The organism is Mogibacterium timidum ATCC 33093 (assembly GCF_000525775.1).
In the GTDB taxonomy this organism is placed as follows: Bacteria; Bacillota; Clostridia; order Peptostreptococcales; family Anaerovoracaceae; genus Mogibacterium; species Mogibacterium timidum.
Map to the genome: position 1 here is coordinate 57,672 of NZ_JALU01000003.1, position 45,380 is coordinate 103,051.

37 protein-coding genes are annotated in these 45,380 nt (G+C 43.7%); all 37 read right to left on the reverse strand.

Translation table 11 applies throughout. The annotated features are described in order from the left end of the window. Positions 1 to 250: 250 nt before the first annotated feature. The gene (locus HMPREF0581_RS00820; RefSeq protein WP_036379453.1) at positions 251 to 1,498 is read right to left on the reverse strand and encodes a dicarboxylate/amino acid:cation symporter; all 1,248 of its coding nucleotides are present in this window, start codon (positions 1,496 to 1,498) and stop codon (positions 251 to 253) included. 397 nt (positions 1,499 to 1,895) lie between these two features. Then, the gene (locus HMPREF0581_RS00825; RefSeq protein WP_036379454.1) at positions 1,896 to 2,732 is read right to left on the reverse strand and encodes a 4Fe-4S binding protein; all 837 of its coding nucleotides are present in this window, start codon (positions 2,730 to 2,732) and stop codon (positions 1,896 to 1,898) included. Between the two features lie 351 nt (positions 2,733 to 3,083). Beyond that, entirely contained in the window at positions 3,084 to 4,172 is a 1,089-nt protein-coding gene (gene trpS, locus HMPREF0581_RS00830; protein WP_036379456.1) for a tryptophan--tRNA ligase, read from the reverse strand. A 154-nt stretch (positions 4,173 to 4,326) separates the two neighbouring features. Next, the gene (locus HMPREF0581_RS00835; RefSeq protein WP_051426863.1) at positions 4,327 to 4,932 is read right to left on the reverse strand and encodes a 5-formyltetrahydrofolate cyclo-ligase; all 606 of its coding nucleotides are present in this window, start codon (positions 4,930 to 4,932) and stop codon (positions 4,327 to 4,329) included. A gap of 19 nt (positions 4,933 to 4,951) precedes the next feature. After that, entirely contained in the window at positions 4,952 to 6,319 is a 1,368-nt protein-coding gene (locus HMPREF0581_RS00840) for an MATE family efflux transporter (protein ID WP_036379458.1), read from the reverse strand. Between the two features lie 439 nt (positions 6,320 to 6,758). Further along, the gene (locus HMPREF0581_RS00845) at positions 6,759 to 7,301 is read right to left on the reverse strand and encodes a glutathione peroxidase (protein ID WP_036379460.1); all 543 of its coding nucleotides are present in this window, start codon (positions 7,299 to 7,301) and stop codon (positions 6,759 to 6,761) included. A gap of 205 nt (positions 7,302 to 7,506) precedes the next feature. Further along, positions 7,507 to 8,160 (reverse strand): SanA/YdcF family protein, encoded by a 654-nt coding sequence (locus HMPREF0581_RS00850; RefSeq protein WP_009643516.1) that lies wholly within the window; start codon positions 8,158 to 8,160, stop codon positions 7,507 to 7,509. A 159-nt stretch (positions 8,161 to 8,319) separates the two neighbouring features. Further along, entirely contained in the window at positions 8,320 to 8,634 is a 315-nt protein-coding gene (locus HMPREF0581_RS00855) for a heavy metal-binding domain-containing protein (protein WP_009643424.1), read from the reverse strand. After that, positions 8,615 to 8,845 carry a hypothetical protein gene (locus HMPREF0581_RS00860; protein ID WP_009643492.1) on the reverse strand — a complete coding sequence of 77 codons (231 nt, stop codon included), beginning with the start codon at positions 8,843 to 8,845 and terminating at the stop codon, positions 8,615 to 8,617. Before HMPREF0581_RS00860 ends, HMPREF0581_RS00855 begins: the two co-directional genes overlap by 20 nt. A 292-nt stretch (positions 8,846 to 9,137) precedes the next feature. After that, positions 9,138 to 9,521: a DUF1667 domain-containing protein gene (locus HMPREF0581_RS00865; RefSeq protein ID WP_036379462.1), complete on the reverse strand. Its 384-nt coding sequence runs from the start codon at positions 9,519 to 9,521 to the stop codon at positions 9,138 to 9,140. Then, on the reverse strand, positions 9,508 to 10,935 hold the full coding sequence (locus HMPREF0581_RS00870; protein WP_036379464.1) for an NAD(P)/FAD-dependent oxidoreductase: 1,428 nt from the start codon (positions 10,933 to 10,935) through the stop codon (positions 9,508 to 9,510). Before HMPREF0581_RS00870 ends, HMPREF0581_RS00865 begins: the two co-directional genes overlap by 14 nt. A gap of 1 nt (position 10,936) precedes the next feature. Continuing rightward, complete coding sequence (locus HMPREF0581_RS00875; protein WP_036379466.1) at positions 10,937 to 12,370, reverse strand: NAD(P)/FAD-dependent oxidoreductase; 1,434 nt, start codon at positions 12,368 to 12,370, stop codon at positions 10,937 to 10,939. A gap of 40 nt (positions 12,371 to 12,410) precedes the next feature. Then, a complete protein-coding gene (locus HMPREF0581_RS08170) occupies positions 12,411 to 13,472 on the reverse strand; it encodes an NAD/NADP-dependent octopine/nopaline dehydrogenase family protein (RefSeq protein ID WP_051426864.1) in 1,062 nt (353 codons plus the stop codon). A gap of 212 nt (positions 13,473 to 13,684) precedes the next feature. After that, positions 13,685 to 15,577, reverse strand: a complete 1,893-nt coding sequence (locus tag HMPREF0581_RS08175) for a GH25 family lysozyme (protein ID WP_051426865.1) — start codon at positions 15,575 to 15,577, stop codon at positions 13,685 to 13,687. 111 nt (positions 15,578 to 15,688) lie between these two features. Beyond that, the gene (gene wecB / locus HMPREF0581_RS00890) at positions 15,689 to 16,813 is read right to left on the reverse strand and encodes a non-hydrolyzing UDP-N-acetylglucosamine 2-epimerase (RefSeq protein ID WP_036379468.1); all 1,125 of its coding nucleotides are present in this window, start codon (positions 16,811 to 16,813) and stop codon (positions 15,689 to 15,691) included. 16 nt (positions 16,814 to 16,829) lie between these two features. Next, positions 16,830 to 17,891 (reverse strand): NAD/NADP-dependent octopine/nopaline dehydrogenase family protein, encoded by a 1,062-nt coding sequence (locus HMPREF0581_RS08440; protein WP_084645293.1) that lies wholly within the window; start codon positions 17,889 to 17,891, stop codon positions 16,830 to 16,832. Between the two features lie 98 nt (positions 17,892 to 17,989). After that, entirely contained in the window at positions 17,990 to 19,810 is a 1,821-nt protein-coding gene (locus tag HMPREF0581_RS00900; protein ID WP_036379471.1) for an aminotransferase class I/II-fold pyridoxal phosphate-dependent enzyme, read from the reverse strand. Beyond that, a complete protein-coding gene (locus tag HMPREF0581_RS00905; RefSeq protein ID WP_051426866.1) occupies positions 19,798 to 20,667 on the reverse strand; it encodes a LicD family protein in 870 nt (289 codons plus the stop codon). Before HMPREF0581_RS00905 ends, HMPREF0581_RS00900 begins: the two co-directional genes overlap by 13 nt. 39 nt (positions 20,668 to 20,706) lie before the next feature. Next, positions 20,707 to 21,312 carry a YveK family protein gene (locus tag HMPREF0581_RS00910; protein WP_036379473.1) on the reverse strand — a complete coding sequence of 202 codons (606 nt, stop codon included), beginning with the start codon at positions 21,310 to 21,312 and terminating at the stop codon, positions 20,707 to 20,709. Beyond that, on the reverse strand, positions 21,302 to 22,399 hold the full coding sequence (locus HMPREF0581_RS00915) for a glycosyltransferase (RefSeq protein ID WP_036379475.1): 1,098 nt from the start codon (positions 22,397 to 22,399) through the stop codon (positions 21,302 to 21,304). Before HMPREF0581_RS00915 ends, HMPREF0581_RS00910 begins: the two co-directional genes overlap by 11 nt. Continuing rightward, the gene (locus HMPREF0581_RS00920; RefSeq protein ID WP_156918776.1) at positions 22,368 to 23,630 is read right to left on the reverse strand and encodes a hypothetical protein; all 1,263 of its coding nucleotides are present in this window, start codon (positions 23,628 to 23,630) and stop codon (positions 22,368 to 22,370) included. Before HMPREF0581_RS00920 ends, HMPREF0581_RS00915 begins: the two co-directional genes overlap by 32 nt. A 30-nt stretch (positions 23,631 to 23,660) precedes the next feature. Further along, positions 23,661 to 24,524 carry a LicD family protein gene (locus HMPREF0581_RS00925; protein ID WP_084645294.1) on the reverse strand — a complete coding sequence of 288 codons (864 nt, stop codon included), beginning with the start codon at positions 24,522 to 24,524 and terminating at the stop codon, positions 23,661 to 23,663. After that, positions 24,505 to 25,683 (reverse strand): LCP family glycopolymer transferase, encoded by a 1,179-nt coding sequence (locus tag HMPREF0581_RS00930; protein ID WP_051426868.1) that lies wholly within the window; start codon positions 25,681 to 25,683, stop codon positions 24,505 to 24,507. The genes HMPREF0581_RS00925 and HMPREF0581_RS00930 overlap by 20 nt, the downstream gene beginning before the upstream one ends. A gap of 30 nt (positions 25,684 to 25,713) precedes the next feature. Beyond that, complete coding sequence (locus HMPREF0581_RS00935) at positions 25,714 to 26,991, reverse strand: oligosaccharide flippase family protein (protein ID WP_036379480.1); 1,278 nt, start codon at positions 26,989 to 26,991, stop codon at positions 25,714 to 25,716. 2 nt (positions 26,992 to 26,993) lie between these two features. Further along, complete coding sequence (locus tag HMPREF0581_RS00940) at positions 26,994 to 28,124, reverse strand: DegT/DnrJ/EryC1/StrS family aminotransferase (RefSeq protein WP_036379481.1); 1,131 nt, start codon at positions 28,122 to 28,124, stop codon at positions 26,994 to 26,996. Positions 28,125 to 28,139: 15 nt separating this feature from the next. Then, positions 28,140 to 29,216: a Gfo/Idh/MocA family protein gene (locus HMPREF0581_RS00945; protein ID WP_036379484.1), complete on the reverse strand. Its 1,077-nt coding sequence runs from the start codon at positions 29,214 to 29,216 to the stop codon at positions 28,140 to 28,142. Positions 29,217 to 29,267: 51 nt separating this feature from the next. Next, complete coding sequence (locus HMPREF0581_RS00950; RefSeq protein ID WP_036379547.1) at positions 29,268 to 30,581, reverse strand: nucleotide sugar dehydrogenase; 1,314 nt, start codon at positions 30,579 to 30,581, stop codon at positions 29,268 to 29,270. Positions 30,582 to 30,610: 29 nt separating this feature from the next. Next, positions 30,611 to 31,120, reverse strand: coding sequence for an acyltransferase (locus tag HMPREF0581_RS00955; RefSeq protein ID WP_036379486.1), 510 nt, complete (start codon positions 31,118 to 31,120; stop codon positions 30,611 to 30,613). 1 nt (position 31,121) lies between these two features. After that, the gene (gene wecB / locus HMPREF0581_RS00960; RefSeq protein ID WP_036379488.1) at positions 31,122 to 32,207 is read right to left on the reverse strand and encodes a non-hydrolyzing UDP-N-acetylglucosamine 2-epimerase; all 1,086 of its coding nucleotides are present in this window, start codon (positions 32,205 to 32,207) and stop codon (positions 31,122 to 31,124) included. Continuing rightward, positions 32,204 to 34,675 (reverse strand): glycosyltransferase family 4 protein, encoded by a 2,472-nt coding sequence (locus HMPREF0581_RS08860; protein WP_242835177.1) that lies wholly within the window; start codon positions 34,673 to 34,675, stop codon positions 32,204 to 32,206. The genes wecB (HMPREF0581_RS00960) and HMPREF0581_RS08860 overlap by 4 nt, the downstream gene beginning before the upstream one ends. A 66-nt stretch (positions 34,676 to 34,741) precedes the next feature. Then, positions 34,742 to 35,428, reverse strand: a complete 687-nt coding sequence (locus HMPREF0581_RS00975) for a sugar transferase (protein WP_036379490.1) — start codon at positions 35,426 to 35,428, stop codon at positions 34,742 to 34,744. Then, positions 35,429 to 36,640: a DegT/DnrJ/EryC1/StrS family aminotransferase gene (locus HMPREF0581_RS00980; protein WP_036379492.1), complete on the reverse strand. Its 1,212-nt coding sequence runs from the start codon at positions 36,638 to 36,640 to the stop codon at positions 35,429 to 35,431. A gap of 48 nt (positions 36,641 to 36,688) precedes the next feature. Beyond that, positions 36,689 to 38,560 carry a polysaccharide biosynthesis protein gene (locus HMPREF0581_RS00985; RefSeq protein ID WP_242835178.1) on the reverse strand — a complete coding sequence of 624 codons (1,872 nt, stop codon included), beginning with the start codon at positions 38,558 to 38,560 and terminating at the stop codon, positions 36,689 to 36,691. A 199-nt stretch (positions 38,561 to 38,759) separates the two neighbouring features. After that, complete coding sequence (locus tag HMPREF0581_RS00990) at positions 38,760 to 39,623, reverse strand: NTP transferase domain-containing protein (protein ID WP_036379495.1); 864 nt, start codon at positions 39,621 to 39,623, stop codon at positions 38,760 to 38,762. Next, positions 39,616 to 41,292, reverse strand: coding sequence for a BCCT family transporter (locus HMPREF0581_RS00995; protein WP_084645295.1), 1,677 nt, complete (start codon positions 41,290 to 41,292; stop codon positions 39,616 to 39,618). The genes HMPREF0581_RS00990 and HMPREF0581_RS00995 overlap by 8 nt, the downstream gene beginning before the upstream one ends. A gap of 28 nt (positions 41,293 to 41,320) precedes the next feature. Then, positions 41,321 to 43,096, reverse strand: a complete 1,776-nt coding sequence (locus tag HMPREF0581_RS01000; RefSeq protein WP_036379497.1) for an NTP transferase domain-containing protein — start codon at positions 43,094 to 43,096, stop codon at positions 41,321 to 41,323. 267 nt (positions 43,097 to 43,363) lie between these two features. Further along, positions 43,364 to 45,058, reverse strand: coding sequence for a CHAP domain-containing protein (locus tag HMPREF0581_RS08180; protein ID WP_051426869.1), 1,695 nt, complete (start codon positions 45,056 to 45,058; stop codon positions 43,364 to 43,366). Positions 45,059 to 45,380 lie beyond the last annotated feature (322 nt).

Genomic DNA, 45,380 nt, shown 5'->3' on the forward strand with positions numbered 1-45,380 from the left:
GTAAGGGATGCGCTTTTAAGTTAATATAGTAAATTTACTTGAGCATGTCAAGATACACCAATCCGGAGACCGTTTCAAGGTTATTCATAAAACTGAAACGCCCTAACAAACTGATATAATGAAGGTCGGAATATTTATGCTCAAACCGACAACCCGTAAAGATAGAAAGATAGATTGAACCCCAAAAGACCCACCGGCAAATGCCGGCGGGTCTTTTGAGTATGTATGATATTCTGAATCAGAGTATCTCTTAGTATGTTACGACCTTCTTGTCGTCGAATACGTCGTGGTCCAGCTCACCAAGCTTGCTTGCAACGAGCATTCCAACCATTACGTCTACGTCTACGTTCATCAATGTACGGAACATTCCGGCGAACCAGTCGATCCCGATGAGAATAGCGATGCTCTCGAGCGGAAGTCCCAGCGAGCTTGCAAGGAATGTGTATACGATTACCGAACCCCCTGGTACGGAAATTGTTCCGAGGCACATCAGACAAGACAGGAGAATAGCCATTCCCATCTGGTATGCACTCAAGTTGATGTGCAACGACTGTGCCATAAAGAAGATAGCAGCCACGTAACACTGAGCTGCTCCGCAGCTGTTCATCGCCATCGTTATAGGCCCGGTAAAATCAGCAACCTTACGGCTAACGCCGAACTTCGTAACCTCGTCCTCGATCTTAGTCGGCAGGCAGATAGCACCGGAAGTCGTCGTAACAGCCATGATGGACATCTTGGCAAACTTCTTAGGCATCCTGCTCAACCTGGTCTTGGTGAGGAAGCCGGTAAGCGGTGTATACAGCAAGAACTGAATAGCATCTCCGATAAGCAGCAGCAGCAAGAACTTGAGCATCGGAATGATCACCTTGAAGCCTGTAGAACCTGCAACATTTGCAAGCAGGCAGAAGATACCGATTGGAGCGACCTTCATTACGATCTTGATGATTGCGGTGATCGTTCCGTTTATTCCGTTAATCCAATCAACTACGGTTCTGTTACCGCTCTGTCTGGCGTAAGATCCCATCGCTACACCAAAGAACAGCGCAAATACTATACACGGCACCATCGCTCCCTCAGCCATCGACTGCACCACATTGGTAGGTACGAAGTTGAGGATAGTATCCTGCAGCGAAGCTGACTTCACCGACTGTTTTGCAACTCCCGCAGCCTGCGAGATGTCTATTCCGACACCCGGCTTCATGACCATCGAGAGTATAACTCCGAGTCCTGCAGATATAATCGTGAAGATAATAATCCATTTGAAGGTGTGGAATCCCATCTTGCCGACATCCTGACCGTCTCCGCTTCCTACTGCGCCGGCAACCGCTGTCATTACAAGCAATACAACAGACATCTGGATCAATCTCAGGAAGATGTTTCCGATGAATGCCAGATTTGCCGCCCAAGGTCCTACGAGAGATCCGAATACAATACCTGCAACGGTCGCAATCAGGATCTGGGTAGTAAGTGAAATCTTGAATCTCTTCTTAGTCTCCATTTTGAATACCCCGTATAACATATAAATTTTGAATATCCCAATACTTTATTTAAGCCTTATTTTACCTGTGACATTCATCTAATCAACATATTTTGCTTAAACAGTGGATTTGCCCGTTTGAACAGTACTCGATGTGAATTCTCAGCAAAATAAAATCGGGAGAGCTCGTACTCTCCCGGCATTTCCCCATGTTATCTGCGTATATCTGCGTAGCTGCCGCGATGTGCGTTCTCCGCACCCATCGCGTCGAACCACTCCCGACATTATCCCGTGTTATCTGCATAGCTATCCAAACTGCACAGATGTTATGTATCAGCTATGTCGGATATGTCGGCTCGTGTTCACGTTTGTGTTCCCTTTGCTGCATGCGCTATCTGCTGCGTGTGCTCTAATATTCCTAAATAAACCACTCCGGATCCTTACGCTTAAAGTGCAGCTTCTCCCTGGCGATACGTGTCGCCTTGGCAAGAGATCCGTAGAAGCCTCTCGCATCCTGCGGACAAGCCTTGATGCATGCCGTACACGAAATGCATTTCTTAGGATCCGACTTTCTGAGATTCTTGGAATCTACGGCTCCTACCGGACACACCTCCGCGCAGGTACCGCAATCTATGCACATCGAGTTCGCAGTCGGATGGATGGGCAGGCTAACAGGCTTTCGCTTAGGTATAGAGCCCGAGATTGCCAGCGGTGCCAGTCTCCCTCGCATCGAATCTATATCAGTACATACGAAGCGCTTGAGCTTCTTGGCGCTAATCCTGCTGAATTCGATCATCTTCTTGATGTCATTCTCATCCGGCCTGTGCTCCGCAATCTTGGGAAACATCGAGTGCTGAGCGATAAACGCAGCCGCACTTATCACGTTGAAGCCCTGCTCACCCGCATAGGTGTACAGCTCGTATAGCGCGTCCCCATAGCTGTTGTTGCCATATGCCACCAGCGCAATCATGTACGCTCCATTGCCGTTGACCTTGGCAAGCATCTCCTTGCAAATCTCCGGGATTCTGCCCGACATGACCGGCATGCCCATGATAACTATGGTCTCCTCGCTGCAGTCTATCGAAGGGCTGATGCCGGGATGCTTGGTCAGCTCCAGCATATCGTAGAACGAATAGCCCAGATCATCCAGGCAGCTGTCCCGCATATTGTCAGTTATTTCTATTGTAATCTTCTTGGTGATCTTAGCCGTCTCGCCGGATGGACTAAAATACATGCCTACAACGTTTTTAATCATGTTTGAATCTCACACAGCTGTATCTAATTCCGCTCATAATTCGTATATGAATGCAGTCTATGAGATATCCTTCCTCAAATATAAATGAATTTTACCACGAGGAATAAAACAGAATGTTTAATTAGTGTGCATTTTTGTGAAGATAAAATGAAAAGCACAGGTCACACCAACCTGTGCCGATTAATACAGCATCTTGCTTTTAAACGCCCCATTTTAGGAAATGACTCAGATATTCTTTAAACCCATCAAGATTCAGCAACCAACATATCGTTATGATTACTGCCATTATAAAGAAGGCACAATTGATGCGTTTGATATGCTGTTTTTCAGTCTTTATTTCCTTATTATCATTCACATATCCACTTTATCTAAATTATAATCCTCTGCCCACTGATTAAAGTAGTCGATCTGCATAGCCTTCTTCATCTTGTCCAATGTCTGTTCTGCCTCTGCATTGGCCTTCTCTGTACCCTTGCGTAATACGTCTACAACAACCTCCGGATGCTCCTCGTAGTATGCGCGCCTCTCGCGGATCGGCACGAGGAATTCATTAAGCACCTTGAGCAGGAACTTCTTGACCTTTACATCACCGAGTCCGCCGCGTCTGTAGTGTGACTTGAGCTCATCGAGATTCTTGTACTCAGGCAGGTATTTCTCGAAAGAATCGGATTGCACTAACGCATCCAGATATGTGAATACAGTGTTGCCCTCGACCTGGCCGGGATCCTCGATCCTGATGTGGTTAGGATCCGTGTACATGCTCATAACCTTGATCCTGAGCTCCTCCTCGCTGTCGGAGAGGTAGATAGTGTTGCCGAGCGACTTGCTCATCTTGGCCTGTCCATCCGTTCCCGGCAGTCTCAGACAAGCCTTGTTGTCCGGCAGATATATCTCCGGCTCGACAAGCACTTCGCCGTACGTAGCGTTGAACTTGCGGACAATCTCGCGGCACTGCTCGATCATCGGTTCCTGATCCTCGCCAACCGGAACGATAGTACCCATAAACGCCGTGATATCCGAAGCCTGACTGATAGGATATGTAAAGAATCCGACCGGCAGATTGGCCTCAAATCCGCGCATCTTGATCTCGTTCTTGACAGTTGGATTGCGCTGAACTCTGGCGACTGTGACAAGGTTCATGTAGTACATCGTCATCTCGTGCAGCGCCGGGATCTTAGACTGGATAAATATAGTTGTGCGGTCCGGGTCGATTCCGATTGACAGATAATCCATCGTAACCTGCAGTACGCTCTCGCGCACCTTCTCAGGATTATCCGCATTGTCAGTCAGCGCCTGCGCATCTGCAATCATGATGAACATCTTGTCGATGCTCGGGTCTTCCTGCAGGATGAGTCTCTGTCTGAGAGAACCCACGTAATGTCCGATATGAAGCCTGCCGGTGGGTCTGTCACCGGTCAATACGATTTTATCTTTAGCCATGTTATTACCTCTTATTTTCTAAATGCTTATATTGGATCCCGGATCTTGCGCCTGACATATCTAATATATAAAGTGTAGCGGTCAGCACCACAACATTCGGCTTAGAACTGCTTTCTGCTGTTTGTGCGCTGCGATTAACACACTGCGGTATCAGTTAGCCGCGCCATCGCGTCCCATAGATAGCATCTTCGGTGGCAACTCCGTCCATGTATATGTCCGTATCCTCGAGCGGTATGTTGTCTGCAAGCAGCTTCTCAAAACAGATGGCCAGCTTGATGAAGCCTGCCGCTCTGAGGAATCTATCATAGTATCCTGCCCCGTGTCCGATTCTCCTCCCGTCCTCGGCACATGCCACACATGGAACAATAGCGAGATCGAACTCGTCTGTGGTTATCTCCTTAGCCTCCGGCAACGGTTCTCTGATGCCAAATGCTCCTCTTGTGAGCTCATCCCCCAGCTTGTATTCCTTGACAACCATCTCATGAGGACCGATGCAGAGTGGGATACCGACACGCTTTCCTTCAGCAAGTGCTTTATCTATAATAGCATCCGTAATCGGTTCGCCGGCCATGGACATGTAGCAAAATATAGTCCCTGCCGTCTTGTAAGCCGGAGATGCCGTCACCCGCTCGGCGATGCGCCTGCTCGCTTCTTCTATATATTCAGAAGACAGCCCTTTGACAATCTCCCTGCACCTCGCCCTGAGAGCCCTTTTATTCTGTTGTATCTCCGCGCTCGTCGGGTTTCTATCTGTGTCCACTGCAGCTCCTTTTCTCCTATTACAGTTTGCTGATAATATCCTTCTTGATCATTTTGGTATATATAATCGACATCGCAAGTCCGACGAACTCGGCGATAACAAACGACCACCACACGATGTCGATGTTGCCTAACCTGGACAGCAGATATGCAGCCGGAAGCAGCACGACTAGCTGTCTCACAATTGAAATATTCATACTGTATACACTCTTGCCGAGAGCCTGGAATACGCCTCCTCGCATAATCGAATATCCCGCCAGCGGGAATGCCAGCGACAGCACTCTCAGCTCGACAGTTCCGATCTTGAGCAGCCCAGGAGAAGCTGCGAAGAAACCCAGCAGCACGTTCGGAATTGCCCAGAATATTATCAGCCCGATTGACATTATGACTACTCCATATATGGCAGCCAGCTTCATAGCCTGCTCCATCCGCTTGCGGTTGCGCGCACCGTAGTTGTAAGCGATGATAGGCACTATACCGTTGTTCATGCCGAAGACAGGCATGAAGATGAAGCTCTGCAGCTTGAAGTAAGCTCCAAAGGCCGCAACCGCTGTGGTTGTAAACGCCACCAGTATCTGATTGAGACCGAATACCATGACCGAACCGACTGATTGCATGATAATCGACGGAATTCCAATTGCGTATATCTCCTTGATAGTTTTCCATCCCGGTCTGAAACGCTTGAAGCTGATGCGCACCTCACGGTTCTTGGTAAGATTGAAGTATACACCCAACAAAGCACCGACCGTCTGTCCAAACACTGTCGCAACAGCTGCTCCTGCGATACCCATCTTAGGGGCACCGAGCAGCCCGAATATCAGAATCGGATCCATGATGATGTTGATAACTGCACCTGTGCTCTGAGTGATAAAGATGTAGATGGTCTTGCCTGTGCTCTGCAGGAGTCTCTCGATAGTAATCTGCAGGAATACCATGATAGACAGCCAGCAAACGATACTCAGGTATGTCTCCCCGTAGTCAATAATCTTCTGGTTGCCGGTCTGCATCGCCATAAACGGCTTAGCAAAAAATCCCACGATTATGAACAACACATACGTCACAAAGCAAAGGAAGATACCGTTTTCGGCTGTCGCATTTACCTTACCGAAGCTCTTGGCTCCGAGGTAACGCGACATGAGAGCACTCATACCAACCGCTGTGCCTATACCAAACGCAATCATCATCGACTGGATAGGAAAGCATAGCGAAACAGCAGTCAACGCATCCTCGTCAATCTGCGCCACAAATATGCTGTCGACGATATTGTACAGTGACTGCACGAACATCGACACCATCAGCGGCACCGATAGCTTGATGATCAGCGGCGGTATGGCTGCGGTCCCCAGTATGTTTTCCTTTGTATCTATTGTATCTGTCTCTTTACCCATCATCCCCCCTGTGTAAAGCTTTTATATAAACAAAAATGACTGAATGACAGCCTCCCCCAAGCACCATTCAATCTTCTTGATCATTATACCATCTTGTGCTTTGATTTTTCCAGTGTCAACTACACGAAAGCGGTCGGCTTTTGCACTATTTACGTATATTTCATGTATGTTTTCTCACCTTTTACGCACCATGCACGACAAACTGCAGACAGTATGCAAGCATTGTACTCGCAATTATGCTCTATATGGAATGGAGCTGTCGAAACAGTGTTATCGAACGGCATCTATCATTCAGCGCACATCCAACACCTACGGATACCCATACACTGAGTCTCGCCGGAATACTCGCACAGAAAAAACGCGGCACAAGCCACGCTTTTTCCATTGCAGTATATTTATTATTAAGGATGTCACAGCCCGAAGGCTTGGAACAACAAATTTACATGAGAGAAGCTACGCACTTCTCCACTTCCTCCTTCTTGGCAGTCGGTTCGAACCTGGCAACGACGTTGCCGTTTCTATCAACCACAAACTTGGTGAAATTCCACTTGATATCGGGATTATTCTTGTAATCCTTGTCTATTTTCTTAACGACTAGTGAAAGTCCGGTTGCTTTGAGCCCTTTACCGAGCCCCTGAAAGCCTTGCTCCTGCTTGAGGAATCTATACAGTTCCAGCTGATTCTCGCCATTAACATCCGACTTCTTCATCTGAGGGAACTTCGTGTTGTAGTGAAGCGTGCAGAACTCGTGAATCTCATCGTCGGAACCCGGCGCCTGTCCTGCGAACTGGTTGCAAGGAATATCGAGCACCTCCAATCCCCGATCATGGTATTTTTCATACATATCTTCGATTGGCTCATACTGTGGCGTAAATCCACATCCTGTCGCTGTGTTGACAACCAGCACTACCTTACCCTCGTAAGCCTTCATCGAGATTTCGCTGCCATCAGCTGCCGGAACCGTGTAATCGTAAAAACTCATATCCCTTTCCTCCTCGGTTATGCTGCAAGGTGCCCGGCATATCCGCAGCATACGCTGCACTCCAACCCCTTAGCTCCGTTCTCTGTAGCCTTTGCGTATACAATTATATTGCATCAAATTGTTTTGTCAACGATTTAAATTGCACTTATATAAATACTTGCCGAATGCAGTCACTTTCCCGAGATTCGCGCAGTAAAATCATTCCTTACCAGGTGACTCGCCCATCACCCTTGATGTCTATCTTGTCTCCGAGGAATGTCGGCTTAGTCTTGAGCAGACACTGCACAAAAGCCTTCTCTCTGGACAGAAATTCTCTGACAGCTCTACGCTCATCCCCGGGATAATCCTTCTCAACTGCGCTGACTCCAACCGCTTCTATACCAAGTCTTCTGGCCGTGTATAATGAACGCCCCTCGTGGTAGTGTTGGGTGACGATTACGGCCGAATTCACACCAAATACAGCACGCGCACGATACATCGATTCGTAGGTCGAGAAGCCTGCATGGTCGAGAAAAATGTCTTCAGCCGAGACCCCGTGTTCTAAGCAGTAATTACGCATAACCTTGACCTCATCGTAATTTGCCTTGCCATTGTCGCCGGAGAGCAGCAGCTTGGGCGCGGCTCCGGCCTTATACAGTTCAATACCTCGATCCAGACGATCCTGCAGAATCTTGGTTGGCTTGCCGTTTCCGTACACGCCGGCTCCCAGCACAATGATACAGTCACGAGGTTCGCTTGACACCTGATCCGGTGTCCGGAGGTATCTCTCGCCGCCAAATTTTACGAAAAGATTTATCCCGACTATCACCAGGACGAGCAACAATATTAACTTAATTATGAATTTAAAAATCTTAAGCATAGTTAATATGATATTCCTCGTTCGTGTCGTACGCAAGGAATTAATGTAAAAAAAGCAAAACCGAGCTCCATAGCGAGCCACAAATATCACGGTGGCGCAACTCTGATGGAGCCCGGTTATTCATTTATCGCACTGCTCACGGCGTGCGACATCATCAAATTAGTCGAGGAATTTTACAGCTGTGCCGTAAGCCATAACCTCTGCAGCGTTCTGCATTACCGATGCAGACGAGTAACGAATCGCCACGATAGCGTCCGCACCCACAGACTCGGCCTCTTCAACCATTCTCTTGGTTGCCAGCGCTCTGGCGTTGTTCATCATCTCGTTATACTTAACGAGCTCACCGCCGACAAGAGTCTTAAACCCCGCCCCGATGTCTCTGATAGCATTAACAGTCTGAATTGTGCTACCTTTAACCAAGCCGACAGTCTCAAGCTTTCTGCCTGCAATTTCATTAGTAGTTACTAAGATCATCGTCTTCTCCCTTCTGAATCTCGCGGATTCTCTCAATCAAGATGTGCAGCACCCCATATACAAACCCGGCACAGATAAGCGCCGCAATTATTCTCGCTCCCAATGGTAACCCCGGAATGAAGGTAAATCCTACAAAATATGCCAGAATTGTTCCAATCACAATTCCAATGATTACAACTGCTACCAATATACTGCCGATCTTATTCTTCATCTAAATAATCTCTTCTCTTAAATACCCGCGAATACCCGAGCCGCCAATATTGACCGCCCCGCATTTCATATTAATTATACGTGAGACATCCGGTTCAGGCAATTCCGCGCGACAAAATTTAAGGAAGGCTTAAGATAATGCTTATGAAGATTCCCATTTGCGAATATATATTACAAATCACATAGATAAAAGCAAGTATCTCAAAGAACTTGGATAAAGAAGATCCGGGCGAGGCGAAAGATGATCTTTTTCACTTGATCCTCATCCTGCATGTTGGAATCCTGTAGTGGATTTAACGACTGTATTTAAATGATACTACTCCAATACTCCTGCTCGCCACCAAATTCACACCTGTGCCAAGGAAGTTCTCTGATATCACGTCGTTTATCTTAACCGGTGCCGAGACTCTTATTCCTTGAATCTCATTCATAGCATCTTGCCACATATCCAGCGGAATCTCACCATCAGTTATCACGGGGAGCACTCTGTCAATTGCCCCATCGATTTTTACAGTTGAAGTCAGGATTCTCATTGGCCTTGTCACTTCCTGCCTGGCATAGTTCAGACCTTCCTCGCAGCTGTATCCCTGCACATCTTTAACCTTATCTCCATCAAGAAGTACGGTAATTTTGCAGCCTTTTGGGCAGTTGACGCACACTAGCTCAGATTCTCTCATGCGAATCCTCCTTTATACGAATCTCCAGGTTCCCACAAGCTTGCTCAAGCTGCTTACCCGCTAAGACTATCTGCTCCATCTCAGATGGAATAACGGCATCTTTATTAATCGTTCTCAGAACAGTATCACCTTTAGCAATCTCTATTGTAATATTCTTCATCGGCTTGCGAACTCGGAAATAGAAGGTTACTGTCTTGGGTAAATTCATCCTATGAATCCTCGCCGGAACCACGTAACCCACCAGATTACCGGCCCTTATATCGTCGTAATCAGATTGCAGTTTCCCCATGTCAGAGATTCGCAATCCGCTCGTAATATCATTCTTTACATCATCGTAGCCGGATTGCAGATCCGCCTGAGGCTGAGCCTCAGCCTCATCCCCCGGAGCAGAAGCAACTTCAGTCCGGCTGTCTGAAGTTGCTTTGTCTGACATCGCTGTATTAATATAACGGATATAACGTATTGCACCAAGCGCCGCTTCTCCCGCCTGCTTGGTGACAAAATCTGCAAGATCATGAACATGGAGTCCATTTCCACAGGCAAATACGCCCGGCACAGAAGTCATATAATTCTCATCGACCACAGGGCCTCGGATGATCGGATCCATAACGATTCCGGCTTCCTCCGCGAGAGTATTTTCAGGAATTAACCCCACGCTAAGGAGCAATGTATCCACGTCAAAATACATCTCTGTACCTGTAATAGGCCTCTTGTCCGCATCGACCTCGGATACCTCTATTCTCTCAAGTCTGTCGTGCCCATAGATGTTTGTAACGGTGTGTGACAGGTACAGCGGTATCCCAAAATCATCGAGACACTGCTTCATATTTCGCGGGAGCCCGTTGCTGTATGGCATCAGCTCAGCTACACCCAGAACCTCCGCGCCTTCGAGGGTCATCCTCCTAGCCATAATCAGACCGATATCTCCGGAGCCGAGGATAAACACCCTCTTGCCCACGAGATATCCGTCTATATTGAGGTATCTCTGTGCCTGTCCTGCGGTGTAGACGCCGGTAGGACGTTCTCCGGGTATTCCAAGAGAGCCACGGCTTCTCTCATAACATCCGACAGCCAAAATTATGATATCTGCACGGATTTGCTGATATCCTTCCTCCGGATTTACATATTGTATGATACGGTCACTGCTCATGTGCGTACCCATAGTGCCCAACTTGACTTCAACCTCTGCATCCAACACCTGCTGCTCATAACGCTCCGCAAAAGCCGGTCCGCTGAGCTGCTCCTTAAAGGTCGTCAGCCCAAAGCCGTTATGTATGCACTGGTTCAGCACACCACCGAGCTCTCTATCCCTTTCGATTAGAACAACATCATTCACGCCTTCTTGTTTAAGCTTTGCAGCCGCAGCAAGTCCGCCGCAACCTCCGCCAATTACCACTGCCTGACAATGTCTCATGTTAGCGATTCTCCTTTTTCAAGATTTGTGAATTCCGGCCATCCAGTACAATCTCAAGAGGAGACCTGTTAAGCTCTCTAGCCAATATCTCAACGACCTTCGGCTCACAAAAGCCGCCCTGACACTTGCCCATCCCCGGCCGTACTCGCTTCTTGACGCCCTTGACGCTCCTCGCTCCGCATACGTCATGTATTGCCGCAACTATCTCGCCCTCGGATATTGTCTCACATCGGCAAACGATGTTCCCGTACTGTGGCTTTGCACGAACCAGCTCATCTCGCTCTTCATCGCTTAACTCAGACACGACAACCGAACGCTTCCTCGTCATAACTGCGTCAGCGTTAGGCCGCGGGTTAAATCTATCAATTACGAAATTATCTATAACGTACTCTGCAATTCCCGGAGCACTGGCAAGCCCCGGAGATTCAATCGATGCAACATTTATAAAATCCGGATTGTCGGCATCTAACGGCCCGATTATAAAATCCTTTGACGTCGAACTCGGTCTCAAGCCGGCAAAGGTTCGTATCGACTTGTGGAGCGGTACATCATTTATAATCTTGGAAATGTTCTCACGTATGTATGCCGCTCCCCCGACACTTGTTGCAGTAGTGGCCGGTTCGTCCAGCTGTTCGCTGTTAGGACCGATGAGAGTATTGCCATATACAGTCGGAATGGCCAGCACGCCCTTGCCCTTTGCCGTCGGAACCGGAAAGATAACACGGTCTACCACTTGCTCATCATTGCTTATGACGTAATATTCACCGCGTCTTGGCAGCATTTCGAAATCCACTGTATCTGAAACCATCCGGCAAATTGAAGCCGCACCTAACCCTGCAGCATTAATTACCATCTTGGCATGAAAAGCCTCTCCACCGGAGGTAATTAAATATCCATCTTCCGTCTTCTCTATATCGTCCACCTTGTGATTAAGATATAATTCAGTGCCATTGCTCACAGCAACCTGCATACAGGCAATTGCAACCTCCCACGGATATATGACAGACATTGCCGGGAATGACAAAACCTTTGTAACATTCTCACTGAGCTTCGCCTCGACAGCTCTTGCTTCATCACCGGACAGGAGCTCATGCGGAATATCCCTGCGTGCAGCCCTATCTGCCAGCACATCAAGCCTGGCTTCTTCCTCTGCACCACATGCAACGACATACGCACCGGTATTCTTGATATGGCAATTCAATTCCTCACATAGCTGCGGGTACTTGCGCGCACCTATAACATTGAGCTCCGCCTTCAGTGTACCGTCCTCAGGATCATATCCGGCATGTACAATTGCCGAATTAGCCATTGTCGCTCCGTTTGCTATATCATTTTCCTTATCAAGCACTGCTACTTTTAACTCGTACCGGGAAAGCTCTCTGGCAAGCATCGTGCCACAGATTCCCGCACCAATGATCACTATGTCGTAAAGCATTTGTCCTCCGGTTGCTGCGGTTAGTATTTCATTTCATTTATTATTTGTAAAATTCTATAAATTGTTCTTTATCCACCGGCATTTCGAATACAGATTCTATCGTTCCGGTACCTAAGTACCATTTCCATACCTTATTCATTTCCGGAGTTTCGACATCAAACAATTTCGCAATATCTATCAAAATCTTAAGTCCAAACGGGAAATCCGCAGTGAAATACCTTGAATTCCAGTCTACTTTCCACCCATTTCCCGATTTACACATAGGTGATCCAAGTCCTTTAAGCTCCTCCATATTACGAATCTTAGCTGTCATTGACTCTATGCTGTCACTCTCGTAGTATATACGCAAAGAGATTACACCCGACACATCTAACGGAAGCTTATCGCATATCTGCATCAATTCATCATTGAAATTGAGTAAAACCTCTGAACTTTCATCATCCCATTCCTCATAAAATAACGGGTTATCTGCATATTCGTAATCTCTAGGTTGTGCATGAAACAAAGCATACAGTCTTGCTGTATGTAATATTGGATTAGATGGAGTAAGCGTTACATTCAAATAATTCGGTAAAGTATCCGTCTTAATCGAGAATAAATTTTCTACTATTTCTTTATATCGATCCACTGCATACGCAGGAATTGTGCCGATATGCAGTTCTTCCTTTCTTCCCAGCATGTAAACGGATTGCCCGTACGTTTTTAACCTCGAAATGCTGTGTACCCTTTGCATTCCCAGCAGTATCATACCCTTTTGAATGAGATTGTAGAATGCAAATTCAGCACCCCCACTTCCGGGCACTACAAACAAGGTCTGTCCTTCGTTTACAAGTGGCTCCAGCCTCTTTGCAAACTCATCGAAAGTTGATGCAGGTGTCGTAATACAGATCATGTCTACGCCCCGGACGGCTTTGTCAAGCTCTGAACAAATCATTATATTACTGCTATAGAACAACAACTTATCATCTCTATCATAAACTTCGATAGTATCACTCCAGTCGTTTGGACGCCTGCTATATATTTTGATATTATGACCTTGATGTGCAAACTCTGCAGCCATCAAGGTTCCCATATTTCCGCCTCCGACAATTGCTATATTCATATTCCCTCTAAATCCTTATTATAAACAAAAATGCCAACTTCAGTAATTCCAAGTGTTTAAATCGCTATTAAAGCGCATAAACTTCTTAGTCAGTGAGTGCTTACGCACTCACTGACTAAGAAGCATTTTACGGTTTACGGCGTATCTTACCGTTAAACCCAGAAAAAGGAAGGTGAGCTAATCACCCTCCCATATAATTTGTGTATCGTCAGCTACCTGTTATACCAGTAGTTCATATCTACATTGCCGCTTATACCGTCGACCTTGCCTTTACTTGTGTACTGCCAGACATCATATCTTCCCTTATATGTCACCTTGCTGTAATACTGAGCAACCCACACCCTATAAGCACTAAGATGCCTCATATCCAAGTTGTTGTTTAGCCAACTTGTGCTTGCATAAATCATCGGAGTATACCCTAGCGCCTGGATTGTCTCACAGAATCCTTTTATAGCTGTTGTCCTTGCTGCAACAGAAATGCCGTTCGATCTTGCACCACTCTGATACTCCGTATCTACTACGAGCGGAAGTTTTATATCGTATTTTTTGATAAGAGATACGAGGTATCTTGCTTCTTCTGCTCCTTCTGTATAATCTATCGCTTCAGAGAACATGTACGCTCCAACCTTTAGGCCTGCCGCGATTGCTCCTGCTATATTCTGCTCAAACTTTGAATCCTTCGCAAGGGTGCCGTACTTCTTGCCTCGATATCCTGCTCTGATGATTACAAAGTCTATTCCGGCAGCCTTTACCTTCTGCCAGTTGATATTTCCCTGAAACTCGGAAACGTCGATACCTTTTAGCTGATCAACAATCGCTCCCGAAGCATCCGTTAAGTATGTCTCCCCATTCAGTTTAAAGGTACCAAACAGCATTACCCCATCGGCATTAAATGCGTACCTTTTGCTGTCAAGCTCCTTAATTGTGTTTCTAACCATTTTATGGTCTTTTTCGAAGTAGAACCAGTTTCCACCGACATACTGCCAGCCCTTCACTGCTGCGCCTGATGCATTGAAGTAATACCAGTCATTGGATTTTTTCTGCCAACCAGTCTTCATAGCACCATCGCTACCTAGGCAGTATAGGCCGCCATCGATGTTTCTGAAACCAGTCTCCATTTCACCGTGCTTACCCAGGTAGTACCAGCAGCCACCAACCTGTTGCCAGCCAGTTCTCACCGCACCATCAGTACCCAAGTATACCCATTTCCCTTCTATCTGCTGCCAGCCGATCTTCATTCTGCCGTCGTTAGGTCCGCCAAAATAGTAACCTTTTCCATCTATCAAAGTGGTATCGGTCTCCATCTCGCACAATTCATCGAAGTAATACCAATACCCACCGTACTTCAGCCAGCTGTTCCTTAAAGCTGCTCCGTCTGCACCATAATATGACCAGATATCAGCAATCTTTTTACCTTTTTCCTGGAATTCTCCAACTGATATCCAACCGGTCTTCATCACTCCATCGTTATGATCACCGAAGTAGTACTTCTTGCCATCCAGTTCCTGATGGCCAATAAGCATTGCGCCCGCCTTATCAAAGTAGTACCAGCAGCCACCAATCTTCTGCCAGCCGGTCTTCATCGCACCGTCTGTGCCAAAGTAATAGTAGTATCTACCGATCTTCTGCCAGCTCGTCTTCATAAGTCCATCGTTTGTTCCGAAGTAATATTTCTTACCATCGATAGAGCAGAGACCTGTCTGCATTACACCTGCTCCGTTGTAGAAGCGCCAACCGCCGGCCTCTTTCTTCCATGAACCTGCAATTACAGGTGCTTCTAAAACATCATCGTTTACATAATTATTTTCATCATAAGTTGTATCTCTAGCTTGTGTTGTGGAATCCGCTGTCTGTCCATCTGCTGCATCAGCTTCTTTGTCTTCATGTTCTTCTTCAGCCTGACCAACTGCCCCATCATTACGGTCAGCTGCCTCTGTAGCTGTAACTTCATTGTTAGCAGCTTCGTTTACAACAGCTTCTTTGCCTGCAGCATTAACCACTAAACAGAAACCAGCCATAATCATGGTAAAACATGTTGCTATTAGTATCAGATGATGACGCAGTTTCTCCGTTTCAGCCATGTCATTTATCTGAATCCTCTTCACAATCCTGTTCTTCCTTTTTTCTCCTTTATTTCGCAATTTGTTGTTATGCGCGTCTCAGCACTAGTTTGATTTTATCATATTAAATTTTGCTATGGCAAGCATTTGATTTAATTACCTTCTTATCTCACCAAATTCTAAGATGTCAGCGATACGTTCGCTGGCATGTCCATCACCATAAGGATTTGACGCTCTATTCATTGCTATATACTCTTCATTATCCGTAAGAAGTCTGGAAAATTCTTCATATATTGTCTCCTCTTCAGTTCCCACCAGCTTGAGAGTTCCTGCTTGAATACCCTCCGGGCGTTCGGTAGTGTCTCTCATTACCAGAACAGGCTTTCCAAGACTTGGCGCCTCCTCCTGAATTCCACCAGAGTCTGTCAGGATCAGGTAACTGCGGTTCATAAAGTTGTGGAAATCCAGTACGTCGAGAGGCTCTATTATTCTGATGCGTTCTTCCTTTCCACCAGGAGCGCTCTCGCCAAATACATCTTCTGCCGCCTGCCTTACTGCCGGGTTCATGTGAATAGGATAAATCGCCTTTACATCCGGATTCTCATCCATTACATGTCGAATCGCTCTAAACATATTGTGCATAGGCTCGCCGAGATTTTCCCTACGGTGCGCAGTTATCAATATCAGCCTAGAATCTGAAGCCCAGTCCAGATGCTCATTTGAGTAATCGTCCTTAACCGTCGTATTAAGAGCATCAATCGCAGTGTTACCTGTAATCCAAATTCTCTCAGCATCCTTACCTTCACTAACAAGATTCATCTTGCTTTTCTCTGTTGGCGCAAAGTTATACTCCGCAACAATTCCAACTGCCTGCCTGTTAAACTCCTCAGGGAACGGGGACTTGATATTGTATGTTCTGAGCCCTGCTTCTACGTGTCCAACAGGAATCTGAAGATAGAAGCACGCTAAAGCAGTCACGAATGTCGTCGTCGTGTCTCCGTGCACAAGGACAACATCTGGATTCTCATTAACTATCACCTCTCTGATCTTTTCGAGAATGTTAGTCGTAACGTCGAAGAGCGTCTGCTTATCCTTCATTATCGAAAGGTCATAATCCGGAATTACATGAAAGGTCTCGAGAACCTGATCAAGCATCTGTCTGTGCTGTCCGGTTACACATACGCAGGTCTCTAACCCCGCTCTCTTCTTCAATTCCTTTACCAGTGGGCACATTTTAATTGCTTCCGGCCTTGTCCCGAAGACCAGCATAATCTTTTTCATGACTACCTCTAAATTATTATCTGTAACATTTTATGAATTGTTCTTTATCCACCGGCATTTGGAAAACAGATTCCATAATTCCTATACTTGAGTACCATTCCCATACTTTGTTCATTTCAGGAGTTTTTATCTCAAACATTTTCGCAATATCTATCAAAATCTTAAGTCCAAATGAAAAGTCCGTAGTGAAATATCGTGAGTTCCAGTCTATCTTCCATCCATTTTCCGATTTGTACATAGGCGACAAAAGCCCTTTAAAAGCTTTTATACTGCTAATCTTAGAGGTCATGGCCTCCACATTGTCGCTCTCATAATAAATACTCAAAGGTTTTACACCCGAAATGTCCAACGGAATTTTACTACATATGTTTATTAACTCGTTATCGCATTTCAACATAATCTCAGAGCTTTCATCATCCCAGCTCTCATAGAACAGCGGGTTATCTGTGTACTCGTAATCTACCTGTTTTGCATGAAATAAAGAATACAGTCTTGTTGTATGCAATATTGGGTTAGAGGGGGTCAATGTTATGTTTAGATAGTTCGGCAACGTCATAGTGGTAATAGAAAATAAATTTTCTATTACTTCTTGATACCGTCTCGCTTCACTCGCAGGAATTGTAGCAATGTGTAAATTGTCCTTCCTGCCTAACATATACACAGAATGTCCATACTTTTTTAATCTTGCAATGCTGTGTACCCTCTGCATCCCTAATAACATTATACCCTTTTTTATAAGTTTATAAAATGCAAACTCGGCACCACCAAGTCCAGGTACTACACACAAGATTTGTCTTTTGTTGACAATTGGCTCCAGTCTACTTGCAAATTCATTGAAAGTTGATGCAGGTGTCGTAATCCAAATTAACTCTGCATCACAAATTGTTTCCACAAGCTCTGAACAAACCGTTATATTACTGCTACAAAATAAAAAATTGTCGTCAGCATCATAAACTTCAATAGCGTCACTCCAATCAGCTGGTCGTCTACTGTATATCTTGACATCATGTCCTCGAAATGCAAATTCAGCCGCCATCAAGGTTCCTATATTTCCGCCTCCGATAATTGCTATCTTCATCTTTCCCCCAAGCTCCCGATTATGTATAAAATATCAGCATAAGTACAGCTTATACATTTACATAAGTTATACTTATACTTTACCATTAATTCACTCAGTTAAATTTTAGAGAAACAATCTCTCAATGCCGATACTAGTTTGGCGTTCTCGTCTTCTGTTTTTACAGCAATCCTAATAAACTGTCTTCCAGTATAATCGAATTTGTTACTTAGATCCTTGACAAGTATTGAATACTCTTTAAGCATCCTGTTGCAAAGCTCTGATGCCCTGTAAGGCTTGAGAATTTCGATCATTATATAGTTCGCCTCTGAAGGGAACACTCGAATTTGTTCTATACACTTTAAACCTTCAACGTACTTTTTACGTGCTTCCTTAATTCTATCGAGCCCCTCTGCGTAGCTTTTATCGTATTTTTCTGCTATCTGCAAGTAAAACTCTGCAAACGAATTGATATTCCAAATTGAAACAGAGTTCTTCAGGTTGGCGATTTTCTCATGATTGGCAGACACGCATATTCCCAGTCTAAGCCCGGGGACACCATATGACTTAGATATCGATTTTATAACTAGTAGATTAGGGAATTTTTCAAAATTCCCATCGGAAATTATAGACGCATGCTTTTCCTCAGCAAAATCTATAAATGACTCGTCATATATTAATTGTATATGACAGTCCTCACACCATTGTGCAATTTTTAAAACATCATCTTTTGGTATATAATTACCTGACGGATTGTCCGGATTAACCAAAACAAGAGAGGAAATGTTTTTATCCCCGAAAAACTCAATCAAATCATCAGTAGAGTACGAAAAATCATCAGTATTCGGTCTAAACACCACACTTATATCTTTATCATAACGATTATAATACTCTTCGAAGGATGGTCGTATAAAACCTATTTTACCGACAGATTCTTCTATAATGGACTTTATGAGTTCTGCTGCCCCATTTCCTACCACTATACTTTCTTGATCAACTCCGTAATTTTTAGCCGCAAGCAGACTGACAACCCTCATCCCTGACGGGTACTGAGTTAGTAATATCTCCATATTAGCCTTTAACTCATCCATAAGTCTCTGTGGTGGATAATAAGGGTTTACTAAATAACAGAAATCAAGCATCTTCGGATATCTCCAGTACCCTCCAAATCTTCCACTAATCGCAGCATAGCACTCACCACTACTCTTGCTAAATATGCTTTCTGCTATATCTAAATCCTGCACATCATCTATCTCATACCACTTCTGTCCCGTAAGTCTTTTAGCATGAATTTCGGGCTTATCAATCATAGTAATAACTTTGAGCACCTGTTCGTAGTATTCATTAACACCCAATGCTTTTTGGTAGGCATTAAGAAAAGGCAAATATTTATTAGCTGAAAAACTCTTGGCAAATTTGTATATATTTACAGTCTTATAATAATGTGGGATATCTTCAAACACAAAATTTTTTCCCGGTACAAAATCGATAATATTATCATCATTATCAATTTTTACAACAGTCCCATCCATCCAACTTTCATATTTGTCCACAAGCGCCAAGGTTTCACGCGGATCATCAAGAATAGCATCAAGCACGCTATCTTCGAAAATTAAATCGCTCTCAAAGAGGAGTGTATCCTCTTCCACTAAGTAATCGGAGGCTAGCGATAGCGAATATATGTTATTCGTCTTTTCATATATTGGATTATCTATATATAGAATTGGTGTGACAATCCCTAGAGAATCTATATATTCCTTAAGTTTATCCTTCTCATATCCCACAACCATAATAATTCTGGATACTCCTCGCTTATCGATTTGGTTGAGCATCCGTTCAATCATAGTCACGCCATTGACTTTGACCATGCATTTAGTATTATTGCTTGTAAGCTTCTTTAACCGCTTACCCATTCCTGCGGCCAATATTAACGCTTGCATCTCTTCTCCTCCAATGATATCACAAACGGTCTGTGTCCTATCCTGTCCTTGTAGGGCGGAAGTTTCATGTAGTCACCATATATAGCAGTAAGATATGCGTCCACATCAGCCGGTGCAAAGAAACTATGCCCTTCAAATTCTACTTCTATTGGCGGAAATAACATCTCGTTTGGGAAGGCTATTCTACTGGAAAAAGAATGGCATGTCGACTTCCCTGAATCAAATCCGAGGCCCGAATATTTTGTGTAATCATGATTGAGCTTCTCTAGGAGTTTTTTCTCAGAGCTAAATTGCATCGCTAGATACTGAAGCCTTCTCGCAGCCTTTCCAATCTTCCATCTTAAATTAGACTGAGGAAGCCCCACTCTATCTGGAATTCTCCTCTTAAACAGCTTGCGGTTAAGTTCCCTGCAGTAGCCCATATACTCGTCTATACCGTCCTCCGGTAGCCTGTCGTAGGGAAATATATCGATATAGATGCCATGATGCATCTTGATATTTCTCTTATTCCATTCGATAAACGCTGTGCCATTCTTTCTTATTTTTGCATAAGGGAACGGAACCTTTGGATCTGTTTTTAAGTTCTGGAGAAAGAAAGCTTCGCCCAGTTCGTCCTTCGCAATCCGCATAAATCTATTGTAGTCAGGCCTAGGCATTCCAACATCAATATCATCATCCCACGGTATAAACCCCTTGTGTCTCACGGCTCCAAGAGCTGTCCCGCTATCCAAAAAATAACACAGGTTGTTCTTCCTACAAATCTTATCTAATTCAATAAGGATGTCTAATTCGATTTTTTGTACAGACTTCAATTCGGGGAAATTCTTCGTATAATCGTCTGTCTTTATGTCTGCCATCTTAACACCTTATTCCAACTCTAAATCTCTAAAGATCATCTATTTATCGAGCTTCTTCCTTCTAACCTCCAGGAATGCGCTTACTATGATTCCAACGAAAAGTCCTGCAACTCCACCTGTCACATAGTAACCCTTCTTGCTAACACTCTCAGCTTCAAGCGGCTTTCTTGGCATCGAGATAACTTTGAGCATATCTTCTCCCCTTATCTCCTTTCCCACCTCTAAGAAGGCCTTAGCCTCTGCATCTGCGAGCTTAAGAGTTTCTTCTTCATTCACGCCGGTTACGTAGATGTCTACAAACTGACCTTCCTTTGCCACATCAACGGCAACTCTCGAATTGAGCGACTCTCTGCCTTTGTCATCTAATCCTGCGTATTTTGCTGCAGCATCTAGAGTCTTCGAGGATGTTGAAATCTTTGCATAGAGTCCAACAAGTTCCTGATTCTTCTTTATGTCATCTAGAGTACTATTCTGATAACCATTTACAGATGTAATAGCCACAGTGATCTTCGCTTTATAGGAAGTGCTTGCCTTTGACCCTTCGACCTTAGCCATAACAATGGCGCACACTGCTATGCATATAATCATTACGACAGCATACTTCTTCACTAGCCTGATAATTTTCTTCTCAAAACTATTTTCCATTTTGTAAATCCTCCATGTACTTTCTTAAATCGACTGAAAATTCTTCTTGCTTCTTCTCAACCACTTGGTTCTCAACAAACTTCTTTATATTCTCCTTAATAGCATCTATATTGTCGTGAACACTTATCAAGGCCTTCTCTATGTCACTATCATATGCTCCGATACCATATTCGTCTAAAATTCTCCTCATCGGGGGATTGTCAGTCGTTGCAACCGCAATCCCTTCATATGCGTATTCGTAAACCTTTCCTGATGAGCAGTAGAGGTTGTTCGAATTCTTCTTATGATACATAGCAATTCCTGCGTCGCATTTTGAAACGAAGTACTTGAGTTCGTTCTGATTAAGCCTTGGTACCAGTTTGACGTTCTGTATTCCTTTATCTTCAATAAACGCCTCAATCTCTTGCTTATCTGTATTTTCCTTGCATCCTACCAGGTAAAGTGTATTGTTAAAGTCAAGGTTTGCTGCTGCCTCGATCAACTCTTTTGTACCTCTTTCAAGCTCACAGCCCGCCGTTGATACGATTTTAAACGAATCATCATTGTTTAGATAGTCAAACTTGAGATTGAGAACTTCTTCAGAGTAATCCTCTGAATACGACAGTTTTCTAAAATTCTCAAATACGAGAATCGCACCTATCTTGCCATACTCTCTCTTCATCACTTCTTTGCGCTCTTCATTGGCACAAACTGTAAGGCTCGCCTTTGCGAGCATTCGAGATTCAAAGAAGCATCCAATCTTACTTACGAAGCCATGCGTCTCCCTTTGTAAATACAGTTCTCGAGCATCGTATATCACAGCCTTCGGCTTGATAAGCTTGTTAAGCTTTAGCGTCGGCACAGTTGCTTTTCTGTTGTCTGCAAATATAAAGTCTACATCTCTTTGACCTTTGCCTATTTCAACAGCCTTGCGTATGAACTCTTTATATGACCTGTAGTTCACATAATATGAATTATTTTCCGCGAAATCATCTCCTTGAGTTGTCGTTATCTCTATGACATCAGCAAATGAATTAAGAACATCGAGTATCGCTCTGGTTCTACCGTCAAAGTTTTTATTTGCTGCGCTGATAAACAGTATCTTCACTTGCTCTCCTCCATATCTTATAAACAGCGTATATTATATCCAGAGCGAGCGCCCCGACAATGTAGTTAAATATGGCATTGTACGTCGCACCTCTTCCAATCAGGATGAATAATGTGCAGACCATACTAACCTTCATGCATCTCATCGTCGGATCCTTAGTAACCTTGATGATCTCATCGATAAACGACACTAATATTCCGTACACAATACCCATCATGAAGCTCATGAAACCAAAGTTTGCAAATGTATCTCCAAACAGAGTTGGATGCATTGTGCCTCGTGGGTTGTCTATATGCTTCCATTCTTTGTACATATCTATCGCAAAGTCTCTTGGCTTAAACTTGGCAATGCTCGTCGGCACAAATAAGAGCGCCAACCTCATATAACCCAGCGCTAATCCGAATTTAGGGAAGTTGTTGTTGTGCTCTACAAAGTAGTAATAAGCCTTTACGAGCCCCAGCTCCCCTTCTCCTCTTCGCATGTAGTCGACAGAACGCTTAAGAATTTCTCCTATTCCTACCTTCGGCAGAAGACTTATATCTCCAAGCCACCTGATTTGTTGAAAAACAAACACTGAAAATACCAGTATCACACCCGCCGATATTCCAATTGCCACCTTCTTATTATTCTTGTTGAATAAGAAATAAATAATGAATGGTGTTACAAAGCCCAGTAGATTGTATCTTGATTTTGAATAAAGTGCGCAGAATACGTAGATCCCGAAAGCGATTATGAAGCACAGATACTTCTTCTTGCAAAGGCAGGCAAATCCGATTCCTGAGAAGGCAACCATTATCTTTCCTGCCATTATTTCGATTGAAGTTTGCGGCATATCAAGTGTTTGTGTCCATGTAGAGTTAAATAGAGAATAACCTCTGCCGTAGAATCCCGCTGCAACGATCACAAAACATAGCAGGTATACACAGAATATCATACGAAAGAGTGCATCCGGAGTTTCCTTAAAATCATTAACCTCCATCTCAAGCTTTTCAGCATTAAACTTGGCAAAGTAGATAAACCTCGTGAACATGTAAAGTGTCATGAATAGAACCGCTATCATGGTCGCATTAGCAATTGTCACTTCGGAGTAATCTCCTGAATATGCATGTGCCGTATTAGGGATTGTAAATACTACAAAGAGCATCGCCCAGAGAACCATCCCAAGCGACTTTTTCCTCCACTCATATAGTAGAACAAGTATATTTAAAATCCACGACAGTAAAATTAGCACAATCCAGTCCTTTCACAGCTACACCTATTCCTAGTGAGTAACCAGTTCCTCTGTAACCGATACCTCTACAGGTCTATGACCGACACGGTCTTCGACTGAAGGCAGTTGCATATAATCACCATACATAAGTGTTAAATATTCTTCGAGTTTTGCAGGCGCATAGAACTCCTCCCCTTCAAACATAATTTTCTGAGGAGGGAAAAGCATCTCGTTTGGGAAGATTATTCTATCAACAAACGAGAAACACGTGCAAAATCCGTGTTCATTCGGCTTTATCTCATGGCGCATATACTCTTTTTCAATCTTTCCTTCGAGCAGGCTTTCCGGATACATCTTTAAAAGGTAATGCTGCATCCTCCTTGCTATTGCACCGAGCTTCCACTTAAAGCCTTTATGAGGAATGCCTACTCTGTCAGGAATGTATTTCTTAAACTGTATCTTGTTGAGCTTAAGACACTTATCGATGTGCTCATCAAGGCCATCAATAGGGAGACCATCATAAGGGAATACATCGATATAAATTCCGTGATGCATCTTGATATTACGCTTGTTCCACTCAAGGAAAGTCGTACCGTTCTTTCGCACCTTGGCAAATGAAAATGGTGCCTTAGGATCAGTCTTCCTAGTCTGCACAAAGTAGTTTTCTCCTAATTCTTCTTGTGCAATTTCCAAGAACTTCTCATAATCTTGGCGTGGCATACCGATGTCAATATCGTCATCCCACGGGATAAATCCACCATGCCTAACAGCACCAAGAGCAGAACCGCTTTCAATAAAATACGTAAACCCTCTCTCCTCGCAAAGCCTTGCTACCTTCATTAAGATCTCGAGTTCAACTCTTTGAACGTCCTTTATCTCCGGAAATGCATCCACATTATAGGTTGTCATCATCATTGCTCTCACTCTCAAGATCTTTATCGCTATTATTCTTTGACTTTGGGTTTTGAATCTCTTTTATCTTCTGGCGCGCCTTCTTTATACTCGCTTCATCCGGCTTCATAACGTATAGCCGCTGATTGCCTGATGAGTATACAGGCGAGAATGCATCAAAGCCTTCTAATGAATTAGACTCGAACTCCCAATTAGGATGCTTTCCGAGATGGAACTTTACTAGCGCCTTGAGCTCTGCTCTTGTAAGGTTCATCTCCATAGTTGGAGCAAGGTACTTTAGTATCTTGTTATATCTAGTCAGTAATGTAGTCGAACCGGTAAGCTTGTTCACAATTGCCTTGAGAACCTCCTGCTGGTTACGAACTCGGTGATTATCGCCATCGCTGTAAGCGCGCCTCTCTCTTGCGTATGCGAGTGCCTTCGCACCATCAAGCTCATTCTCACCTTTTACGAACTGATATCTGCCTATATATGATATGAATGCTTTATCAGAGTTGATAGTGATTCCACCGATGGAATTTACTAAGTCTTTGAGCGTATTGTAGTTAACCTTTACATAATAGTTAATCTTAATACCTAGGAGATCTTCTACATCAGAAGTAGTCTCATTTATACCCATCAATCCGGTATGAGTCAGCTTATCCTTTTCTCCATTCTGAAGCTCAACGAGATAGTCTCTTGGAATTGAAGTCATTAGTATTTTATGCGTTTTAGGATTTACTGTAATAATCATATTAACATCACTACGAGCTTCATCAGTGATTTTACCGGTAGTGTCCATGCCGCTTATGTAAATGTTAAATGGCTTGCTCGTTACGTCTACCGCATCCTCCGCCTTTTTCTTAGCGGTAACCTGCCCTAGGAACTCGTGTGTAGCGAACGCGTATGCGGTTCCGACAATATAAACAATCATCAGTATCAGACTCAGAATAAAGGCAATTACCTTTCTGGATCTTTTGATGTTGTCTTTAAACAGCTGTACAAAAAACACTCCGCTGATTATCAGAAGCACCACGAATGCCAATAACAGGATCTTTGAAGGAATAACATCAAGTACAAGCATTGATGTTACAAATACTAATAATGCCACTAGATAAAGTAACGACCATATCTTGGTAAACGTGTTGAACTTGCTTTTGCGATATTGTCTTGCATTACTCATGTTTAAGCTCCATTCTTTAAAATCGCCAGTCTATAAACTGTCTGCAGACTCCGGTTTCTTAAGATTACGTATGCTGTGTATCAGCGCTGGTATCAGCATCACAGTAGTTATTACAACGACTGTCAGAGTCGCCCATGCCGCACCTTCAATTCCTATTTGCTTGATTAGCACAGCATCTAACACAACGTTGCTTATACCCGCAACAATATTAATGTAAAAGTTCAGTTTTACCTTTCGTAAGCTGGCGAGCAAATTGCTCACGTTAACTCTAAACGTAGATGACACGAAGTAGTTAACTGAAAGGATTCTGAATACTGTAACTGCACCGATATACTTAGCACCCCATAATAATTTTATTATCCACGGAGCTAGAATAAATAGCAATCCGGCAATAACAAAATTCATAATAGCTGTAATTCCGAGTAGACGTTTTGCGTTGGTCTTTGTCCACCCGTACTCCATGTTATGCTCTGCGAAATACGGATATACGAACATCACGACACTATTTGGTATAACTATCAAGGCCTCGGGTATTGTTGCCGCAACCTTATATATAGCGATCTTTTCAGGACTCACTATTATATAACCTATCAAAAATACGTCCATCAGTATCAACAGGTTTGAAATCATCGTGTTTGCGCACACATATGCTGAATACTTAATCAGTTCAAGCTTCTGATGCTTTGAAAGGTAATGTGCGTTCCTGAGTGTCCTGATTGAGTAAAATCTCATCCCGAAGAATGAAGTAATTATCGTAGCAAGGTAAAGAGCAATGATAATTCCACTTACTTTTATATAATAAGCTCCGACAATCTCAACAACCATATAAATGAAGGCGTTGAGGTTTGATAAAAGAGCGAATCTTTTGTTCTCTCGCTTGCATCGCATCAACAAACAATAGTACTGATATATGTAGTATGTTAACGGGTACAGCGAGTATGCCATCAACACAGGTCTTGCCGCATCCACCTTTAACGGTGCAAAGAGGGCGCATATGAACACGCCTATCGCTATTGCAAAGTTAAAGAGCATTCCGAATTTAAGCGAAAACCAATAGTAAGCTTCTTTTTCTTTTTCTGGTCTCTGCTCCGAGCAGAACTGCAGCATTCCGTATATAATGCCCATTCCGTTCAGGATCAAGAAGAAGGACATGATGTTATCCGCATATCCGAAAACGCCATATTCATGCTTTGTTAGGAACCTGACTACAAAGACATTTCCAATAAACGTAAACACCTTATTGAGGAGCCCAGATCCCATTATATGCACTAAGCCTTTCTGGTATATAAATTTAATTTTCTCCTGCATACTTATTGACCTAAAAACTCCTTAATCACCGATACAGCTTCATCCACATCCTCATCTGAAATGTATGGGTGGATCGGTAGGGACAGAACCGTATCGCAAAGTTTATTCGTCACCGAGTAGTCTATCTCGTAATTTTTCTCGCCGTCAAATGCCTCCTGCTTGTGCATCTGCTTTGGATAGTAAATCATCGAAGGAATTGATCTCTCCCTGAGGAATCCCTGAAGCGCATCTCTCTGTTCTCTGCTATCAAGCTTTATCGTGTACTGCGCCCAGCTGCTCAGGAATCCTTCAGGAATTACCGGTGTAGTTACCATGCCCTTCAGAAGCTCTGTGTACTTCGCAGCTGCTGCGTTAACATCTTTTATTTCATACTCTGCAAATGCTGCCAGCTTAGGAAGAAGGATGCCCGCCTGAATAGCATCGAGTCTGGAATTCATTCCGATGCGCACATTGTCGTACTTCATCTTGCCCTTTCCGTGCACACAGTATGACCTGATGAGTTCTGCTGCTTCATCATCGTCTGTAAAGATTGCACCCCCGTCTCCGTAGCAACCGAGTGGCTTTGCCGGGAAGAACGAAGTCGTTGAGATATCTCCAAAGCTGCACGCTCTCTTGCCGTCAATCTCGCCTCCGAAGCCCTGAGCTCCATCCTCGAGGATCTTGAGACCGTACTTGTCGGCAATCTTTCTTAGCTTAACGAAGTTAGCCGGTAGTCCAAAGAGATCAACAGGAATAACTACCCTCGGCTTAAGTTCGCCGTCCGCTATAACTTCATTTATCGCTTTCTCCAGCGAAACAGAGTTCATGTTGAAAGTATCTTCATCTACGTCGACAAAAACAGGTGTAGCTCCTAGAATTGCCACAATCTCGCCGGATGAAAAGAATGTGAAGTCAGGAACGAATACAGCATCTCCTTTTCCTACTCCCCAAGCCATAAGTGCGAGTTCAAGTGCATCTGTTCCGTTTGCACATGTAACGCAGTGCTTTGTACCAACGTATGCCGCCAGCTTTTCCTCAAGCTCTGAAACCTTGCGGCCTCCGATAAATCTGCTGCTGGCAATGACTTCATCAATATGGCGATCTATATCATTTTTGAGCACAGCATACTGTTTTTTTAAATCTCTAAATTCCATTATCTTCCTCCGCTTCTACTTGAATTCGCCTCGCATATCAGTGCTTGCAAAATCTGTCAATGGAAGCTTAACCGGAACGCCTTCCTTCTGGCTCTTGTAAATAGCGAGAACCATCTCCAGTGCATTTCTCCCGGCAACTCCGTCTACGTAAGGAGCTCTGTCATCATTGATTGCTTCGATTACGTCTGCGAACAGGCTTGTGTGCCCATTGCCATATACATTGCTTGTCTCTTCCTCGAGACCCTTGTTCTTCTCGTCTTCAGCGGTCTCGTCTTTGAAATCCCACACGTCAATGGTGTTGGTGGACTTTCCACCAACCTTTACTGTTCCGTTTTCTCCAAATATATACAGTGTCTCTTCGAGATTCTGAGGATATACGTTGGTCGTTCCCTCAATTGTTCCGATAGCACCGTTCTTGAACTTAACCACAGCTACTCCGACATCCTCAGCTTCTAAATAATCATGGAACTGCTGTCTGGTTGCTCCATAAACTTCCACTACCTCGTCCCCCATCATCCATCTGAGAAGATCAATTCCGTGGATGCACTGATTCATGAGGCAGCCGCCATCTTCCTCCCAAGTTCCTCTCCATGGAGCCTGGTCGTAATATCCCTTATTCCTGTTCCAGCGGACATTGATGGATGCGTGTGATAACTTGCCGAAACGCTCTCCTTCGATAGCCTTTCTTACTTCCTGAATAGCTACGTTAAATCTGTTCTGATGACAAGCCGAGACCTTTACGTTCTTCTCCGCGGCTCTCTTTATAATCTCTTCAGCATCAGCAATATTCATAGCCATCGGCTTCTCGATAATCACGTTAATACCTGCATCGATTACATCTAGCGCAATTGATGCATGTTTTCCGCTTTCAGTCGCGATACTGACAAGCTCAAGCTCATTCTCTTCAATCATCTTTTTGTAGTCAGTATATCTCTTGATTGATTTGTCATCAACCAAGCCGTGCTTTTTGAGAATCGCTTCCATCTTCTCTGGCACGATATCGCATACCGCAACTATCTCCATATTATTATTTACTGCAGCAGTCACGTGATTTGTTGCGATTCTACCACATCCAATCAATGCATATTTCATTTACATATCCTCCGGAAATCTCATTGCTTTGTTAATTGTATTTTGCCGGGCTTATAGGAGAGAAATATTGTCTCTTTCCTTCACGTCCTTGAATGCATTGCGAGTATCGAATATTGCTACTGCATTCTTTCTAATCATCTCATAGTCAAATGCATCGTGTGCAGTCGCAACGAGTATTAGGTCATATCCCTTGATTATATCTGCGTTTATCCCGCTAATACCATTGTACCATTTACCATGTCTCTTATATTTTGAAATCCATGGATCATAGAAATCTGTCTCCGCGCCTCTGTCCTTAAGGATATCGATTACGTTAAGCGCAGGGCTCTCTCTATAGTCATCGATGTTGTTCTTGTAAGCAACCCCGAGCACTAGGACTCTGGCACCGTTGAGAGCCTTCTTGTGGTTGTTAAGAACCGATGACGCTCTATCTACTGTGTACTCCGGCATCCTGTCGTTAATAATCATTGAGCTCTCAATCATAGATGTGTGGAACCCGAATTCTCTTGCCTTCCATGTCAGATAATACGGATCCAGCGGGATGCAGTGTCCGCCGAGACCGGGACCCGGATAGAATGCCTGGAAGCCGTATGGCTTAGTCTTAGCTGCCTCGATTACCTCCCACAGTGAAATTCCCATCTTGTCGCAGAGCATTGCGAGCTCGTTCACAAGACCAATGTTGATATTTCTATAAGTGTTCTCCAGTATTTTCTCCATTTCTGCGATAGCAGGTGAGGAAACCTCGTATATTTCCCCCTCGAGAACCTCTCTATACATCGCGGAAATTACTTCTGTCGCCTCCTTACCAACTGCACCAACTACCTTTGGAGTGTTCTTTGTCTTGTAAATCAGGTTCCCCGGGTCAACGCGCTCCGGCGAAAACCCGAGATAGAAGTCTTCTCCGCACTTTAGTCCGGAGCCCTCTTCCAGTATTGGAAGCAAAAGCTCCTCTGTAGTTCCCGGATAAGTTGTGGACTCAAGCACAACCATCGTGTCACGAGACAGGTGATTGGAAATAGCCTCTGCCGATGACTTTACATAGCTGATGTCAGGTTCCTGATGCTTGTCAAGAGGAGTTGGCACGCATATTGCGATGAAATTGACATCCTTTACGAATGAAAAGTCTGATGTAGCCTTCATCTTGCCGCTCTCCACTAGCTCCTTGAGATCTTCGTTTACTACATCCCCAATGTAGTTGTGTCCCTCATTAACCATCTTAACTTTTTCTTCCTGCACATCGAAGCCGATGGTCTTGAAACCCGCCTTGGCCTTTTCGACAGCAAGCGGAAGCCCTACGTATCCCAGGCCTACAACTCCCACAGTAATGTCGCGCTTTGCGATTTTCTCGAGTAACCTTTCCTTCATGCTCATATTAATCCCCTTTTCTGACCGAGTTATCTGTTGAACCATTCGATTATATTGCCGTATTCATCAAGCTTAGCCGCTGGAACTGCCGGAACTCCCACTACAAGCGTGTAATCCGGTACATCTTTTGTCACTACAGCACCGGCTGCTACCATAGCGCATTTACCTACAGTATGACCGCACACGATTGTGGCATTTGCGCCGATGGATGCTCCTTCTTTGACAAGCGTCTTGCCATAGTTCTCGGAGCCCTTTGGGTAACGCGCTCTTGGTGTTAAGTCGTTTGTAAATACGCACGAAGGCCCACAGAAGACACCATCTTCAAGAATAACACCCTCGTATACAGACACATTGTTCTGAATCTTGACGCGGTCACCGATATGTACATTATTTGCAACATTTACATTCTGTCCCAAAGAACAATTCTCTCCGATTTTTGCACCGCTCTGAACATGACAAAAGTGCCATATTTTAGTGCCTTTGCCTATCTCGACATTATCGTCAACATAGCTGCTTTCGTGTACAAAGTAATCTGCCATTTTATTCCTCCGAAATAATCGTTTTAACTAGCTTATCTGCGGCATCCCCCACACCGTAGTAGTTTCCCCTTTCTTTAGAAATAACGGTATTATTAATTTTATCAAGTATGTCCTCCTCATCGATGTGAGCGAGCACATTATGATTTCCATTTAGAGTTTCTACCCACTCAGTCTGTTCACGCAAAGTCACACAAGGGGTATTGAGAATATACGCCTCTTTCTGTAAGCCGCCTGAATCAGTAACAACTTTAACTGCATTCTTTGTAAAATACAACATCTCAAGATATCCTATTGGTTCTACGCAAATTGTGTTTTGCAAATGCTCCTCTTCGTTAATCTGCTCAATCATCTTACACGTCCTAGGATGAGCTGGAAGAATAACAGGAGCATCAAAACTCTCGAAGGCCTTGAGAACCGTCCTAACCTTTTCAACAGAGTCTGTGTTCTCAGCTCTATGAACAGTTGAAAGATACCAACGGTCTACTTTCTCTCTCTTACCAAATATATAATGGAGCTCTTCAAAATACTGCTCTCTAGCCTTCTTGTCTATTTCTCGTGAGTAATACAGAACCGCATCACACATAACGTCACCGATTCTGTATATACCTTTTGTGATTCCCTCATTGGACAAATTCTCAATAGATGCATCTGTAGAACAAAACAGTAAATTTGAGATGTGGTCAGTTAATATCCTGTTTTGTTCCTCCGGCATAGCCATATTGAATGATCTAAGGCCGGCCTCTACATGGATTACGGGTATATGTATCTTGGATGCTGCAAGCGCTCCCGCAAGTGTGGAATTCGTATCCCCATATACCATAAGGTAATCCGGGGCTTCCTTAATCAAGATGTCTTCTATTCCGACCAGCATCTCTGCCGTTTGCCTCGCATGCGATCCCGAGCCCACCCCTAAATTGTATTTAGGCTTTGGGATATGAAGTTCTTCAAAGAATAGTTCCGACATATTAGCATCATAATGCTGACCAGTATGAACAATCACTTCGTCGCAGTGTTGTTCCAGCTTGCGCGAAACAGCAGCTGCTTTAATAAATTGTGGTCTTGCTCCAATTACGGTCACTATCTTCATCCCATGCACCTCTTTTGCTCAAATGCCTTTTCAAATTCACTTGCAATATTTTCATATGTATACTTACTCAGTACTGCTTCACGTCCGAGCATTCCCATCTTGTTCCGCTCATCTTCACTCATTGCCTGAATCTTTCTGATTGCAGCTTTTATCGCATCATTATCGCACGATTTTGTTATGATCCCGCATCCTGACTCACTCACTGGCGTTGATGGAGTTGTTATCGCCATTACGATTGGCTTTGCAGCCATCATGGAATCGAACATCTTGTTCATACAGATTCCGAATCTGTATAGCGGGGACTCAATTGTGCCTATGAATATCGCATCAAACTTGTCAATTATCGCCGGGATTATTCTCTTTTCTACCGGCGGCAAAAATGTTACGTTGTCTATCGCATTTTTCTTCGCATAACTTATTAGCTCATCCTTAAGCTTGCCCTTGCCAACCATTACTAGATGAATATTTTCATCGTTTAGTTGTTTTGTCACATCTAGCAAATTGTAGAGCCCGTATGAAAGCTCGTGGCTTCCAAAATATCCGATAATGAATTTCCCTTCTGCCTTTAGCTTATCAAAAGCTTCTCGGTGCTCGCTCGGAACCTCTCTCGTAGTGTCCCACTCATTTATTACAACACCATTGGGTATATACCTGAAGTGATTAGGCTTCATCCCATGTTCGGTCATATAATCCTTTGCATGAGGGAGAAGTGATACCACAACGTCTGATTTCTTGTATGCGTGATCCTCTGCAAACTGCATAGCGATTACAAATGGATTCTTTTTGCTCATTCCGCCCGCTTCGTAAAGTGTCAGCGGCCACATATCGTGAACCTCGTGTATGTACTTCGCACCGGCCAGCTTTGCAATTCGGTATGCCGGATACGAATCAAGCGGATAGGTAGATGATGAAATGACTATGTCCGGCTTGTAACGCTCAACTATTTCCTTCTTGTTCACAGTAAGCGCCCTGCAGAAGTGATACATGCTTAAAGCTCTGGCTATACCGTTGCTATCATACTCGTCAGTCTTAATCCATACGTACTTTACCCCATCGATTTCTTGCTCTGTAAAGTTCTCACTTATAGCCGGGTTTGTCTTTCTAAGATGAGAAAAGCTACCCGCAATAATAGTTACATTGTGCCCCGTTTTGACAAGCTCACGTGATATGTAGTACGGTCTGAACTCCATTCCCATCTCGGGTGATCCAGCGTAATGATTGATTAGAAGGATTCTCCGCCCAGTTTTCTCCATCACTCCTACGAATTTATTCGCAAGCTTGTCATATGTATATTCGCATGATACCAACTCGTGACCACGCATTCCCATATTCTTGAGTTCTTCTTCCGGAAGGTTCTTGAGTTTCTCTATAGACTTTATATAGCTTTCTACGTCTCCCGCCTTTATAACTATACCTGCGTCTGCTTTTTCAACCAGTGTCTCAGGTGTTGTCACGGAAAGAAGTAATGGTTTTCCGCCCATCATCGCGTCGAACATCTTGTTCATACAGATCCCGAATCTGTATAGCTTGGTATTTGCCGCAAAGATTGTAACGATGTCAAAATAGCTGATTAAATCGGGAATCGCGCTCTTATCGACAGCAGGTAGGAATACGACATTCTCCAAATTCTGTTCTTTAGCACTTTGCTGAAGTCTCTCTTTGTAGCTGCCGTCTCCGACCAATACAAAGCATATCTCCTTATCGGAAATTTTCTTTGCAACAGTAAGAAGCATATCCAGATTATTGGATATGGAATGCCCACCAAAATAGCCTACCACAAACTTGCCTTCGTTCTTCATTTTGCTCAATATCTGACTGTGCTTTTTAGGGATTGGAGCAGGGTTCTCCCATTCCTCCTTGATTACACCATTAGATATACAGTTGAATTTCTCTTCAGCAAGACCGTGCTGAATCATATATTCTTTTGAATGGTCAAGCAGTGACACGACCTGATCGCAGTGCCTATAAGCAAAATCCTCTGCGTGCTGCATTAGACGCACAAAAGGATTGTTTTTGGACATCCCGCCCAGCTCGTATAGAGTTGACGGCCACATATCATGGACTTCGTGAATATACTTCGCACCTGAAAGCTTAGCTATCTTATCTGCACAATATGTGTCCAGCGGATACGTTGAAGATGCTATTACAGCGTCCGGCTTATAATGTTCCGATATGTATTCGGCGTTTGCAAATAGCTTTCTACTGAATTCAAACATGCTAAAGGCTCGTGCTATTCCGTTTCGATTATACGAAGCCGTCTTAATCCACACATAACGAATACCGTCAATCATCCTTTCTTCGAAATCCTTCGAAATTTGAGGATTTGACTTTCTCAAATGCGAATATCCGCCAGCTACGATCGTAACTTCGTGCCCTTGCTTATTCCATTCACGAGATAAGTAGTATGGCCTGAACTCCATTCCCATCTCGGGAGATCCAGCGTAGTGATTAATCAGTAATATCTTCAAACTATCCTCCAATGCGCCCGCTTCAGCAGGTTAATAGAGATTGTAATTTGCATCGTTCGTTCTGTTCTATCTAATTACGGCACCAACCGTTTTCAGCATAGTCTTGATTTCCCCTACGAAGCTAAAGTTTCTCAAGGCATCAAGATTATACTTCATCTTTTCCGGCAAAACCCTTTCAACATATACCTCATCAGGGTTTTCCGCGCATCCTATAAGCTCATTTTCATCCTTGTATGTTATACTCGCCTCAGAAGTTACGCCTGCAGGAAGGAGCAGTGTTGCAAGCATCTCATTCGAGTAACACGCTACATACCTAGGCACTTCAGGTCTGGTTCCGACAAACGACATATCCCCGGTGATGACATTTAATAGCTGTGGAAGCTCATCCAGTCTGTATCTTCTAAGCTTATGCCCAATTTTGGTAACTCTCGGATCATTTTCCTGCGTAACCTGTGCGCCAAGTTTTTCGGCATTTACAACCATAGTCCTGAACTTAAAAATCCTAAATTCTCTGCCGTTAGTCGTCGCCCTCACCTGTCTGAAAAAGGCCGGACCCGGATCATCGATTTTTATCAGTATAATCAAAATCAAGAGTATTGGCGAGAGAATGATAGTCATCAGCAGCGAAATGACGAAATCAAATATCCTCTTTGCTATCAATGAGCCCTTTCTAGAGTTTAGGATGTCGTAGTATTCTTTTACTTCATCGCACCTCATGTGTTCAGGCAGGTCATTCCACTTGCATAAAACCATCTACTTAATAAGCCCCCTCTTCTTAAGGCTATCAACGAAATTCTCTATAACGTATTCATTCTGCTCATCGGTCATCGTTGAGAAAACAGGTAGCGAAATCAGATTCTCGTACTGATGATAAGCATTTGGATAATCTTTAATATCGAATCCGAGATTTTTATATGCAGTCATCATCGGGAGCGGCTTGTAATGAACGTTACAAGCAATCTCGCGTTCCGCCATATCCTGAATCACTGCATTTCTGTCATCTATGGTAGCTCCCGGAATCCTCACCAGATACAGATGTCCCGTTGAAGTCATCTCATCTGTGTAATGATGCATAACCTTGAGTCCAAGCTTTTCAAGAGCATTTCTGTAGTTCTCGTTGAGCTCCCTACGCCTCTTGAGCAAGCCATCATATCTGTCTAGCTGGGCAATTCCAATAGCCGCATTGATATTTGTCATATTGCACTTGTACGCAGGATACATTACATCGTACTCCCATGCGCCGGCTCTGTTCTTGGACAGAGCGTCCTTGGATTGTCCATGAAGCGAATACAACTGCAGCTCATGGTACAGCTCTTCGTTGTTGATGCCCTCAATGTTTCTCCATGTTAGAGCTCCTCCTTCTGCAGTTGTCAGGTTCTTAACTGCATGGAACGAAAACGAGGTAAAATCGGCAATTGCACCAGCCTTAACTCCCTTTTTTACAGAACCGAAAGCATGTGCCCCATCGGAAACTACAGCTACTCTGCCGATCGCGGCCTGTAGTTTGTTAGTCGGCTTAAATAGACTCTTCTTAGACTCTACTATATCAAATAGTCTTTCATAGTCACATACCATTCCGCCTAGGTCGACAGGGATGATAGCCTTTGTATTTTCATTTATCGCCTCGGCAACCTTGTCATAGTCCATCTCGAACTGCTCCGGCGCTGAATCGATAATTACAAGCTTCGCGCCCTTGTGTACAACCGGGCTCGCCGAAGCTGTGTATGTATATGCCGGAACTATAATCTCATCACCTTCACCGACTCCCAGAATATGAAGAACTGCCTCAAGTGATGCAGTAGCTGAAGAGAGTGCAACGGCTTTGTCAACTCCAATATACTCCGCAATTCTTATCTCGAACTCCTTAACCTCCGGACCGGTTGTAATCCAGCCGGATTTAAGAACTTCTATAACTCTATTAATCTCTAACTCTGAAATATCAGGTGGTGAAAATGGTACTTTCATCTACGATATGCCTCCTAACATTTTAAAACAACCATGTCATTATACACCCTAGTTTTTAGGCGTATATGTTGGGACTATGTTTTTGATATACCTCTTGATATCATTAGGCTCAGCCTCTACATAATCCTTGAGCTCGTTAAGCTCGTCGATGAATCGTTCCTCATCAATATTAATAGGATGCCCAATATGAATCATCTTATTTGCCGTATCCTGAAGTCCTTCTTCATCCATCAAAAGCTCTTCGAACAGCTTCTCGCCAGGCCTCAGCCCTACGTACTTAATTTCAATGTCAATTCCAGGCTTAAGTCCGGATAGTAGAATCAGATTTCTAGCCAGGTCATCAATCTTAACCGGCTTCCCCATGTCAAGCACGAATATCTCACCCCCCTTTGCAAAAGCTCCTGCCTGTAGCACAAGCGAAACCGCCTCTGGGATGGTCATAAAATATCTGATGATATCAGGGTGCGTAACTGTAACCGGCCCCCCCTCTGCAATCTGTCTTTTAAATAGAGGAATAACACTTCCGTTACTCCCGAGTACGTTTCCAAATCTAACCGCAACAAACTCCGTTTTAGACCTGTTGTTATATGTCTGCACAATCATCTCACAGAGACGTTTAGATGCCCCCATAATATTAGTGGGGTTTACTGCCTTATCTGTTGATATGAGAACGAACTTCTTAACGTTCCATTTGTCAGACGCGAGCACAATCTTCCAAGTTCCGAGAACGTTGTTCTTAATAGCTTCATTAGGGCTAGATTCCATAAGCGGAACATGTTTGTGCGCAGCCGCATGGTAGACTATATCAGGCCTATACATCTCGAATATATGGTCTATTCTTTTTGTATTTCTTACAGAAGCTATAAGCACGACAAGATTGAGCTCAGGGAATTCTCTCTTAAGCTCATTTTGTATCTCATATGTTGTGTTTTCATAAATGTCCAGCATAACCAGCTGTTTAGGATTGTGACTGGCAATCTGCCTGCAAAGCTCGCTTCCGATAGAGCCGCCGGCTCCTGTAACCATAACAACCTTGTCAGATACATACTCCATAATTCCGTCTATGTCGACTTCAATAGGCTCTCTTCCTAGAAGGTCGTTTACATCTACGTGTTTGAGCTGCGACACGCTAACATCACCGCGAATAATCTGGTATATTCCCGGGACAATCATAAGCTCGCACCCCGTCTGCTTGCATATATCGAGAATCCTTTTCTTCTCTTCGCCTGATGCAGACGGCATAGCAAGCAGAATCTGATTAATAGAGTATTTCTGAACAAGAACTTCAATATCCCTCGTCGTGCCGGCAATACGCACTCCATTCATTCTCTTTCCGGTTTTAGACTCGTCGTCATCTACTAGGCATATAATCTTTTTCTTAAGGCTAGGGTTTGCTTTAATCTCCTTAATGAGACCGGCTCCTGCAGCACCTGCACCTATAATCATAGCTCTCTTTGCTTGTCCGCGGCTATTGCCAATACCTTTGAGCTCTCTAGCCGCTCTGGCAATAAATCTCACAAAAAAAGTTATTGCAAATAAAAATCCACCGGAAAGCAAATAAAAGCTTCTCGGCATTCCGTAACTCCTTTGTTCAAAGAAAGCAAATACAGTTGTAACCATGAGTGTATATAGGACAGTTGCAACAAATACGTTAAGCATATCCCTTATACCTACATACGACCACAGGCTTGAATACATATGGCAAACTGCAAATATTACAATCCCGAGGGACATCACCACAAATTGATGACTCTTAAACATCTCCCAATATGAACCCATTGGCTCATTTAGCGAGAAGTCAAATCTTATAAAGAGTGCCAGGAATGACGAAACCTCGATTGCCACCAAATCACAGATTATAAGTAGGCTTGTCTTGATAAGAGATGCTTTATCAAAATTCAATTTGTTGTTAATATTCATATTCATGCCTGCTTTCCCTGAAGTCATCATGCATATTAGTCTCATAAATTTGCGCACACCAAATCTATCATAATATTGTACCTATTATGAACGAATTAGTCAAAAATACAAGACCTTTAAAAACTGTCAAATTATAACAAAGACTCTTTCTTTGTAATTATTTCATATTAAATCCACCGTTGCTTCATATGGCCAGCAGCTATTTTAGAATTCCCGAGCCATATTCGTAAGAATATTCTCTGCCCTCGCATTCAAACTTAAATCCTGTTGCACAATTGTCCACAACCTTAATCGCCTGAATTTTATGCAGTTCAGACTCTCTCGTTTCCAGCTTAATCGCTATATCCTTTAGAATCGTCGAACGAGTGTCTTCGATATACGATTCGTCGAATTCTCTTAGTTCGTCAAGCGTGTCAAATTCAAATATGGACTCGGTTGCATATTTTTTTAATTTCATCCGGAGCGTACCGATATGTTCAATGTATATGTCCTCCCAGAGTTTATCGATGATTTCTTCGTCTCCATAGCTCTGCTCAAGGATTTTGACGAATTTCTTGCTGAACTCCTCATCCCAAAATACGTGTCCGAGCATGTACCAAGCATCTGCTCCACCAATTTGAACGTCAGTTATGTAACCGTCCCCATCAGCCTTCATGCACCATTCCTTAGTATATCCCTCGGAGTAAATGCCACTATAAAAAGCCGTCTCTTCCGACGAGTTAAACGGATTTTCTGTAAAATAATTATCCGCTGAGCATATATACGAATTCTTAACTATATCCTTTACCGCATGAATACTCGAATGGTTGTTGCGAGTCGCATACTCACTGTTATGTACGAGTTGCACTCTGTATTTTTCCCCAAGATACTTAAACTGTTCGCCCTTGTAACCTGTAACTACATATATTTTCTCGACTCCGGCTTCCCTGAGCTGTCTTATTTGACGCTCAATCAGGACCTCGCCCTTAACTTCGATTAAAGCCTTATGTCTCTCGTAAGAAAGCGGCGCAAATCTGCTTGATGCTCCTGCTGCCAGTATTATTGCGTTATCAACCTTATGCATCTTTTGAATCCTCATGTTCTTCGCTACCATCAATCTGTATGCCACCTCTGGAAGAGTTCTCTGTCTCAGCGTTACAATCGCATTCCGCCACATTATTGCCATAGACTTCTGCCACGGCAGTTCCAGCCACTCTCCCACTTCGCGTCTTCATTAATTCGCCCGCATCCTTGAGGAAACTGACTGCGATTAACGTAATGACTGCGGCAATCGGAAAAGCCGCTATTATGCTGACTGACTGTATATTGCTCATTGAGCTTTCTGAGAACAGCAGTGCAATCGGAAGAACGATAAGCAGCAAGCACCACATAAGCTGAATCATGCGGTTCGGCGCCTCCCCATCCTTTAGCCTTCTATAGCTGTAGCACGAAGCGATGTATGCGATTGAGTCGAACGAAGTTGCGTAGAACGCAACCATGGTCAATATTAGTACTATAAGCACTGCAGTAGAACCTGGGAGCGTCTTTACGATATTGATGATGAGGTTGTACATATCACCCCTCTCGGTGTACGACTTGATGAGTGGAATGCCGTCGACTAGCTCTTTTCCGAGCGAGTAATTCCCCAGAATTATAAAGCTGATAATCGTTGACCCTGCTCCAAAGCCATATCCGCCGACGATAGTCTGTCTTACGGTTCTACCGCGAGAAATCGTTCCGATGAAGAACGGAGCAGCCACGCACCAAACCATCCAGTACGCCCAGTAATAGATAGTGTAATTCTGTGGAAACAGGGTCTTTCTCTCAGGATCTGTGAATGTTGACAGTTCGATGAAGTGCTGAATCATTCTGCCCATCGACTCTATTCCTGTATCAATGATGTATCCCGTCTTGCCTCCAAAGAACAACACGTACGCAAGCAGTCCGAAGAACAGGTAAATACATATCTTTGCAAGAATACTGATACCCTTAAATCCGTGTAACAGCGAATAAGTGTAAATTGCGCATGTTATCAGCAAAATTATTATCGAAAGAGTGATACGGCTAAGCTCAACGTGGAACACAATCTTGATGATGCTTGCCATCAACGGAGTGGCTACGCTAAACGTCGTTGCTGTGCCTGCAATGAGCGCGAACACCGCCAGAAGATCTATCAACCTGCCAACGATTCCGTCCGTGTGCTTGCCAAGAACAGGTCTGCAAGCTTCAGAGAACTTCTGCTTGTCTCTATTCCTAACGTGCAGCATAAAGCCGAACGAAACTGCCAGAACTAGATAAAATGCCCAAGGGATAAGACTCCAGTGGAATAGAGGGAATACGCCGGCCCACTCCTGAATTGAACCTAGGCTTTTAACGTGAGGATCGGTAGCATATAGCACCCACTCTGCAAAGGAGTAGAACAGGATGTCAGCCGCAAGTCCGCAGGTGAACATCATCGCGCCCCAAGTAAAGAAGCTGTACTTGGGTTTCTCATCCTGTCCGCCCAGCACTATATCTCCGTATCCGGAAAATGCCATATATAGAGAAATTGACAGAATCAACACCCCGATGATTAAGTAATATGACCCGAATCTGTCGCCGAGTACGTAACGAATGTCCGTTAAAACAGACTTTGATCTATTGGGAAACGCAAAGAACAGTACACTCATACCACATATTATCGCTAGTGGCACAAGCGTTATCACCCAATCAATTTGCTTTCTTGCAACTGATACGCCGTTTTTCTTATTCATATCGGCATTTTCCTTTCTTTTTGTAAAATCATAGACTTTCTATCAACGCTGATGCGTGTTTGTAGTATTCTTTAGCGTATCTATACTGTTTTAGCGAGTATTCTCCAAATTCTACGCCTAATTGTCTCTTATACTCACACCAATTCGACCATAGCAACCCACAGGCTGCGATATATGCATATATTTTCGCTCTAATAACATCCTCGCACTTGCCATCAAAGTACAAATCATTCAGTCTGTCGACTTCTTCCTTTGTGTACATGCTGTACAGTGAGAACATCGCCAAATCCACGTGAGGATCCTGCATACCCGCATACTCCCAGTCAATGATCCTGATATCGATTTCTCCGCTTCCACCGTCACAAAACAGGAAGTTGTCAGGCACCGCATCTATGTGAGTTAAGCACCTATGAGGGTTTAGTGACTCAATGAAATCCTTCAACTGATATATTTTATCTTTAGTCTTATTATAATCCCTATAAATCGACTTATTTTCACCCCAAAGTCCTTCATATAGGTCAATCTCCCCGAATATATCGAAGTCATGATCCACTTTTAAATCTAAATTATGGAAATTTTTAAGAACATTCATGCATTCTGCGACTTCTTTCCAGTTTTCCGGGTCACAAGTTCGGGTATTCTCTATGAATTTAGTGACTTTATACCCACTTTCTACGCCAAAGTACAGTATATCATCGCTTATCCCTTTATCTTTGATCACCTCGTACACTTGATACTCATGGCTTCTATTAATTAGTCGCTCAGTGCCTTCTCCGGGAATTCGCATGATGTATTTTTCGCCCTTACACCTAAATAGGAACGACCTGTTGGTCATGCCCTTTTTGAGGACTTCGATATTGGTAATTTCACTCGTATCTACATCAAAAACCTTGGCGAGTATGTCGATTGCATCTGACTGAAGACTCTCTGAGTCGGAGTCAAAGGCGCAAAGTTGGTCATACGTGTTGATTCCCACTGCGTAGTTTTCCGGCACCTTTTTCCCAAAAAGAATCATTTTACGAGGCCTCGTTTCTGTGTAAAGCGCATCCTCCCAGAAACAATCATCTCGATTGCTAAACTTTGTAATTCTTCGTCTCACCTCGTCGGCATCCTCGCTAGTCACATATGCTATGCCCAGCATCTTAAGTTGCTTGTTAGCAGAATTTCCAACATTGACAATCTCTTTATTTCTATTTAATTTGACTTTGCTGTGTGCGCTCTTGCTATCTGAAACCATATACCAGGAGTATGGCTCACACTGACTAAACGGATTTTCTCTAAACCAGATGTCTGACGGGATTACATACGTGTTTCCGAGATGCTTGCTTGCAAGCTTGAGAGAATGTAGATTTTCCTTACTTGCATAATCACTGTTTGTAATTAGATTTACACCATATTCATCTATAAGGTACTCAAAGCTCTCCTTCATAAAGCCGACCACAACATATATCTTGTGGATTCCTGCTTCGTGAAGCTGCCTTATAAGGCGCTCAATAAGAACCTCTCCATGAACCTTGAGCATCGCCTTCGGATAAACTGTGTTGATCGGAACCATCCTCATACCAAATCCGGCTGCAAGTATAACCGCATTTTGCGGCTTAGTACCTTCAAGCAATTCGATCGCTTTCGTCGTTATACAGTTATCCGCCCCTACGTAACCGAGCTCCTTTAGCTTAACAATAGCGCCGTTAATACTGCCCAGAGACGCACCATTAGCTTCAGCAATCTCTCTCTGCGTTGCGCCTTCGCTATTGTTCAAAGTCTTCAGAACGTCAAGTTCAGTCGTTGATAGTTTAACCTTCATATCGCATCTCACAATTTCTCATAAATTAATTGATTCATAACTCCGCTGTTCGTCATACATAATATCACCATTTTCATGAACATACAATATATACATTTAGTGAACGCAGCTGCATAACGTATTATACTTTCAAAAATTACGACATAGCATGGCACACAAAAGGACCAAGTTCTTCACCTGGTCCTTTACCCTTAGCCTGATCTATTGATATGTGCTCTTCTGTTCAGCATCTTGTGATTTGACACCTGACGGCTTACATTCGAAATGTTAACGTCTTGGATTGAAGATATTTCTGATATTCTTTGCATATCTAGTTCTTATGGCAACTATCCCTCCACTTGTATTTCCCTCCAGTGTCGTGAATGTACCATCAGGGTTCCTAGAGATCAGAAATCCAATATGATCTCTGTTTCCACTTCCACTGTTGTTTCCTTTACCAGACCAACAGAAAATGATTACGTCCCCAGCCTTTGCATCTTTGTAATCAACCCACTTGTAGTTGCTATGCATCCACTGCTCTGCATGGGGGACGTACGCTGTACTCTTGAAGTTAATTCCGCATTTGCTCATTACGTATGATACGAAAGTGTTGCACCATGCCAAAGAGCGATACTTCGTGTTTCCGTTATAATACCAATCATTGAATCTATTGCCATTCTCGCCCAGAAACTTAAGTCCGTACTTAATAACGTCATTTATCTCATTTATTTCGATAACTGCACCAGATGCATCGGCAAAGTATCTCTTACCCTTAAATGTAAATTCATTAGCCTGCATCACGCCGTCAGCATTAAACACATACGTGTGCCCATCGATTTGCTTCACAGCATCGCTTACCAGTATGTGGTTGTTTTCGAAATAGTACCAATATCCGCCAATCTGCTGCCAACCTGTCTCTGCAGCACCTGATCCATTAAAGTAGTACCACTTGCTTTCTATCTGCTGCCAGCCTGTCCTCATGATGCCCTCATTCGCACCACCCAGATAATATAGGCTTCCAGCGATTGACTGCATACCAGTTTTCATAATGCCGTACTTATCGAAGTAGTACCAACAGCCACCAACCTGTTGCCAGCCTGTCTTCGCTGCACCATCATCTGTGTCACCTAGATATAGCCATGCAGCCCTAATTTTCTGCCAGCCAGTTTTCATAGCGCCATCGTCTGCTGAACCAAAGTAATAGTTCTTCCCAGCAATCGTCTGCACGCCCGTCTCCATGTAACCAGTCTCTCCGAAGTGATACCAATATCCGCCAATATATTGCCATCCCTGCTTCATAGCGCCATCGTTTGCACCGCCGAAGTAGTAGTAACAGTTGTAAAGCAGCTGCCAGCTTATCTTCATAGCTCCATCTGTCGATTCTCCAAAGTAATAGGTTGAAGATCCAACATCGGTTAGTCCATAAGACATAGCTCCGTTAGTCTCAAAATGATACCAATATCCGCCAATCTTCTCCCAACCCGTCTTCATAGCGCCATCACCTGCCGCACCAAAGTAGTAGTAGCTTCTATTGATTATCTGCCAACCCGTCTTCATAAGACCATCGTTCGGCCCAAAGTAATACTTCTTGCCCTCAATATAGCAAAAGCCTCTCTGTATTGCGCCAGACTTATTGTAGAAACGCCAGCCACCGACTTCTTTTTTCCAGGCACCTGCAACAGGTGTTTCAGATACTGCCTCATTGCCTGCAGCATAGGCTGCTGACCTTGTCTCATGGCTGTAGTCTGTCGCCTGTGTAGCTTCTTCACTGTTAGTTTCATTCTGAGGTTCTGATACATTTTCGCTTTGTTCAGACTGAACTGCCGTTTCATTACCAGCAACTTCCTCTGTATTAGTCTCTCCGTTTTCAGCGTTTACTACCAAGCAAAAACTTAAAATAAGCATCAACATGCACATGAATGTTAATGCAATATGGCACCAATGCTTATTCGAACGAACTACATTATTAGCTATGTCGGACATTTAATGCTCCCTCCCAATTATTAAATTGAATAGACACCGTAATCTTTTTACACCATATAATACTTTTCATCTTAAATCAACCTAAAAGGATTTCCCCTAAATTGCACAAGTCGTAGGATTGTAAAACGCCTGTGATAAAAAGCCATCCAGGTAAATACCCTATGATATTTTGCATAGGCATTCTATTATCAGTATGCAGTCCTTAGATAAACGGAGATACTCATTTCTAAACATTTAAATACCCCTTCACTGCCGTCTCTTGCCTTCTTCATCAAAATTCAGCTTCAGTGCATGCTCTGTTATAAACGTCGACAACACCATC

Coding starts and splice junctions, on each gene's coding strand:
- HMPREF0581_RS00820 (WP_036379453.1), bottom strand. CDS start 1,498: ATGGAGACTAAGAAGAGATTCAAGATTTCACTTACTACCCAGATCCTG.
- HMPREF0581_RS00825 (WP_036379454.1), bottom strand. CDS start 2,732: ATGATTAAAAACGTTGTAGGCATGTATTTTAGTCCATCCGGCGAGACG.
- trpS (WP_036379456.1), bottom strand. CDS start 4,172: ATGGCTAAAGATAAAATCGTATTGACCGGTGACAGACCCACCGGCAGG.
- HMPREF0581_RS00840 (WP_036379458.1), bottom strand. CDS start 6,319: ATGGGTAAAGAGACAGATACAATAGATACAAAGGAAAACATACTGGGG.
- HMPREF0581_RS00845 (WP_036379460.1), bottom strand. CDS start 7,301: ATGAGTTTTTACGATTACACGGTTCCGGCAGCTGATGGCAGCGAAATC.
- HMPREF0581_RS00850 (WP_009643516.1), bottom strand. CDS start 8,160: ATGCTTAAGATTTTTAAATTCATAATTAAGTTAATATTGTTGCTCGTC.
- HMPREF0581_RS00855 (WP_009643424.1), bottom strand. CDS start 8,634: ATGATCTTAGTAACTACTAATGAAATTGCAGGCAGAAAGCTTGAGACT.
- HMPREF0581_RS00860 (WP_009643492.1), bottom strand. CDS start 8,845: ATGAAGAATAAGATCGGCAGTATATTGGTAGCAGTTGTAATCATTGGA.
- HMPREF0581_RS00865 (WP_036379462.1), bottom strand. CDS start 9,521: ATGAGAGAATCTGAGCTAGTGTGCGTCAACTGCCCAAAAGGCTGCAAA.
- HMPREF0581_RS00870 (WP_036379464.1), bottom strand. CDS start 10,935: ATGAGACATTGTCAGGCAGTGGTAATTGGCGGAGGTTGCGGCGGACTT.
- HMPREF0581_RS00875 (WP_036379466.1), bottom strand. CDS start 12,370: ATGCTTTACGACATAGTGATCATTGGTGCGGGAATCTGTGGCACGATG.
- HMPREF0581_RS08170 (WP_051426864.1), bottom strand. CDS start 13,472: ATGAATATAGCAATTGTCGGAGGCGGAAATATGGGAACCTTGATGGCT.
- wecB (WP_036379468.1), bottom strand. CDS start 16,813: ATGAAAAAGATTATGCTGGTCTTCGGGACAAGGCCGGAAGCAATTAAA.
- HMPREF0581_RS08440 (WP_084645293.1), bottom strand. CDS start 17,891: ATGAAGATAGCAATTATCGGAGGCGGAAATATAGGAACCTTGATGGCG.
- HMPREF0581_RS00900 (WP_036379471.1), bottom strand. CDS start 19,810: ATGCAAGCGTTAATATTGGCCGCAGGAATGGGTAAGCGGTTAAAGAAG.
- HMPREF0581_RS00905 (WP_051426866.1), bottom strand. CDS start 20,667: ATGGCAGACATAAAGACAGACGATTATACGAAGAATTTCCCCGAATTG.
- HMPREF0581_RS00910 (WP_036379473.1), bottom strand. CDS start 21,312: ATGGAAAATAGTTTTGAGAAGAAAATTATCAGGCTAGTGAAGAAGTAT.
- HMPREF0581_RS00925 (WP_084645294.1), bottom strand. CDS start 24,524: ATGATGATGACAACCTATAATGTGGATGCATTTCCGGAGATAAAGGAC.
- HMPREF0581_RS00930 (WP_051426868.1), bottom strand. CDS start 25,683: ATGAGTAATGCAAGACAATATCGCAAAAGCAAGTTCAACACGTTTACC.
- HMPREF0581_RS00935 (WP_036379480.1), bottom strand. CDS start 26,991: ATGCAGGAGAAAATTAAATTTATATACCAGAAAGGCTTAGTGCATATA.
- HMPREF0581_RS00940 (WP_036379481.1), bottom strand. CDS start 28,124: ATGGAATTTAGAGATTTAAAAAAACAGTATGCTGTGCTCAAAAATGAT.
- HMPREF0581_RS00945 (WP_036379484.1), bottom strand. CDS start 29,216: ATGAAATATGCATTGATTGGATGTGGTAGAATCGCAACAAATCACGTG.
- HMPREF0581_RS00950 (WP_036379547.1), bottom strand. CDS start 30,581: ATGAAGGAAAGGTTACTCGAGAAAATCGCAAAGCGCGACATTACTGTG.
- HMPREF0581_RS00955 (WP_036379486.1), bottom strand. CDS start 31,120: ATGGCAGATTACTTTGTACACGAAAGCAGCTATGTTGACGATAATGTC.
- wecB (WP_036379488.1), bottom strand. CDS start 32,207: ATGAAGATAGTGACCGTAATTGGAGCAAGACCACAATTTATTAAAGCA.
- HMPREF0581_RS00975 (WP_036379490.1), bottom strand. CDS start 35,428: ATGGTTTTATGCAAGTGGAATGACCTGCCTGAACACATGAGGTGCGAT.
- HMPREF0581_RS00980 (WP_036379492.1), bottom strand. CDS start 36,640: ATGAAAGTACCATTTTCACCACCTGATATTTCAGAGTTAGAGATTAAT.
- HMPREF0581_RS00985 (WP_242835178.1), bottom strand. CDS start 38,560: ATGAATATTAACAACAAATTGAATTTTGATAAAGCATCTCTTATCAAG.
- HMPREF0581_RS00990 (WP_036379495.1), bottom strand. CDS start 39,623: ATGCATAAGGTTGATAACGCAATAATACTGGCAGCAGGAGCATCAAGC.
- HMPREF0581_RS00995 (WP_084645295.1), bottom strand. CDS start 41,292: ATGAATAAGAAAAACGGCGTATCAGTTGCAAGAAAGCAAATTGATTGG.
- HMPREF0581_RS01000 (WP_036379497.1), bottom strand. CDS start 43,096: ATGAAGGTTAAACTATCAACGACTGAACTTGACGTTCTGAAGACTTTG.
- HMPREF0581_RS08180 (WP_051426869.1), bottom strand. CDS start 45,058: ATGTCCGACATAGCTAATAATGTAGTTCGTTCGAATAAGCATTGGTGC.